Annotated in this window: 54 protein-coding genes (2 of these 54 cut by a window edge); 30 read left to right on the forward strand and 24 right to left on the reverse strand. The window is 66.8% G+C overall.

The window, feature by feature from the left end; translation table 11 throughout:
- The 14 genes from MKI84_RS14085 to MKI84_RS14150 form a co-directional block, all read left to right on the forward strand.
- Positions 1 to 778 carry the final stretch of a methanol/ethanol family PQQ-dependent dehydrogenase gene (locus MKI84_RS14085; RefSeq protein WP_241620458.1) on the forward strand. The gene continues 1,127 nt to the left of window position 1, outside the view, so 778 of the gene's 1,905 nt are visible here — the last part of the coding sequence; the start codon falls outside the window, past its left edge; the stop codon is at positions 776 to 778.
- Between the two features lie 105 nt (positions 779 to 883).
- Positions 884 to 1,780: a methanol oxidation system protein MoxJ gene (gene moxJ, locus MKI84_RS14090; protein ID WP_241620460.1), complete on the forward strand. Its 897-nt coding sequence runs from the start codon at positions 884 to 886 to the stop codon at positions 1,778 to 1,780.
- Between the two features lie 71 nt (positions 1,781 to 1,851).
- On the forward strand, positions 1,852 to 2,430 hold the full coding sequence (gene moxG / locus MKI84_RS14095) for a cytochrome c(L), periplasmic (RefSeq protein ID WP_241620462.1): 579 nt from the start codon (positions 1,852 to 1,854) through the stop codon (positions 2,428 to 2,430).
- Positions 2,431 to 2,476: 46 nt separating this feature from the next.
- The gene (locus MKI84_RS14100; RefSeq protein ID WP_241620464.1) at positions 2,477 to 2,791 is read left to right on the forward strand and encodes a methanol dehydrogenase [cytochrome c] subunit; all 315 of its coding nucleotides are present in this window, start codon (positions 2,477 to 2,479) and stop codon (positions 2,789 to 2,791) included.
- Positions 2,792 to 2,989: 198 nt separating this feature from the next.
- Positions 2,990 to 4,021 carry an AAA family ATPase gene (locus MKI84_RS14105; RefSeq protein ID WP_241620466.1) on the forward strand — a complete coding sequence of 344 codons (1,032 nt, stop codon included), beginning with the start codon at positions 2,990 to 2,992 and terminating at the stop codon, positions 4,019 to 4,021.
- The gene (locus tag MKI84_RS14110; RefSeq protein ID WP_241620468.1) at positions 4,018 to 4,881 is read left to right on the forward strand and encodes a DUF58 domain-containing protein; all 864 of its coding nucleotides are present in this window, start codon (positions 4,018 to 4,020) and stop codon (positions 4,879 to 4,881) included. The genes MKI84_RS14105 and MKI84_RS14110 overlap by 4 nt, the downstream gene beginning before the upstream one ends.
- Before the next feature lies 1 nt (position 4,882).
- Entirely contained in the window at positions 4,883 to 5,806 is a 924-nt protein-coding gene (locus MKI84_RS14115) for a nonribosomal peptide synthetase MxaA (RefSeq protein WP_241620470.1), read from the forward strand.
- The gene (locus MKI84_RS14120; RefSeq protein ID WP_241620471.1) at positions 5,803 to 6,879 is read left to right on the forward strand and encodes a vWA domain-containing protein; all 1,077 of its coding nucleotides are present in this window, start codon (positions 5,803 to 5,805) and stop codon (positions 6,877 to 6,879) included. Before MKI84_RS14115 ends, MKI84_RS14120 begins: the two co-directional genes overlap by 4 nt.
- Positions 6,876 to 7,451, forward strand: coding sequence for a hypothetical protein (locus MKI84_RS14125; RefSeq protein WP_241620473.1), 576 nt, complete (start codon positions 6,876 to 6,878; stop codon positions 7,449 to 7,451). The genes MKI84_RS14120 and MKI84_RS14125 overlap by 4 nt, the downstream gene beginning before the upstream one ends.
- Positions 7,448 to 8,425 carry a vWA domain-containing protein gene (locus MKI84_RS14130; protein ID WP_241620475.1) on the forward strand — a complete coding sequence of 326 codons (978 nt, stop codon included), beginning with the start codon at positions 7,448 to 7,450 and terminating at the stop codon, positions 8,423 to 8,425. The genes MKI84_RS14125 and MKI84_RS14130 overlap by 4 nt, the downstream gene beginning before the upstream one ends.
- Before the next feature lie 14 nt (positions 8,426 to 8,439).
- Entirely contained in the window at positions 8,440 to 8,967 is a 528-nt protein-coding gene (locus tag MKI84_RS14135; protein WP_241620477.1) for an SRPBCC family protein, read from the forward strand.
- Positions 8,964 to 9,959: a YncE family protein gene (locus MKI84_RS14140; RefSeq protein ID WP_241620479.1), complete on the forward strand. Its 996-nt coding sequence runs from the start codon at positions 8,964 to 8,966 to the stop codon at positions 9,957 to 9,959. The genes MKI84_RS14135 and MKI84_RS14140 overlap by 4 nt, the downstream gene beginning before the upstream one ends.
- Before the next feature lie 198 nt (positions 9,960 to 10,157).
- Complete coding sequence (locus MKI84_RS14145) at positions 10,158 to 11,429, forward strand: hypothetical protein (protein ID WP_241620481.1); 1,272 nt, start codon at positions 10,158 to 10,160, stop codon at positions 11,427 to 11,429.
- A gap of 4 nt (positions 11,430 to 11,433) precedes the next feature.
- A complete protein-coding gene (locus tag MKI84_RS14150; RefSeq protein ID WP_241620483.1) occupies positions 11,434 to 12,270 on the forward strand; it encodes a COG3904 family protein in 837 nt (278 codons plus the stop codon).
- 78 nt (positions 12,271 to 12,348) lie between these two features.
- Here MKI84_RS14150 and MKI84_RS20580 read toward each other — a convergent pair whose 3' ends face one another.
- The 5 genes from MKI84_RS20580 to MKI84_RS14175 are packed head-to-tail and all read right to left on the reverse strand — an operon-like array spanning position 12,349 to position 17,088.
- On the reverse strand, positions 12,349 to 13,059 hold the full coding sequence (locus MKI84_RS20580; protein ID WP_241620485.1) for an aspartate racemase/maleate isomerase family protein: 711 nt from the start codon (positions 13,057 to 13,059) through the stop codon (positions 12,349 to 12,351).
- Positions 13,056 to 14,153 carry an ABC transporter ATP-binding protein gene (locus MKI84_RS14160; RefSeq protein WP_241620487.1) on the reverse strand — a complete coding sequence of 366 codons (1,098 nt, stop codon included), beginning with the start codon at positions 14,151 to 14,153 and terminating at the stop codon, positions 13,056 to 13,058. Before MKI84_RS14160 ends, MKI84_RS20580 begins: the two co-directional genes overlap by 4 nt.
- Before the next feature lie 28 nt (positions 14,154 to 14,181).
- Positions 14,182 to 15,252, reverse strand: coding sequence for an extracellular solute-binding protein (locus MKI84_RS14165; RefSeq protein WP_241620489.1), 1,071 nt, complete (start codon positions 15,250 to 15,252; stop codon positions 14,182 to 14,184).
- Positions 15,253 to 15,290: 38 nt separating this feature from the next.
- On the reverse strand, positions 15,291 to 16,085 hold the full coding sequence (locus MKI84_RS14170; protein WP_241620491.1) for an ABC transporter permease: 795 nt from the start codon (positions 16,083 to 16,085) through the stop codon (positions 15,291 to 15,293).
- A 13-nt stretch (positions 16,086 to 16,098) separates the two neighbouring features.
- Positions 16,099 to 17,088 (reverse strand): ABC transporter permease, encoded by a 990-nt coding sequence (locus MKI84_RS14175; RefSeq protein ID WP_241620493.1) that lies wholly within the window; start codon positions 17,086 to 17,088, stop codon positions 16,099 to 16,101.
- Positions 17,089 to 17,223: 135 nt separating this feature from the next.
- Here MKI84_RS14175 and MKI84_RS14180 point away from each other — a divergent pair, with 135 nt between their 5' ends.
- The gene (locus MKI84_RS14180) at positions 17,224 to 18,171 is read left to right on the forward strand and encodes a LysR family transcriptional regulator (RefSeq protein WP_241620495.1); all 948 of its coding nucleotides are present in this window, start codon (positions 17,224 to 17,226) and stop codon (positions 18,169 to 18,171) included.
- Between the two features lie 64 nt (positions 18,172 to 18,235).
- Here MKI84_RS14180 and MKI84_RS14185 read toward each other — a convergent pair whose 3' ends face one another.
- The 3 genes from MKI84_RS14185 to MKI84_RS14195 are packed head-to-tail and all read right to left on the reverse strand — an operon-like array spanning position 18,236 to position 23,836.
- Positions 18,236 to 21,562, reverse strand: a complete 3,327-nt coding sequence (locus MKI84_RS14185; protein ID WP_241620497.1) for an error-prone DNA polymerase — start codon at positions 21,560 to 21,562, stop codon at positions 18,236 to 18,238.
- Complete coding sequence (locus MKI84_RS14190; protein WP_241620499.1) at positions 21,559 to 23,031, reverse strand: Y-family DNA polymerase; 1,473 nt, start codon at positions 23,029 to 23,031, stop codon at positions 21,559 to 21,561. Before MKI84_RS14190 ends, MKI84_RS14185 begins: the two co-directional genes overlap by 4 nt.
- A complete protein-coding gene (locus MKI84_RS14195) occupies positions 23,003 to 23,836 on the reverse strand; it encodes an ImuA family protein (protein ID WP_241620501.1) in 834 nt (277 codons plus the stop codon). The genes MKI84_RS14190 and MKI84_RS14195 overlap by 29 nt, the downstream gene beginning before the upstream one ends.
- A 242-nt stretch (positions 23,837 to 24,078) precedes the next feature.
- Here MKI84_RS14195 and greA point away from each other — a divergent pair, with 242 nt between their 5' ends.
- Both greA and MKI84_RS14205 read left to right on the forward strand, forming a co-directional pair.
- Positions 24,079 to 24,561: a transcription elongation factor GreA gene (gene greA / locus MKI84_RS14200; protein WP_241620503.1), complete on the forward strand. Its 483-nt coding sequence runs from the start codon at positions 24,079 to 24,081 to the stop codon at positions 24,559 to 24,561.
- A gap of 155 nt (positions 24,562 to 24,716) precedes the next feature.
- A complete protein-coding gene (locus tag MKI84_RS14205) occupies positions 24,717 to 26,573 on the forward strand; it encodes a phosphoenolpyruvate hydrolase family protein (RefSeq protein WP_342593640.1) in 1,857 nt (618 codons plus the stop codon).
- On the opposite strand, the gene MKI84_RS14210 is transcribed toward MKI84_RS14205, so the two are convergent.
- Positions 26,556 to 27,260, reverse strand: coding sequence for a phosphoenolpyruvate hydrolase family protein (locus MKI84_RS14210; RefSeq protein ID WP_241620506.1), 705 nt, complete (start codon positions 27,258 to 27,260; stop codon positions 26,556 to 26,558). The genes MKI84_RS14205 and MKI84_RS14210 overlap by 18 nt on opposite strands.
- A 250-nt stretch (positions 27,261 to 27,510) precedes the next feature.
- Between MKI84_RS14210 and MKI84_RS14215 the strand changes: the two genes are divergently transcribed.
- The 8 genes from MKI84_RS14215 to MKI84_RS14250 are packed head-to-tail and all read left to right on the forward strand — an operon-like array spanning position 27,511 to position 35,257.
- Complete coding sequence (locus MKI84_RS14215) at positions 27,511 to 28,398, forward strand: branched-chain amino acid ABC transporter permease (RefSeq protein WP_241620508.1); 888 nt, start codon at positions 27,511 to 27,513, stop codon at positions 28,396 to 28,398.
- The gene (locus MKI84_RS14220; protein WP_241620510.1) at positions 28,395 to 29,417 is read left to right on the forward strand and encodes a branched-chain amino acid ABC transporter permease; all 1,023 of its coding nucleotides are present in this window, start codon (positions 28,395 to 28,397) and stop codon (positions 29,415 to 29,417) included. The genes MKI84_RS14215 and MKI84_RS14220 overlap by 4 nt, the downstream gene beginning before the upstream one ends.
- 14 nt (positions 29,418 to 29,431) lie before the next feature.
- Positions 29,432 to 30,700: an ABC transporter substrate-binding protein gene (locus tag MKI84_RS14225; protein ID WP_241620512.1), complete on the forward strand. Its 1,269-nt coding sequence runs from the start codon at positions 29,432 to 29,434 to the stop codon at positions 30,698 to 30,700.
- Positions 30,701 to 30,705: 5 nt separating this feature from the next.
- A complete protein-coding gene (locus MKI84_RS14230) occupies positions 30,706 to 31,482 on the forward strand; it encodes an ABC transporter ATP-binding protein (protein ID WP_425353841.1) in 777 nt (258 codons plus the stop codon).
- On the forward strand, positions 31,472 to 32,206 hold the full coding sequence (locus MKI84_RS14235) for an ABC transporter ATP-binding protein (RefSeq protein WP_241620516.1): 735 nt from the start codon (positions 31,472 to 31,474) through the stop codon (positions 32,204 to 32,206). The genes MKI84_RS14230 and MKI84_RS14235 overlap by 11 nt, the downstream gene beginning before the upstream one ends.
- Before the next feature lie 35 nt (positions 32,207 to 32,241).
- Positions 32,242 to 33,441, forward strand: coding sequence for a Tm-1-like ATP-binding domain-containing protein (locus tag MKI84_RS14240; protein WP_241620517.1), 1,200 nt, complete (start codon positions 32,242 to 32,244; stop codon positions 33,439 to 33,441).
- Between the two features lie 15 nt (positions 33,442 to 33,456).
- Positions 33,457 to 34,287 carry a phosphoenolpyruvate hydrolase family protein gene (locus MKI84_RS14245; RefSeq protein WP_241620519.1) on the forward strand — a complete coding sequence of 277 codons (831 nt, stop codon included), beginning with the start codon at positions 33,457 to 33,459 and terminating at the stop codon, positions 34,285 to 34,287.
- Positions 34,288 to 34,318: 31 nt separating this feature from the next.
- The gene (locus MKI84_RS14250; RefSeq protein ID WP_241620520.1) at positions 34,319 to 35,257 is read left to right on the forward strand and encodes an SRPBCC family protein; all 939 of its coding nucleotides are present in this window, start codon (positions 34,319 to 34,321) and stop codon (positions 35,255 to 35,257) included.
- Positions 35,258 to 35,410: 153 nt separating this feature from the next.
- Here MKI84_RS14250 and MKI84_RS14255 read toward each other — a convergent pair whose 3' ends face one another.
- The 9 genes from MKI84_RS14255 to MKI84_RS14295 all read right to left on the reverse strand — a co-directional run bounded on the left by MKI84_RS14255 (position 35,411) and on the right by MKI84_RS14295 (position 45,037).
- Complete coding sequence (locus tag MKI84_RS14255) at positions 35,411 to 36,205, reverse strand: ABC transporter ATP-binding protein (RefSeq protein WP_241620521.1); 795 nt, start codon at positions 36,203 to 36,205, stop codon at positions 35,411 to 35,413.
- Complete coding sequence (locus tag MKI84_RS14260) at positions 36,198 to 37,145, reverse strand: FecCD family ABC transporter permease (RefSeq protein ID WP_241620522.1); 948 nt, start codon at positions 37,143 to 37,145, stop codon at positions 36,198 to 36,200. The genes MKI84_RS14255 and MKI84_RS14260 overlap by 8 nt, the downstream gene beginning before the upstream one ends.
- On the reverse strand, positions 37,142 to 38,176 hold the full coding sequence (locus tag MKI84_RS14265) for a FecCD family ABC transporter permease (protein ID WP_241620523.1): 1,035 nt from the start codon (positions 38,174 to 38,176) through the stop codon (positions 37,142 to 37,144). The genes MKI84_RS14260 and MKI84_RS14265 overlap by 4 nt, the downstream gene beginning before the upstream one ends.
- The gene (locus MKI84_RS14270; protein WP_241620524.1) at positions 38,173 to 39,099 is read right to left on the reverse strand and encodes an iron-siderophore ABC transporter substrate-binding protein; all 927 of its coding nucleotides are present in this window, start codon (positions 39,097 to 39,099) and stop codon (positions 38,173 to 38,175) included. Before MKI84_RS14270 ends, MKI84_RS14265 begins: the two co-directional genes overlap by 4 nt.
- Entirely contained in the window at positions 39,096 to 40,043 is a 948-nt protein-coding gene (locus tag MKI84_RS14275; RefSeq protein ID WP_241620526.1) for a ferric iron reductase, read from the reverse strand. The genes MKI84_RS14270 and MKI84_RS14275 overlap by 4 nt, the downstream gene beginning before the upstream one ends.
- 26 nt (positions 40,044 to 40,069) lie before the next feature.
- Positions 40,070 to 42,493 carry a TonB-dependent receptor gene (locus MKI84_RS14280; RefSeq protein WP_241620528.1) on the reverse strand — a complete coding sequence of 808 codons (2,424 nt, stop codon included), beginning with the start codon at positions 42,491 to 42,493 and terminating at the stop codon, positions 40,070 to 40,072.
- Between the two features lie 103 nt (positions 42,494 to 42,596).
- Complete coding sequence (locus MKI84_RS14285; protein WP_241620530.1) at positions 42,597 to 43,538, reverse strand: FecR family protein; 942 nt, start codon at positions 43,536 to 43,538, stop codon at positions 42,597 to 42,599.
- 101 nt (positions 43,539 to 43,639) lie between these two features.
- Entirely contained in the window at positions 43,640 to 44,137 is a 498-nt protein-coding gene (locus MKI84_RS14290; protein WP_241620532.1) for an RNA polymerase sigma factor, read from the reverse strand.
- A gap of 336 nt (positions 44,138 to 44,473) precedes the next feature.
- The gene (locus tag MKI84_RS14295) at positions 44,474 to 45,037 is read right to left on the reverse strand and encodes a TetR/AcrR family transcriptional regulator (protein WP_241620534.1); all 564 of its coding nucleotides are present in this window, start codon (positions 45,035 to 45,037) and stop codon (positions 44,474 to 44,476) included.
- Positions 45,038 to 45,141: 104 nt separating this feature from the next.
- Here MKI84_RS14295 and MKI84_RS14300 point away from each other — a divergent pair, with 104 nt between their 5' ends.
- Positions 45,142 to 46,548, forward strand: a complete 1,407-nt coding sequence (locus MKI84_RS14300) for an amidase (RefSeq protein ID WP_241620536.1) — start codon at positions 45,142 to 45,144, stop codon at positions 46,546 to 46,548.
- A gap of 396 nt (positions 46,549 to 46,944) precedes the next feature.
- Here MKI84_RS14300 and MKI84_RS14305 read toward each other — a convergent pair whose 3' ends face one another.
- On the reverse strand, positions 46,945 to 47,733 hold the full coding sequence (locus MKI84_RS14305) for an SDR family oxidoreductase (protein ID WP_241620537.1): 789 nt from the start codon (positions 47,731 to 47,733) through the stop codon (positions 46,945 to 46,947).
- On the reverse strand, positions 47,730 to 48,059 hold the full coding sequence (locus MKI84_RS14310; RefSeq protein WP_241620539.1) for a nuclear transport factor 2 family protein: 330 nt from the start codon (positions 48,057 to 48,059) through the stop codon (positions 47,730 to 47,732). The genes MKI84_RS14305 and MKI84_RS14310 overlap by 4 nt, the downstream gene beginning before the upstream one ends.
- A 96-nt stretch (positions 48,060 to 48,155) precedes the next feature.
- Between MKI84_RS14310 and MKI84_RS14315 the strand changes: the two genes are divergently transcribed.
- Positions 48,156 to 49,070 (forward strand): LysR family transcriptional regulator, encoded by a 915-nt coding sequence (locus MKI84_RS14315; RefSeq protein ID WP_241620540.1) that lies wholly within the window; start codon positions 48,156 to 48,158, stop codon positions 49,068 to 49,070.
- A gap of 835 nt (positions 49,071 to 49,905) precedes the next feature.
- The gene (locus MKI84_RS14320; protein ID WP_241620543.1) at positions 49,906 to 50,388 is read left to right on the forward strand and encodes a cytochrome P460 family protein; all 483 of its coding nucleotides are present in this window, start codon (positions 49,906 to 49,908) and stop codon (positions 50,386 to 50,388) included.
- A gap of 642 nt (positions 50,389 to 51,030) precedes the next feature.
- Here MKI84_RS14320 and MKI84_RS14330 read toward each other — a convergent pair.
- The 4 genes from MKI84_RS14330 to MKI84_RS14345 form a co-directional block, all read right to left on the reverse strand.
- Positions 51,031 to 51,987, reverse strand: coding sequence for an AraC family transcriptional regulator (locus tag MKI84_RS14330; protein WP_241620545.1), 957 nt, complete (start codon positions 51,985 to 51,987; stop codon positions 51,031 to 51,033).
- A gap of 238 nt (positions 51,988 to 52,225) precedes the next feature.
- A complete protein-coding gene (locus MKI84_RS14335; protein WP_241620547.1) occupies positions 52,226 to 53,215 on the reverse strand; it encodes a quinone oxidoreductase family protein in 990 nt (329 codons plus the stop codon).
- Positions 53,216 to 53,267: 52 nt separating this feature from the next.
- Positions 53,268 to 53,834, reverse strand: a complete 567-nt coding sequence (locus MKI84_RS14340; RefSeq protein WP_241620549.1) for a TetR/AcrR family transcriptional regulator — start codon at positions 53,832 to 53,834, stop codon at positions 53,268 to 53,270.
- A gap of 186 nt (positions 53,835 to 54,020) precedes the next feature.
- Positions 54,021 to 54,965, reverse strand: a complete 945-nt coding sequence (locus tag MKI84_RS14345) for a LysR family transcriptional regulator (protein ID WP_241620551.1) — start codon at positions 54,963 to 54,965, stop codon at positions 54,021 to 54,023.
- Between the two features lie 113 nt (positions 54,966 to 55,078).
- Between MKI84_RS14345 and MKI84_RS14350 the strand changes: the two genes are divergently transcribed.
- Both MKI84_RS14350 and MKI84_RS14355 read left to right on the forward strand, forming a co-directional pair.
- On the forward strand, positions 55,079 to 55,633 hold the full coding sequence (locus tag MKI84_RS14350; protein ID WP_241620572.1) for a carboxymuconolactone decarboxylase family protein: 555 nt from the start codon (positions 55,079 to 55,081) through the stop codon (positions 55,631 to 55,633).
- A gap of 89 nt (positions 55,634 to 55,722) precedes the next feature.
- Positions 55,723 to 55,998, forward strand: partial view of an alpha/beta fold hydrolase gene (locus MKI84_RS14355; RefSeq protein ID WP_241620552.1) — the beginning only. Its footprint extends 585 nt past the window's final position; the window shows 276 of its 861 coding nt (coding positions 1-276); it begins with the start codon at positions 55,723 to 55,725; the stop codon falls past the right edge of the window.

Genomic DNA, 55,998 nt, shown 5'->3' on the forward strand with positions numbered 1-55,998 from the left:
GATCTCCGCCGACAAGATCGACGACACGGTCAACTGGGTGAAGCAGGTCGACCTCAAGACCGGCCTGCCGCAGCGCGACCCGGAATATGCCACGCGCATGGACCACAAGGGCCGCGACATCTGCCCCTCGGCGATGGGCTACCACAACCAGGGCCACGACTCCTACGACCCGGAGCGCAAGTCCTTCTTCATGGGCATCAACCATATCTGCATGGACTGGGAGCCCTTCATGCTTCCCTACCGTGCCGGCCAGTTCTTCGTCGGCGCGACCCTGTGGATGTATCCCGGCCCGAAGGGCGACCGCCAGACCTATGAAGGTCTCGGCCAGGTGAAGGCCTACGACTCCATCAACAACAAGTACAAGTGGGAAGTGATGGAGCGCTTCGCGGCCTGGGGCGGCACGCTCGCCACGGCCGGCGGCGTGGTGTTCTACGGAACGCTCGACGGCTTCATCAAGGCCCGCGACAGCGACACCGGCGAGCTGCTGTGGAAGTTCAAGCTGCCGTCCGGCGTCATCGGTCATCCCATGACCTACACCCATAACGGCACGCAGTACGTCGCCATTTATTACGGTGTCGGCGGCTGGCCGGGTGTCGGCCTGGTGTTCGACCTGAACGACCCGACCGCCGGCCTCGGCTCGGTGGGCGCGTTCAAGCAGCTCCAGCACTACACCCAGATGGGTGGCGGCGTGATGGTGTTCTCGCTCGACGGCAAGGGTCCCTATGACGATCCGAAGGTCGGCGAATACTCGACCGAGATCATCCGCACCAGCAACTGATCGTCCGCTCCGGAACCGCCCGCCGCGCTGTTCTCCGCGCGACGGGCGGCACCGGCCCTGAAATCCCTTGGGAATGCGTGTGCATCCGTCTCGGAGGAATGTTTCATGTCCAGGCCCCGCATGACTTTGGCCCATGTCATCAGCCGTAACGTCATCAGCCGTCTTGCCCTCGTGGCCGCCGGCCTCGCGCTGGGCGCCGCCACCGGAACCGCGGCTCCGGCAACGGCCGCCGGCGCACCGGGCGCCAAGGAACTGCGCATCTGCGCCTCCAATGTCGAGGCGCCGTTCTCCACGCCGGATTCATCCGGCTTCGAGGATCGCGTCGCCAAGGCGCTCGCCGAGGCCATGGGCCGCAAGGCGGTGTTCGTGCGCAGCGACCAGCCCGGCATCTATCTGGTGCGCGACCAGCTCGAAAAGAACAATTGCGACGTCGTGATGGGCGTGGATGTGGGCGATGAGCGCCTGCTCACCTCAAGCCCTTATTACCGCACCGGCTACGTGCTGGTGACCCGCGCCGACCGCAACATCACCACCAGCGACTGGCAGGACCCCCAGATCAAGGACCAGACGCGGTTCGCCGTGCGGTTCTACTCGCCGGCGGAAACGATGCTGAAGCGCATCGGCCGCTTCGAGGACAACGCGGCGTACATGTATTCGCTGGTGAACTTCAAATCGCGCCGCAACCAGTGGATTCAGGTGCCCGGCGACCGGCTGGTCACCGAAGTCTCGAACGGCGATGCCGACGTGGCCATCGCCTTCGCCCCCGAGGTGGCCCGCTACGTGACCAAGGCCAGCACGCCGCTGCGCATGACGGTCATCTCCACGGATGTCGACCGGCCGAACGATAAGCCGATCCCCATGCATTACGACCAGGCGATCGGCGTTCGGAAGAACGACGCGGCGCTGCTGGCCGAGATCAATGCCGGGCTGCAGAAGGCGCGCGGGCAGATCGAGCAGATCCTGACCGACGAGGGCATCCCGCTTCTGGACCCCAACACCTGACCGTTCTCGCGACCCGGCGGCGGCCCGCCGCCGGTGCCGGACGCTCCGCACCCGCGATGTGAAAAGGTTCGATGACCAAGAAAACGCTCATAAAGGCCGCGGTGGCGGTCATCGTCATCGGTTCGCTCGGCTTCGGCGCGCGCGCCGCGATCATGCTGACCAACACCGTGACCGGCCAGCCGCTCGAACTCTCGGAAGCCCCGGAGGAGGGGCGCGACACCAAGGCGGTGAAGACCTTCCTCGAGACCGGGGTCAATATCTACAACGAGGACCCGGTCTGCCTGCCCAAGGCGCACGAGATCTTTCTCTCCATGTGCTCGGGCTGCCACGGCCATTACGGCGAGGGCAAGATCGGGCCAGGTCTCAACGATTCCTACTGGACCTACCCGAAGAACGAGACTGACCAGGGCCTGTTCGAAACCATCTTCGGCGGCGCGAACGGGCAGATGGGGCCGATGTACGGCGCTCTGAACATGAACGAGATGCTGCTCGCCATGGCCTGGGTGCGCCATCTCTACAAGGACGACCCGAAGGACGCGGTGTGGCTGACCAGCGAGCAGCGCAGCACATTCAAGCCCTTCAATGCCAACGCCAAGCACGTCGAGCCATCCGAAGAGATGCCTCCCAAGTGCGGCGGACAGGCGGGCTGATCCCAAAACGGCCCGTCATAACAAGGTGGAAACGAGGAGACGCAGCATGAGGATGATCGACCGTACCGTGAAGTTCACCTGCCTTCTGGCCGGCGCCGGGGTGTTCGCCCTCGGCCTTGTCGTGAGCGCGGCCGCCTATGACGGCACCAACTGCAAGGCGCCGGGCAATTGCTGGGAAGCCAAGCCCGGCTATCCGGAAAAGGTCGCGGGTTCCAAATACGATCCCAAGCACGACCCCAAGGAACTGAACAAGCAGTCGCAGTCCATCAAGGAGATGGAAGAGCGGAACGCCCAGCGCGTCGCCTATTTCCAGAAGACCGGTCAGTTCATCTACGACGTGAAGAAGATTCCGACGAACTGACGGCCTCTCCAGACCTGAATTCACGAACCCACTTGGGGCGGCAGTTTCATCTCCTTCTGCCCCGCGATCCTCTGGGCACTCAGTCCGGAATGTGGGTAACTGGCGCGGCCGACGTCAAACGGGTCTCCCGTCTGCGTGGGCCGCGCCCTTTTCGGGGGCGGCACGTGCCGTGTGCCCGCGTGCTGGAAGGGCTTACGGATGCGCGTCGTTCGCGAAACGGATTCCGTCCTGTCGGAGTGGCGGGAGCAGGCGCTGCGCTTCGAGCGCGAAATCGCCAGGGTGGTGCTCGGGCAGCAGCGGGTCATACGGCTGCTTACCATCGCCACCTTCGCGCGCGGCCATGTGCTGCTGGAAGGTGATGTCGGCGTCGGCAAGACCACGCTGCTGCGGGCCCTTGCCCGCGCCATCGGTGGCAGCTTCGAGCGCATCGAAGGCACCATCGACCTGATGCCCGCCGACCTCATCTATCACGCCCATCTCGGCGAGGACGGCAAGCCGCGCATCGATCCCGGTCCGCTGCTGCGTCAGGGCGAGGACCTGTCCGTCTTCTTCTTCAACGAGATCAACCGCGCCCGCCCGCAGGTGCATTCGCTGCTGCTGCGGCTGATGGCCGAGCGCTCGGTCTCGGCCTTCAACCGCGACTATCATTTTCCCCATGTGCAGGTCTTCGCCGACCGCAACCGCGTGGAGCGGGAAGAGACCTTCGAGCTTCCCGCCGCCGCGCGCGACCGTTTCCTGATGGAGGTGCAGGTCGCCATGCCGGCCGACGAGGCCGCGCGGCGCTCCCTGGTCTTCGACACCCGCTTCCACAATGTCGACGCGCTGCTCACCGAGGTGAAGCATGGCGGCCTCGACCCGGCGACGCTGGAAACGATAGCCCGGGCCATCCAGTCCGGCGTGCGGACGAGCGAGACGCTCGAGACCTACACGCTGGCGCTCTGGGAGGCGATCCGCGCGCCCCGCGCCTTCGGCATCGCCATTGATGGCGTCGATATGGATCGGCTCGTGCACGGCGGCGCCAGTCCGCGCGGCATGAGCTACCTCATCCGCGCGGCGCGGGTGCGCGCGTGGCTGGAGGGGCGCGACATGGTGGTGCCGGAGGATCTGCGCGCCGTCTTTCCCGAGGTCATGGCGCACCGCATCTTCATCGATCCGGTCTATGAGCTGCGCCGCGAGGGCATTGTCGGCGAACTCATCGCCCGCGTGTTCGAGCGGGTGCCGGCGCCATGAGCGGTCCGATCATTCGCCCACCCCATCCGACGCCGCTGCCCTATCGCCTGCGCTGGCGGCCGGAGGGAATCGTCCCCGGCGCGCATCCCGGCCATGGCGATGGCGCGGAAGGCGAGTTCCGCCGCCACGTTCCGCTGCTGCGCCAGCCCGATCCCCGCCGCATCGACCTGCGCGCCTCGCTGCGCGATCCCTATGGCGACCTCCACGTCCGCCAGTTCGCGCCGCGTCGAACGGTGCCGGTGGCGGCGCTGGTGGACCTGTCCGGCTCGATGCGCTTCGGCGCGGCGGTGGCCGGGCGGGTGGCCGAGCTTTGCTCGGTGCTTGCACTGTCCGCCGTGCGCTCGGGCGACAGCTTCGCTCTGTTCGGCTGCGATGCCCACCTGCGCGACGATATCTCCATTCCCCTCTCGCGGCGGCGCGGGCTTGAAGAGGAGGTACGCGCGAGGCTCGCTGCCGCCCAGCCCGCCGGCCTCGGCGCTGCCGGCCTGTTCGAGGCCGCCGGGCGCCTGCCGGCCCGGCGCGCGCTGGTGTTTCTCGTCTCCGATTTCCTCGCCCCGCTCGACGAGACCGCGCGCCTGCTCGACGCGCTCTGGCGGCATGATGTGGTGCCGGTCGTGGTGCGGGACGGGGCGGTCGAGGAGGCGCTGCCGAATTGGGGGCTGATCGAGCTTGGCGATCTGGAAACCGGCGCCGTCCGGCTGGTGTTCATGCGGCCCGGCTTGCGCCGACGCTGGATCGCCGACGCGCTCCGGCGTCGCGAGGCGCTGGGCGAGCTGTTCGCACGGCGTGGCCTGCGTCCGCTCGACCTCAAGGACGCCTTCGACCCCGATGCGCTGGCGCGCCGGCTGATGGAGGGGTGAGATGGCGCGGCGCCTCCGGCTCGCTTTCCTCGCTCTGCTCGCGATCGCCGGCGCCACGCCGGCCGCGGCGCAGGTGCGCGCCGTCGATCTCTATGCGCCGCGCGCCTTCGGCTATGTCATCGGCGATGCGCTGACGCTGACGGCCGACATCACGCTCGACGCTCCCTTCACGCTCGACCCCGCCGCGCTCCCGACCCCGCGCGCGCTCAATTACTGGCTTGACCTGCGCGAGGTCCGTCTCGACGATCACGGCGTCGAAGGTGGCCAGCACCGCTACACGCTGGGCCTGACCTACCAGACCTTCTACGCCCCGCTGGAGCCGCGCCGGCTCGACATTCCCGCGATCGCGCTTTCGGCCACTGACGGCGCGCGGCGCGTGGCGGTCAACGTGCCGGGCTGGTCGTTCCTGTCCTCGCCGCTGCGCGAGGTGATGACCAGCACGCCCGGGCAGGCCATGACGCTGCGGCCCGATACTGCGCCGCGGATGATCCCGACAGCCGGGACCCGCCACGCGCTGTTGGCCTCGCTTGTGATCGCGCTCGGCGCGCTGGCCGTGCTCGCCTGGCAGATGGGCTGGTGGCCGTTCCATCGGCGCCGCGCGCGTCCCTTCGCCATGGCCGCGCGGGCCATGGCGGGGGCGCTGGGGTCCCCATCCTCGGAGAGCGCCTATCGCGGCTCGCTGATGGCGCTGCATCGCGCCTTCGACACCACCGCCGGGCACGGCCTGTTCGCGGAGGATCTGCCGGGCTTCTTCGCCGCGCATCCCGCCTTCCGCGCCGTCGAGGGCGAGGTGCGGCGGCTGTTCGCCGTGTCGCGCGATGTGTTCTTCGGCGGGGATGCGCCCGGCGCCCAACGCGCACTGCCACCCGGCGAATTGCTCGCCCTTGCCCGGCGCCTGCGCGCGGTCGAGCGGGAGGCGTCATGAAATGGGTGGCGACGGCATGGGACGGACTGAGCGGCCATTGGGGCGTCGATCATCCCGCCGTGCTGGCATTGCTGATGCTCGCGCTGCTGCCGCTGCTCGCCACGCCGTTCCGGCGCGGCGGCGTGCCGGCCATCGCCCTCATTCCGGAGGATCGCGTCTCGCGCCTGATGAGCGCCGCGCTGCGCCTTGCCGGCATGGTCGCGATACTGGCGCTGGTGCTCGGCATGGCGGGCCTGCACCGGCGTGAGCAGAGCGTCGAGCGCGAGGGCACGGGCGCGCATCTGGTGCTGCTGCTCGACCGCTCCTCCAGCATGGACAACAGCTTCGCCGACCGCGCCCCGACCGGCGATCAGGAATCGAAATCCGCCGCCGCCAAACGACTGCTGACCGATTTCGTCGCCCGCCGCCCGCATGACCGCATCGCGGTGGCTGCGTTCTCGACCTCGCCCATGCCGGTGCTGCCGCTCACCGATCATCACGCCGTGGTGGATGCCGCCATTGCCGCGATCGACCGGCCGGGCCTCGCCTTCACCGATGTCGGCCGCGGGTTGGCGCTGGCCTTCTCTTATTTCAGCGAGGATACCGACGAGAGCTCGCGCGCCGTGCTTCTGGTCTCGGACGGCGCCGCGCTGATCGACCGCCGCGTGCAGGAGGCGCTGCGCGACGCCGTAGCGCGTACGCCGGTGCATCTCTACTGGCTGTTCCTGCGCTCGCGCGGCTCCAAGGGTATTTTCGACGTGCCGCCACCGGGCGAGGATACGCCGCAGGCCAATCCGGAGCGGCATCTGCACCTGTTCCTGGAGAGCCTCGGCGTACCCTATCGCGCCTTCGAGGCGACCAGCCCGGAAGCGGTGGGTCAGGCGATCACCGAGATCGACCGGCAGGAAACCCGGCCGATCCGCTATCTGGAGCGCGTGCCGCGCCGCGATCTCGCGCGGGTGGCGTACCTTATCGCGGCGCTCTGCCTCGGATTGCTCGTTATCGCCAAGCTCGCCGAACGCCGTCTCATGCCCTCTCGGCTACCCGATGTTCGAGCCTCTGCTATCGCCGACGAACCGAGGAGGGCGGCGTGAGTATCGAACGCCGGCGAACCGGCCGCCTTGTCATCCTGTCGAGCGTCGCCGTGCTGGTGATCGGCCTTGCCGGCGCCCTGTGGTTCGGCGCCCGGCTCCATGCCGAGCGCGCCGACAACGCCACCATCGCGGCGCTGGCGGCGGGGCAGGAGGTTGCGGTCTCGCCCGATGCCGCGCCTGAGGTGCTGTTCGCCCGGCTGCACTTCTTCACCTACCGCGACCGGCTGGACGAGGCCCAGCCGCTGCTCAACCGGCTGGCCGTGGACGGCAACCGCCCGCTGGCGGTCGCGTCGCTCTACGACATGGCGAATGCGCGCCTGAGGCTTGCCATCGATCATCTCGGCACGAATGACATCGACCCGGCCATACCGCTGGTGCGGCTCGCCAAGGACGGCTATCGCCGCGCGCTGACGCTCGATCCCGGCTTCTGGGACGCCAAGTACAATCTCGACATCGCGATGCGGTTGGTGCGCGACTTCCCGCAGATCGATGTCGATGGCGAGGAGATCCCGCCGGAAGCCGCCAAGCGGCTCTGGACCGATCTGCCCGGCCTGCCACAGGGATTGCCATGACCCGGCGGGCTCACCTTATCGCGCGCGACGGGCGGTTCTGGCTTCTGGTCCTTGCGCTGGCGCTGACGCTTGCCGCGATCGGCGCGCCGCGCCTCACCATGGCACGCGAGGCGCGGGACCTCATTCTGGTGATCGACGTCACCGGCAGCATGAATGTGCGCGACGGCCGGCCAGGCGGTCCGCCGGCAACCCGGCTTTCGCAGGCCAAGGAGGGCGCGCGGCGGCTGCTCGCCGGCCTGCCCTGCCAGTCGCGCCTCGGCCTTGGCATCTTCACCGAGCGGCGCAGCTTCCTTCTGTTCGAGCCGGCCGAGGTCTGCGAGAACTTCTCCGCCATTGACGGGGCGATCGATGACCTCGACTGGCGCATGGCTTGGGAGGGCGACAGCTATGTCGCGCGCGGCGTGCATGGCGCCATTGCCATGGCGCAGGGCCTCGGCGCCGATCTTGTCTTCCTGACCGATGGCCACGAGGCACCCCCGCTCGCCGGCGGTGAGCTCCCGGCCTTCGACGGCGAACCGGGCAAGGTTGCCGGCGTTCTTGTCGGCGTCGGCGGTACGGAGCCTTCGCCGATCCCGAAATTCGACCGGGACGGCAGAGAGGTCGGCTTCTATGGGGAAAGCGACGTCCCGCAGGAGAACCGCAGCGGGCCGCCTCCGGCCGATGCCCCCTCCCGCGCCGGCTACAACCCGCGCAACGCGCCCTGGGGCGGCGAGGCGGCGACCGGCACCGAACATCTGAGCGCGATGCGCGCGGAGCATCTGCGCGCGATCGCCGCCCAGACCGGGCTCGGCTACGCAGCCCTGAGCACGCCCGCCACGGTGATCTCGGCGGTCGAGGCCGGCACCCGCGCCCGTCCGGTGGAGGTGCGGGTGGACACCTCCGCGCTGCCCGCCGCTTTCGCCCTGCTCTCGCTCACCGCGCTGTTCGGCGTCGGCGCCGCTGCCGCGCGCCGCGATCCTGTTCACCTGCACTGAAGGATAACACGACGATGTTTCGCCCCCTCGCGTTTGCGTTAGGCTTCGTTCTGCTTTGCGTCCCGCCGCTGCTCGCCCATGGCCCGACACCGCAGCGGGCCGACGAGACCATCACCATCAACGCCCCTCCGGATGTGGTGTGGCAACTGGTCTCCGCCTTTGGCGACATCGGCACATGGCAGAAGCTGGTGAAGAAGGTGGTGGCGACCGGCGGCAATGCGGCGGGCGCCGAGCGCACGCTGACGCTGGAGAAGGGCGAGATCACCGAGGGGCTGGATGAGGTGGATGCGGCGGGCAAGCGCATCTCCTATCGCCTGCTGAAGGAGAATGTCGACGTCTTCCCGGTCAGCTTCTACACCGGCAGCATCGAGGTGAAGCCGGCAGCGGCCGGCAGCGAGGTGGTCTGGAGCGCGCGCTTCTATCGCGCGGACACCACCAACGAACCGCCGGAGGACAAGAACGACCAGGCGGCCATCGATGCCATGACCGGTTTCATCACCGAGGGCCTCAAGGGATTGAAGGACAAGGCGGAACAGCCGTGACCCCGCACGCCCCCTCGCGCCGTCGCTTCTGCGCGCAGATGCTCGGCGCGGGCGCGGCGGCGGCATGGCCATCACTCCCCGTCCTTGGCGCGACCAGGCCATATGCCGCCGTGGTCTCGCAGCAGGCCGGCACGGTCAGCGTCATCGACGTCGATAACGCCCGCCTGCTCCGCAGCTTCAAGGTCCCGGGCGTGCCGGCTTCGCTGGTCGCCTCGCCGGACGGCAAGAACGCGTTTGTCTCGCACCCCGATCTCGGCCGGGTGTCCCGGCTGGACCTCGACGCCGGGACCGTGACCATGGACGTGTCCCACGGCAAGGAGCCGTTCGGTCTTGCCCTGGCGCGCGGTGGTGCCGACCTGCTGGTGACCGACTGGTCGGCCGATGCCGTGATCCGGCTCGACGCCGCGACAGGCCGCGAGACCGGCCGCGTGGCGGTAGGGCGCTCGCCGGCCCATCTCGTGACGGATGAGCGTCGGCACCTCGCCTATGTCGCCGACCGCGAAAGCAACCGCGTCAGCGTCGTGGATATCGCAGGCATGAAGCGGGTCGGCGAGGTGACCGTCGGCACCGCGCCTTTCGCGCTCGCGCTCGCGCCCGATGGCGGCGCGCTGTATGTCGGCAATGTGCGCAGCAACGATCTGTCGATCATCGATACGGCGCGCCTTCGGGAGACCGCGCGGGTCAAGGCCGGGCTTATGCCCTACGGCGTGGCGGTGACGCCGGACGGTGCGCGCGTGCTGGTGACCAATCAGCAGAATGGCGGGCTCACGATCATCGAGCCGGGCGTCCCCGACAAGATCGAGCGCGCCCGCATCGGGGTGTTTCCCGAAGGCATCGTGCTGGCATCACCCACCCGCGCGTTGGTGGCGGACTGGGCGGAGGACGAGGTGGTGATCCTCGATCTGCCAAAGATGACAGTGGTCCGGCGCGTTCACGTCGGCGCCGGGCCGCGTGGCATCGTGATGCTGGGGGCTCAGGGGATGGCGGACTGAGCCGCACATGCGCCATGCCGGGCGCCGCGGTTCCAACAGTTTGCGCAAGTTCGGCGCTACGCCTGATGGATGTTTCGGGGAAGCCGCCGGCATCACTCATGTGTGATGCCGGCGTTCAACGTAAGCTCGCGCAGCGTCACAATGCGGGCAAGAACATCGCCAGGGTAAGGTGACGTTCTCCATCAAGGTTTCCACCACATGGCATCGGCTCTGCGTGAGGGCGTATCTGCGCTCGACATGACCATGCGTCTCACGCTGGCCGTGCTGGCGCTGGCCTCGGGCGTCTATACCTATCTGGGCGTGCGTGACCTACTGGATGGATCGCCGCTGATTACCTTTTTCGCGGCGATCATCTATTCGACCGCCGTCTCCATCGCGATCTACGCGTTCTGGGCGTTCCTGATGCGCTTCCTTCCGCATGTGCGCGACGTGGCGAGCCGGTTATGGCTGTTCGCGGCCATGGTGCTGGGATCGCTGATGATCATCGCCATGTCGTCCTGGCTCAATGCCGCGGCGCTGGCCGGGTCGGCGGCGATCGAGCAGCATCTGGCGGTCACGGTGCAGAACTACACGCGCGACCTCGACGCCGCGCATAATCGTGCGCTGGGCGCGCAGAGTCTGCTGCCCGATATCCAGCTCGCCTCGACCCGCTTTGCCCGCCTTGCCGACGCCGAGCGCGGCGGCGCGCTGACCGGCACCGGGGGCTCCGGCACGGTGGTGCAGCTGTTGAGCCAGATGTCGAGCCAGCTCGATGACCTCGGCCGGGAAGTCGTCGCCAGCGGTGAGCGCGCCAAGGCGCTGTACGGTGAAGGCAGCGCGCAGATCGCCCGGATGCGCGAGCTGGTTTCGGGGCAGGGCGACATCAAGGCGCGTTCCGACGGCTTCGGCGCGGAGGCGCTCACCCTGATCGGAACCATCGCCGCGCTGGAGCAGACCTCGATGGCGCCAGCGGTGAAGCGCGCCGCCGACGACCTCGCGGCCGGGTTTATCGCGCCCGCCGCCGATGGCCGCACCGCCGATCTCGCCGGGCGTCAGTCGGCGGTGGTCGGCAGTGTCGAGAAGGCGGTGGAGGCGCAGGCCAGCGCCCTGTCGCAGGCCGCCGACAAGATCGTCGGATCGGGGCCGGTCGAACCCGCCCGGTTCCAGCCGCTCTCCACGGCCGAGGCCGTGCTGCGCTATGCTGGCGATTTCCTGCCGAGCTGGGCCGGCGCCATCTCCATCGACCTGCTGCCGGCGGTGCTGGTTCTGATCCTCTGCGTGGTACACGCGGCGATAAGGCGGGAGGCCGAGCCGCTGGATGCGGAGACCATGACGGCGGCGCAGCTGATCTCGGCACTGCGGCTGGCACGGCAGATCGGCGAGGCCGAGCGCGCCACGCCCATGGTGGAGGAGTTGGAGGCCACGCACACCGACACCCCGCCCGCGGCAACGGTGACGCCGCTTCCCGCGGGCCGGGTCAAGAAGGATTGACGCCGTGAACGCGCTCGACAGCGCCGGCCCGCCGAACCGTTCGGTACGCCATCCGGCATGGCGACGCCTCATAGGCGATCGGCCGGACGAGGCACTGCTTCGGCTGATTTTTCGCGGCCTGATCGTCTCTACCGTGCTGGTGCTGGGGTGGGATCTGCATGAGCGGATGGGCGAGGCGCCGCCCGCCATGCCCGATGTGTCGCCGGCGACACCGGGGCAAACACAGGCCGTGCCCTATCTGCCGTCCGCTCGCCCCGGCGCGGCACCGCAAGAGCAGCGCCGGCCCGGCGCGACATCTTCGTCGGAACTCGCCAAGCCGATGACGATTGAACTTGTCGCCGACGGCCGGCTGGAGGCGACAGGCACCATCACCCCCGGTACCGCCGAGCGCTTCAAAGCCGAGATAGACCGGCGGGGCGACTATGTGAAAACCGTGGTCCTCAACTCCCCGGGAGGCTCCGTCAGTGACGCGCTCGCCATGGCGCGGCTCGTCCGCGAGCGAAAGTTCGCGACGCTGGTGGAGAGCACGGCGCTGTGCGCCTCCTCGTGCCCGCTGATCTTTGCCGGCGGAACCCGTCGCATCGCGGAGCCGGGCGCGACGATCGGCGTGCATCAGGTATTTGGGGCGGGGCTGCCGGGCACGCGTTTCGTCACGGGCGCTGAGGGCATGGCGCAGGCCCAGAGGGTCTCCGCGGAATGCCAGCGGCATCTGGTGGGAATGGGGGTGGACCCGCGCGTCTGGATCCATGCCATGGAGACGCCGCCTCAGGAGATGTTCTATTTCACCGCGCCCGAGCTGGTGGAGCTGAAGCTCGCCACCCCGCCCGCGACGAAAAGCTGAGCTCCTCACCACATCCTCCGCCCTGCCATTCGGGCGGCCGCCGGTGAACGGTATGAAGACGACCGGCCGAGGCCGTCGCTACGCCACGCCCGGCAGCGGCAATGGCGGGGCCGCCACGCTCGGCAGCGTGTTCAGTATCCCGAGTGCGGCGGAATCCAGCACCGGAATAGCCAGGCGATGGCGTAGGCGCGCCGTTGCCCCGTGTCCGGCGAGGTTGGTGCTCCAGATGAGCACGGCGTCGAGATCGGTCTCGGCTGCCAGCCGAAGGGCATGATCTTCGATCTGCTCGGGCGTGACGCGGGCGGCCTCGAAATTGTCGGTGATGCCGAGATTGTGCGCCACGACGATCTCGATGCCTTCGCGCGCAAAGCTGTGCCGAAGCCGCATCCCGTCATCCTCGTCTCCCTGGGCGAGGAGACCGATGCGGCGAAGATTGCGGCTTCTCAGGAAATCGACCGTGGCAAGCGCCGTGGTGGCGCAGGCAATGCCGGTCTCGTCCTCGATCATGGCCGCGAGTTTGCGGTCCGGCTCGAAGCCGATCAGGGCGCCGCGGGTCGCATTCCACAGGATGACATCGGGCCGCGCCTGCGCCAGCAGCGCCGCGGCCTGCCGGAATGCGGCCAGGTCGTAGCCGTCCGGCGGATGGCCGGCATAGGGGACGCGGGTAAAACAGGCGTCGACGCCCGGCAGTTCGTCCAGAATGGCGCGCGTCACCCGTTCGACGATGCGGTTTGACGATGGCACGATGACCCCGATCGCGTGGGGCACGCCTGCGTGATGAGCGCTCACTGTTCGCGCACCACGAGCGTGCGCTCCTCAGACCAGCGCGCGGTCCAGGTCTCGCCGGGCTCCGGGCTTCGGGCGCCGGCCTCTTCGATCGGCACCGACACGACCAGTTCCGCCCCCGCCGCGAACTCCATCCAGATCGAGAGGATCTGGCCCTTGAACAGGCTGCGCCGGATGGTGCCGGAGAGCGTATTGGCCGCCGCCGGCGCCGAGCCCGCGGTCAGCCTGACGCTTTCGGGGCGTATGGCGACGGCCACCCGGTCCTGGGCGCTGAAGTCATTGGGGACCGTGCTCACGAATATCGCTCCCTGCGGGCTCTTCAAAACCGTCCGCCCGCCCATCTTCTCGACGATGGCGGCCGGCAGGAAGTTCGACGTGCCGATGAAGTCGGCGACGAAATGCGAGACCGGCCGTTCATAGATGACGCGCGCAGCGGCCACCTGCTCGATGCGACCGCCGCGCATCACCGCGATCTGGTCGGCGAGAATGAGCGCCTCTTCCTGGTCATGGGTGACGAGGATGGTGGTCAGCCCGAGTTCGTTGCAGAGCTGGCGCAGCTCGATCTGCATCTCCTCGCGCAGCTTCTTGTCGAGCGCGCCGAACGGTTCGTCGAGCAGCAGCACACGCGGGCGGTAGACGATGGCACGCGCCATCGCCACGCGCTGCTGCTGGCCGCCGGAGAGTGCGGCCGGCATCCGATCCTCGAAGCCGGTCAGGCGGACGAGGGCGAGCGCCTGTCGCGCGCGCTCGGCGGTCTCGGCGCGGGAGACGCCCCGCATGCTGAGGCCGAAGGCGACGTTCTCCAGAACGGTGAGATGCGGGAACAGCGCATAGTTCTGGAACAGCATGCCCAGATTGCGCCGGTGCACCGGCAGGCCGGTGACCGAGGCGCCATCTATGGTGATGTCGCCCGCCGAGGGCTGGACGAGGCCGGCAACCATGCGCAGCGTCGTGGTCTTGCCGCAGCCGGAAGGGCCGAGCAGGGCGAGGATCTCGCCGCCCGACGCCTTCAGATTGACGTCGCGAACCACCTGGACATCGCCATAGCTGCGGCAGATCCCGGTGAGGCACACATCGGCCCCGTTGGATGTCGCCATCTCATTCCCTCCTGCGGGTCCTGCGCTGTCAGACGGCGAAGATGCCGTTCATCTTCTCGGTCCAGCCCGAACGCTTGGCATTGATGTATTCCCAGTCCGGCGTGAACAGGCCGCGCCGGTCCATCTCGTCGACGGGGTAGGCGATGTACTTCAGCGTTTCGGCCGAGAACTCGATGCCCGACACCGGCGGCGCGGTCAGCGCATATTCGGAGAACGCCTTCTGCACGGCAGGCTCCAGCATGCGGTTCATGAAGGCGACGGCGAGATCCTTGTTCGGCGCGCCCTTGACCAGCACCTGGCAGTTATTGCCGGCGAAGCTGCCCTCGCTCGGGAAGCTCATCGTCACCGGCGCGCCCTTGGCGGTGTAGGGGTAGATGTACTTGGACAGTTCCAGCAGCCCGATTGCGGCCTGGCCCTGGGCCACTTCGGCGGCGGCCTGCGGGCCGTTGTCGAACAGGTTCATGATGTTGGGCTTCAGCTCCGCGACCTTGTCGAAGCTGTCATCCACCAGATACTGCGCCTCGGCGAAGGGCTTGCCGGACTTCACGGCGGCCGCCACGATCAGGAAGAAGACCGACGGCGTGTTCTTCGGACTGACCAGCTTGAGCTTGCCGGCATATTCCGGCTTCCACAGCTCGGCATAGCTGCCGGGCGGTGTGATCGAGGTGTTGTGGAACATGCTGGCCACCGAGATGGCGAGCGCCGTGCCCCAGCCGTCGAAGCCGAAGCGCGGATAGAGCTTGGCGAGCGCCGGCATGTCGGCGGCCGGCAGTTGCTCGATCAGGCCCTCGGTCTTGCAGATCGGGATCGCCACGTCGTCGATGAACATGACGGAGAATTTCGGGTTGGCCTTGGTCGCCCGCATCTTGCCGACATTGGCGAGGGTGAAGCCCTCTTCCGCCGTCACCTTGCAGCCGAAATCCTTCTCGAAGGCCGGGATGATGTTCTTCTTGACGAATTCACCCTGCGAGCCGCCCCAGATGCCGATCTGGATTTCCTTGCCCTGCGCCCACCCGTTGCGGACGAAGCCCATGGGGGCGGCCAGAGCGGTCGCGCCCAGCGCGAACTTGCCGAATGTGCGTCGCGAAATAGTGGTCATGCGAGGTCCCCTTGTCTGGTGTTGGGTATGGGCAGCCGTCAGCTCGCAAGCCGCGCGAGGCTGAGCCCGAAGACTTTTTCAATGACGAGCACGAGAAGCAGCGCGAAGAAGATCATCAGCGAGGCGATGGCCGCGATCGACGGATCGAACGAGCGCTCGATGACGGTGTAGAGATAGAGCGGCACCGGGAAGTGGTTGCCGTCGGCAAGCCACATCGAGATCGGATAGTCGTCGAACGAGACGATGAAGCTGAAGATGCCGCCCGCCAGTATTCCCGGGCGCACCTGCGGCCAGATCACCCTTGTCGCGACGATGTGGGGCGGGGCGCCGAGAACGGAGGCCGCGTCTTCTAGATTGCGGTTCACCAGCAGCAGGCTGGCCGACACCGAGCGGATCACATAGGGCAGGCATACCACCGTGTGGCCGATGACGAGCTGCAGCAGCGTGGCGCGCGAGCCCAGCATTGCGAAAAGCTGGAGCAGTGCGACGCCGGTGACGATCAGCGGCACGATCAGCGGCGACAGGATCAGGCCGAGGATCGCGTCCTGACCGGGAAGCTTGAAGCGGGTGAGCCCCGCGGCGCAGGGAACGCCGAGCGCGAGCGACACCGCGGTGACGATGGCGGCGAGTTCCAGCGAGAACAGGAAGCTGGCGCGGGCTTCCGGGTTGGCGAGCACCGCGCCGTACCATTTCAGCGTGAAGCCCTGCGGGGGGAACACGATGAAGGGCGTGTCGGAAATCGACATCAGCAGCGGCACCACGAGCGGCGCCACGACGATCAGCAGGATGATGCCGACGACGATCTTGAGCAGCGGGCTGACGGTCTCGTTCATCGTGCGGGCTCCTTCACCGTGCGCCGGCCGTCCAGCGCGCGAAGCGCCGGCTGACGAGCTTGAGGAAGACGAGGTTGGAGGCGAGCACCATGGCGATCAGCAGGGTCGAGATCGCCGCGCCGAAAGGCCAGTCGTTCAGGGTCAGGATCTGCTGTTCGATCAGCGTGCCGAGCAGCGGGGAGAAGTTGCCGCCGAGGATCTGCGGCGTGACATAGGCCGCCGCGCTGAGTGAGAACACCAGCGAGACGCCGACCGCAAGGCCGGGGAGGCTGAGGGGCAGGATCACCCGCAGGAAAACGGAAAACCGTGTTGCACCGGCGACCCGCGCCGCCTCCTCGACGGTGCGGTCGATGCGCCCGATGGCGCCCGCCAGCGGCATGACCACGAAGGGCAGGTAGACGTGGACGCAGGCGATCAGCACCGCCCATTCGGTATAGAGCAGCACCGGCGGGTTGCTGACGCCCAGCAGCTTCAGCACCCAGGCGAGCGCGCCGGTCTTGTTGAGGATGGTCTGCCAGCCATAGGAGCGGACGACCACGTTCACCAGCAGCGGCGCGAGAATGGTGATCGTCACGAGCCGCGCGAGAGTGGGGCCGCCGCGGGCGATGGCGATCGCCAGGGGATAGGCGAACAGCGCGGCGAACAGGCTGGTCATCAAGGCGATGCGGATGGTGCGCATCAGGATGCGGAAATAGAGGTCCGAGGCGAACAGCCGGGCGTAGTTCTCCAGCGTGAAGCCCTCGATCATCACACCGTCCACGCTGTGCGCGGTGAGGCTGAGATGGACCATGGTCAGCACCGGCCACAGAAACCAGACCGCCAGAAACAGCACGGTCGGCGCCACCAGCAGATAGCCGGTATAGCGGCCGGCAAGCAGGCTCCAGGCCGCACCGACGAGGCGCGAGGCCATGCCTTCCAGGCGTCCGCCTTCCGAGCTTGCGCCCGCCACGCCGGTATCCGGCGAGAGAGGCGGGGGCACGTCGATGATGTCGGCGCGGCTCATCGGCTATTCCTGTGGCTAGGCCGGACGTGATCCCGGCCGTTGCGATGTTCGCCGGTGATGGAAGGGTCGGGCACAAACGCGTTGCCGTCCAGCGCAGATTGAGCAACAGTCTGTTCGAATAATTAGGATGGTCAGATGGCGCGCGCTTCACTGGTCCCGGCTTCGCTTCGCTATCTGGATCAGGTGGCCCGCTCGGGCTCGATCCAGAAGGCTGCCAAGGAGCTGAACGTCGCCGCATCGGCTATCGACCGGCAGATCCTGCTGCTGGAGCAGGCGCTCGATGTCGAGCTGTTCGAGCGCCTGCCGCGCGGCATGCGGCTGACGGCGGCCGGCGACGCGCTGGTGACGCTGGCCCGGCGCTGGCGAGCCGACGAGCGGCGGGTCGCCTCCGAGATCAAGCAGTTGCAGGGCGTCAATCAGGGGCATGTCCGGCTGGTCGCCATGGACAGTCACGCCAATGGCTTCCTCCCGCGCCTCATCGAGCGCCTCGCGATCGAGCAGCCGCGCATCTCGCTGGAGGTCGAGGTTGCGAGCCCGGACGATGCGCTCACAGGTTTGCTGGCTGGAAGCGCCGATATCGCGGCGATCTTCAATCTCACACCGCGCCGGGACATTCATGTCCACTGGAGCGCGGAACTGCCGTTCGGCTGCGTCGTGGCGCCCCATCACGCGCTGGCGCGCGGGGAAACGGTGAGCCTGCAGGAGGTCGTCGCTCACCCGATTGCGCTGCAGAGCAAGGCGCTGATGATCCGCCGCTATCTCGATGCGCGCTATGGCTGGCTGTTTTCCGACCCGCAAAAGGCGCTGGTGACGAACTCGCTGCAATTGGTCAAGCAACTCGCGCGCGGTGGAGGCTATGTGGCGTTCACCTCGGAACTGGACGCCGCACCGGAAATCACCACCGGCTCGCTCATCTTCCTGCCGGTGCGCGACAAAGGGGCCGAGCCTCAAACCGTCTCCGTCGCGATCGATGCGAAAAAGCCGCTGTCTCGCATCGGCCGGATCGTCGTCGATATTCTGACCGACGAGATCATGTCCTCGCTCGAACAAGCCCGAGCCGCAGGTCGTCCCGCCCCAGAGTAACCGCCGGGCCGCTTGTGCCGCAGAGCGTCATTCAGGCGGCAGGCCGCCCAGTCCGGCGTTGCGCTCAATGGAAATCCCGTGATTTCGGCAGGATGCGGACCTGGCGCGGGTGGCCTTGCGTGGAGCGGCGGCCGGCCAGCAGGTGGCCCGGGCGAGGCTCCGGCTTCGCCCGCTCGTCGACGCCGGGATCGACCTGCGGACGAGCCAAGGGATAGGCGCCTTTCTGGCGGGGATCGTCGAACAGGCGGGAGAGTTCGCCGGTGCGGTCATGGAGCCGCTCGGCCATCACATGGATGACGCCGTCCTTGCTCTTCTGCACCCGGCCTTCCACCACGACGAGGCGCGCGCCCATCACCTGCGCGCGGAAACACTCGAACAGCCGCGCCCAGATCAGCACATTGACGATGCCGGTCTCGTCTTCCAGCGTCATGAAGATGGCGTTGCCCTTGCCTGGCCGCTGGCGCACCAGCACGATGCCGGCGGTTCGGATGAAGCTGCCGTCGCGCCTTGCCGCGGTTTCGGCGCTGCTGGCGATGCCCTCCGTGCGGAAGATGTCGCGCAGCATGCCCATCGGGTGGCCCTTCAGTGAGAGCCGGGTGGTCTGGTAGTCCACCGCGATCTGCTCGGGCAGCGGCATGAGCGGCAGTTGCGCATTGGCATCCTCGCCCAGTTCGCGCGCATCGGCGGCAGCGAAGAGCGGCAGCGGGTCGTCGTCGGGCAGGCGGCGCACCGCCCAGGCTGCCTCGCGCCGATCAAGCCCAATGGAGCGGAAAGCGTCGGCATCGGCGAGTTTGCGTAGCGCCGCCGCCGGCAGGCGGGTGCGCCGCGCCAGTGTCTCAATCTCCGGGAAGGCGCCGCCGCCACGCGCTGCGGTGAGCCGGAGGCTCCACGCCTCGCTGAACCCGTCGATCTGCCGCAGGCCGATGCGCAGGGCCAGTGCGCCATCGGGGCGGCGCTCCAGCGTGTTGTCCCAGAAGCTGTGATTGATGTCGGCCGGGCGTATCTCCACGCCATGCTCACGCGCATCGCGCACGATCTGCGCCGGGGCGTAGAAGCCCATGGGCTGCGAGTTCAGCAGCGCGGCCGCGAACATGGCGGGATGGCGGCATTTGATGAAGGCGGAGATATAGACCAGCTTGGCGAAGGAGGCGGCGTGGCTTTCCGGGAAGCCATATTCGCCGAACCCCTTGATCTGTTCGAAGCAGCGCGCCGCGAAGGCCGGGTCGTAGCCGCGCGCGCTCATACGCTCGATCAGCAGGGTCTGGAACTCGCCGATCGTGCCCATATTGCGAAAGGTCGCCATGGCCCGGCGCAGCTTGTTGGCCTCGACCTCGGTGAATTCGGCGGCGACCATGGCGAGCTTCATCGCCTGTTCCTGGAACAGCGGTACGCCCTTGGTGCGCGCCAGCACGCCGATCAGTTCGTCGGGGTCGTGCGGTGGTTTGGGCGACGGGTAGGTGACCTTCTCGCTCCCCTCCCGGCGACGCAGATAGGGATGGACCATGTTGCCCTGGATCGGCCCCGGCCGGACGATGGCGACCTGGATGACGAGATCGTAGAGCCGTCGCGGCTTCATCCGCGGCAGCATGTTGATCTGCGCGCGGCTTTCCACCTGGAACACGCCGATGGAATCGCCCTTGCACAGCATGTCGTAGACATCGCTCTCATCCCCGGGCACATCGGCCAGGGTGTAGTCGACGCCCTCATGCGCCTTGATGAGATCGAACGCCTTGCGGATGCAGGTGAGCATGCCGAGCGCCAGCACATCGACCTTCATCAGGGCGAGCGTGTCGATGTCGTCCTTGTTCCATTCGATGAAGGTGCGGTCTGCCATCGCCGCCTTGCCGATCGGCACCATGGCGTCGAGCCGCCCCTCCGTCAGCACGAAGCCGCCGACATGCTGGGAGAGATGGCGCGGGAAGCCGAGCAGCCGGCCGGCGAGTTCCACCGCGCGGCGTATCGACGGATTGGCGGGATCGAGCCCCGCCTGCCCGATCTGGCCCTTTTGCAGCATGTCGCCCCAGCTGCCCCACACCATGCTGGAGAGCCGCGCGGTGACATCCTCAGTGAGGCCGAGCGCCTTGCCGACATCGCGGATGGCGCTGCGCGGGCGATAGGAGATCACGGTGGCGGCGATGCCTGCCCGATGGCGTCCATAGCGCTCATAGATGTACTGGATCACCTCCTCGCGTCGCTCATGCTCGAAATCGACGTCGATGTCGGGCGGCTCCCGGCGCTCGCGGGAGATGAAGCGGGCGAACAGAAGATCGCTCTCGGCCGGATCGACCGCGGTGATGCCGAGCACGTAGCACACGGCGGAATTGGCCGCCGAGCCGCGCCCCTGACACAGGATGCCCTCCTTCTCGGCGAAGCTGACGATGTCGCGGATGGTGAGGAAATAGGGCGCGTAATGCAGCTCCGCGATCAGCGCCAGCTCTTCCCGGAGCTGCTGTTCCACCTTGGGCGGCACGCCGTCCGGATAGCGGATCGCCGCGCGCCGCCACGTCATCTCCTCCAGCCAGGCTTCCGCCGTATAGCCGGGGGGAACGGGCTCCTTGGGATATTCATATTTCAGTTCGCTCAGGCAGAAATCGATCCGGGCGAGGAAGTGCCGTGTCTCTTCCACCGCTTCCGGCGCGTCGCGGAACAGCCGGACCATCTCGGCGGGCGGCTTGAGGTGGCGCTCGGCATTGGCCTCCAGCTTCCGGCCGGCCGTCTCGATCGTGGTGCCCTCGCGGATGCAGGTGAGCACATCCTGCAGATCGCGCTGGGACGGGTGATGATAGAGCACGTCGTTCATCGCCAGCAGCGGCACCCCGGCGTCCGCGGCCAGCGCCTTCAGCCCCGCCAGCCGGCGGCGATCCTCGCCGCGCCGCGGCATGTCGGCGCCGAGCCACACCGAGCCGGGGGCCGCCTCGACGAGCTGGCCGAGCCGCGGGGCGAGCCCATCCAGCGCGCGCGGCGGCATGAGGATAAGCGAGAGCCCGCCCGCGTCAGTCAGCAGATCGTCGAGGGTGAGGAGGCAGGTGCCCTTGGCGGCGCGCATGTTGCCGATGGTTAACAACCGGCACAGCCGCCCCCAGCCGGCGCGGTTCTGTGCATAGGCCAGCACATCCGGCGTGCCGTCCGCGAAGACCAGCCGCGCCCCGACCGCGAGATGGAAGGGGAGGGTCGCCGCGGCGTCGCCGATCTCCTCGCGAAACGCCTCCTGCGCCTCCTTCACCGCCGCATAGGCCCGCACCACGCCCGACACGGTGTTGCGGTCGGCGATGCCGATGCCGGCATGGCCGAGCTGAAGCGCCTGCGCCACCAGATCGCTGGCGTGGGATGCCCCGCGCAGAAAGGAGAAATTTGTCGTTACCGCCAGTTCGGCATAGAAAACCCCGCTCATGGGAACAGCCCATGGACGAACCAGCGCGGTGGGCCGGGCTCGCGGTCGTACAGCCCGATGCGGAACAGCCAGAAGCGGCGCCCCTCGCGGTTTTCCACCCGGTAATAATCCCGTGTCGGCGCGCCGTTCCCCTGCCGCCACCACTCGGCGGCGATGCGCTCCGGCCCCTCGGCATGCACCACCTCGTGCAGCACGCGGCGCCAGCGGAAGCGCAAGGGTGGGCCATCCGGCACCTCGGCCAGCGCTTCGATCGGCTGCGGCGGGTCGAACATCATCAGGGGGCGGGCCAGCCCTTCTTCCGGCATCGGGCACGCGGGCGCCGGCGGATCGGCCGCCGGCACGAGGCTGGCGGCGCGGGCGGGATCATGGGTGTCGCGCATCATGAAGCGCAGCACCCGGTCCCGGCCCATCCGGGCCGCCAGCCGGTCGATCAGCGCGCCCACCTCTTCCTCCTCGATGGCGCGGCCGTCGAGGTTCACCTGGGCTGGCGCCAGGGGCTCCGCGCGCAGCACGGCGAGCCGCACCAGATCGAAGCCGAAGCCGGGGTCGAGCGGGTCGACCAGCGCGTCGAGCTTTTCGTGAAACAGCCGGCCAAGCGATGTGGGATCGCGCGAGGGGCGCGCGGTCTCCACCGCGATGCGCCGCACCGCGCCGTCGGCGCGGAAGAAGGAGGCCTCGAAGGCCCGCCCGCCATCGCCCCGCGTCTCCAGCATCAGGGCGAGGTCGTCGATCAGCAGGCCAAGAGCGCCCTCGACATCCTCGGCGCGGGCGATCGGCTCGGCAAAGCGCCGCTCGGCGATACAGGCCGGCAGCGGGCGGCGCGGCACGATGCGCACATCCTCATGGCCCAGCGTGCGCCGCAGCCGGGTCAGCAATTCCTCGCCAAAGCGCGCGGCAAGGGGCGTGCCGGGACGCGACGCCAGATCGCCTATGGTCTTCAGCCCGGCGCGGGACAGCCCGGTCACCGTCTCTCCGGGCAAGCCCAGCACGGAAATCGGAAGCAGCGCGACGCACTCCGCCTCGCGCCCCTCCGGCACCACGCCGCCCTTGCCGCAGCGGGCGAGGGCGCGCGCCGCCTCCGGCGTGCCGGCTACCACGGCGCGCAGCGTCAGCCCGTGACGCTGGAGATGATCCGTGACCCGCGTGCGCATCGTCGCCTCGCCGCCGAACAGATGCGCGCAGCCGGTGATGTCGAGCACCAGCCCGTCTACCCCATCCAGCGCGACCAGCGGGGTCCAGCGGTCGCAATCATCGGCGATCCGCTCAAGAAAGGCGGCGTCGGCGACGGGATCGTGATCGGCGACCGCGAGCGCCGGAATCCGCGCGCGGGCATCCGCCAGCGTCAGGCCGGGCGCGAGCCCCACGGCCCGCGCCTGCGGCGAGATGGCAGACAGGCGCAGCGCGCCCTTCACCCGCTCGACGAACACCAGCGGCAGCGCCTCATCCGGTACGGCGGAAGGGCCGGACATCCCCGGTGGCTTCTTGTGCCGCCGCATCCTGTCGAGCCGGTTTGCCGGCAGGAACGGGAACCACAGCGCGAGATAGCGGGGCGATGTCGCGGAAGGAACAGCTCTCATGGTCCCACTCCAGATTCCAGGCATGGCCGTGGAGGCCGCCACGATGGCGCAGCAGCGTGACGGCGAAGGCGGGGGCGCCCGGTGCGTCCGCCGCCAGCGGGGTGGAGAGGATCGGGCGCACCAGCCAGCGGGTGACGGCGACACTGGCCGAGGGTTTTTCCGCCATGCGCAGCAGGAAAAAGGTGACGCCGGAAACCCCCGCCCGAAGCGCCAGCCGCCGTGTGGCGGTGAGGTCCAGCATCTTCGGCTCGCCCCATGGCTCCAGCAGCACCGCCTCGATTGCTGAACAGCGCGCCGCGTCGCCGGCCGCGCGCAGCGCCTGTTCCGGGTCACGCGCCCGCACCAGGATGAGCCGAGACGGATCGAGGCCGAAGCCTCTCAGCCCGTGCGCGTCGAGCCGTCCGGCCTCCGAATCGAGAAAATCCTGCCGGACCCAGACGATGGGACGGTTTTGAGGCCGGGCCTCGTCCTGCGCAGCCCGCAGTGCCAAGGCCAACGCAAAGCCGGAGGCCGCCGGCATGTCGGCGCCCTCAGCGGCATAGATCTCATGCAGGGCGCCCCGCGCCAGCGTGTTTGCCAGCACGCCGTCGGGCCCCGCAGCGCCCAGGCTGAAGGCGGATGAAGCGCCGGGCAGACGCTCCGCCTCCAGCCCGGCGAGCATCTGCCGCAGCGCGGAAACGTCGTGTGTCGCGCGCATATATGTTCCTGTTTTGTTCGATTTAAAACGACTCAATCCGGAACGAGAGTCAAGCGCGTGATCCAGTGGCAGGAGCGCCGGCGACGGCGTGGTATGCGGGCCGTGATCACGGGAAGGGCGGGGCGCTTAACCGCACGCGACGTCGCCGCTAAAGACCATCCTTAGCGATAGCCGCCAACATATCGTAGTGTTACGTCGAGCGGTGGCGTCCATAGTGGAAGGCCTGCAGGAGGTTCGGCGAATTGAGTGTGGCGTTTGTAAAAGAGGAAAGTGCCGAGGCCGCATCGGAAACCATTCTGCCGGCGCGCCCGATCTCCGATCGGATAAATTTTGTCACGGAACTCGGTCTTCAGATGCTGCAGGAAAAATTGGCGGACGCTCAGCGCGCGCTCGAGGCCGCTAATTTGCTTGAAGACGTGAACGAGAGGAGACGGCAATCGGCGGTCCCCCTCCGCGATATCCGTTACTATGCCCAGCGCGTAGAGACCGCGCGGGTTTCATTGCCGCCCTCTTCACATGACGTCGTCGCGTTCGGCCACACGGTTCGCTTCGAGCGTGATGATGGCCGCGTGCAAACCTACCGTATCGTCGGCGAGGATGAAGCCGACCCATCGCGATCCACTATTTCGCACGGCTCCCCCGTTGCGGTGGCGCTCATGGGGAAGGCGGTTGGGGATATTGTCCAGATAGGGTCAAAGAGTCTGGAGATTCTGTCGATCTCCTGATCGCGCCGCCCTCCGCGAGCTTCCCGTAAAAATGGCAGGGCCCACGTGAACACCTTCTCTAGGTGTCCACGAAACCGGCAGCAGGCCAATATTACCCATTGTTGGCAGATGCGGTTTAAGCTCTGGACTGGCTCCCTATTTCAAGAGTTTCCATCGTGCGATCGCCCTCATCCAGTGTACGGCCCTCCACGGCATACGGTGCCGCCGACTGGCTTAAGGGGAATGACGGCAAATCCGATGGCAAGCCCTTCCTCATCGGCGCTGCCATCGGCACCGGCATGATCGCCAAAGCGGCCGAGCGCGGGGGCGCCGATTTCCTGCTTGCTCTTAATGCCGGCCGGGTGCGGGTGATGGGCGCTCCCTCGATCGCCTGCATGCTGCCGATCCACAACGCGAACGACATGGTGACGGCGTTCGCCTCTGCCGAGATCCTCGGCAAGGTGTCCGTGCCGGTGGTGTTCGGCGCCTCGGCATTCGACCCGAGGGCCGATCTTGCCGAACTGGTCGGACGGGTGACGGCGGATGGCTTTGCCGGCATGGCCAATTTCCCGACCTCCATCCATCTCGATCCGCTGCTGCAGGCTGGGCTGGCCCGGCTCGGCCTCGGGTTCGAGCGCGAAGTGGACATGCTGAGGCTGGCCAAGCAGGCCGGGCTGATGGCGATCGGCTATGTCCGCACCGCCGAGCAGGCCGAGTTGATGGCCGACGCCGGGGTCGACGTGATCTGCCTCAATTTCGGCTGGAACATCGGCGGCCGCGAGAGCCTGCCGAGCACGGTCAGCCTCGACGAGGCGGCGGCCGACGCCTCGGAGATCTTCGAGCGTGTGCGGCGGCGGCGGCCCCACATATTCTGCGTCGTCGAGGGCGGGCCGATCGACACGCCGGAAAACGCCGCCACCGTCTGCCAGGCCGGGCAGGCGGACGGCTATATCGGCGGCTCGACCATCGACCGCCTTCCGCTGGAAGCGGCGGTCTCCGACGCCACCTCCGAATACAAGTCGGTCAACGTGCTCAGCCGCCGGCTGGAAGCGATCCAGGACGCGGTACTGGGCCAGGGGCGGCGATACGGGCTGATCGGCCGCTCACCGCCGCTGCGCGAGGTGGTGCAACTGATCGACCGCGTCGCGGCCACCGACATGACGATCCTCGTCCAGGGCCCGAACGGGGTCGGCAAGGAGCTGGTCGCGCAGGCGCTGCATGCCGGGAGCCGGCGGGCGGGGCGCGCCATGGTCGCGGTCAATTGCGCCGCGCTGCCGCGCGACCTCCTGGAAAGCGAATTGTTCGGCTATGAGAAGGGCGCCTTCACCGGCGCGGCCAGGACACGCATCGGCCGCTTCGAGGAGGCCGACGGCTCGACGCTGTTCCTCGACGAGATCGGCGATCTCGAACCGCAATTGCAGGCCAAGCTGCTGCGCGTGCTGGAGGCCGGCATGGTGGACCGGCTGGGCTCCAACCAGTCGCGGCGGATCAATGTGCGCATCATCTGCGCCACCAATCGCGACCTGACCCAGATGGTGGCGAAGGGCGCCTTCCGCGAGGACCTCTATTACCGGCTGAACAAGATGGAGATCCGCGTGCCCTCGCTGGCCGAGCGCATCGAGGATATTCCGTTGCTGGTCGAGCATTTCCTGCAGTCAACGGTGCCGGCGGTGAACGAGAACGTCCATTCGGTGGACGGACCGGCGCTGCGGGCGCTGATGGCGCATGCCTGGCCGGGCAACATCCGTGAGCTGAAGAACGTGCTGGAGCGCGCCGCCATCCTGTGCGACGGCAACCGGATCGGGCTCGCGCAGCTTCCCCGCTTCGCCGAGACGTCGCGGCCCGCAGAGCCGAGAGAACAGGTCGCCGGCGCACCGCCGCCGTCCCCCGCCGACAGCGGCGCACAAACAGAGCGCGAGTGGATACTTGATGCGCTGCGACGCCACCGTTTCCGGCGGGGTGCCGCGGCGGAGGAACTCGGCCTCGCCCGCAAGACGCTCTACAACAAGATGCGGCTATACGGGCTGGGGTGAGGCGGCCTCGACCCCGACCCGCGGCGCGGACACCGCCCAGTCCAGCACATCCTCGACGAGATCGCCGGCCGGTGCCAGCCGCCCGCCGAAGCCGGGATGCCGGTACAGGGCGACGCGCGGGCGTTGCGGCATGGACCGGATCCGTCCGATCGAGGCGACGACGCCCTCGACCAGCCGCAGGTCGAGCGCGGCTTCCCCGGTCGGCGTGCCGGGATGAAACAGAAGCGTCGCAACCCCCGCCTCCACCGCGCGCGCCGCCTGATCGTAGGAGGCGACCGTCGCCATGACCTCCAGCCCCGACTGCCGGGCCTCGCCCAGCGCCGCCAGTTCGGCGCCGGGATCGATGCCGGCGGCGGTGAGCGCCTGCCGGTAGACGCCGGGCGGAACGAGGCTGGTGGTCGGCAGGTTCACGACTCCGCTCACACCCCGGGCGCGCAGCCGCTCGAACAACCGGCGCCCGCTCAGGAACGGGTCGCACAGAAAGACGGCGGCGACCAGCTTTCGCGGCGGAGCGAGGCCCGCCACGGGAAGCGCCGCGAGGAGCGTCTCGTTCACCGAGCCGATCGGCATCATGCCGACGATGTCGGCCGCCTCGGGAGAGAGGCCGGCCAGATAGGGCGCGAGCACGACGAATTCCGCCGCCGCGGCGGACGGGGAGGCCGGATTGTCGACGATGACTCCTTGCATGTCCGCCTCCTGGGTCAATTTGGGTAAAATTGGGATATATTTTCCATTTTACCCATTTATACCCGCCGCGCACGCCCTGAATCGCCCGAAACGGCAGCAATTGCCTTTCTTCTGCGCTGGCACGGCTCTTGCGATCCTGAAGGCCAAGCGAGCGTCCGGTTCAAGGGCGCGGCACATCAGGGAGTAAGCCCATGGATCGCGGGACGCGCGCAGCGCCCGGCCGACCCTCCGTGTCCGGATGGACGCGCGGATGATCGACCTTCTGGCCGGTTTCAACGGACGGCTTTTCCTTACCGTCACCCTGAACGGGCTGACGCTGGCCGCGCTGTATTTCATCGTCGCCAGCGGCTTCAGCCTGATCTTCGGCCTGATGCGCGTGGTGAACATGGCGCATGGCTCGCTGTACCTGCTCGGCGGCTATGTCGGCTACGAGGTGTCGGTGCTCTCCGGCTCCTGGCTGCTGGCGCTGGTCGCCGGTGCCGGGGCGGCGGCGCTGGCCGGCGCGCTGCTGCAGAAGGGCATCTTCGGCTGGATGCAGGGGCAGGACCTGCGCCAGACGCTGGCGGCGATCGGCGTCTCCATCGTGCTCGCCGACCTGATGCTGGCGCAATGGGGCGGCACCGCCTACCAGCTCGACCTGCCCGCGATCTTCCGCAGCTTCGTGCCGCTGCCGGTGGTCAATCGCTACCCGATGCCGCGCCTGATGCTGATCGGCCTCGCGGTGCTGATCGGCATCGGCCTGTGGGCGATGCTCAACCGCACGCGGCTTGGCCTGCTGATACGCGCCGGCGTCGACGACCGGCGCATGCTGGAGGCGCTCGGCGTCGACGTGCCCAAGGTGTTCCTCGGCGTGTTCGCCATCGGTGCGGGCCTCGCGGGGCTCGCCGGAGTGATCGGCGGCTCGGTACTGTCGATCTCTCCGGGCGAGGATGCGCGCTACCTGCTCTCCTCGCTCATCGTGGTGATCGTCGGCGGCATGGGCTCGCTCTCCGGCGCCGCCATCGGCGCGCTCTTGGTGGCGCTGGCCGAGACCTACGGGCTCGCCTACACGCCGACCTACGGCGTGGTCTACACCTTCGTCATCATGGTCGCCGTGCTCGCGGTGCGGCCGCAGGGCCTGATGGGGAGGCCGGCATGAGGTCGGGCACCCTGTTCCGCGCCTTGGTCCTGCTGGCGCTCCTCGTCTTTCCGTTCGTCGCCAATGATTTTTGGGTGCAGCAGATCGGCGGCCGGACGCTGGGGCTCGGCACTGTCGCGCTCAGCCTCGTCTTCCTCGCGGCCCATGGCGGCATGCTCTCGCTGGGCCAGATGGCTCTGGCGGGGGTGGCCGGCTACGCGGTCGCCTATTTCACCGCGCCGGTCGCCGGCGTCGGCCTGCTGCTGCCGCTGCCGGCGGCGCTCGCCATCGCTCTGGGGCTGGCGACCTTCACCGGCCTGCTGATCGGGCTGATCGCGGTGCGCACCAGCGGCATCTACACGCTGATGCTGACCCTCGCCATCGCCATGGGCTTCTACTACCTCGCCCTGCAGAACTACGCGCTGTTCAACGGCTTCACCGGCTTCACGCAGGTCGACGCGCCTGATATTGCGGGCGTTTCCTTCGCCGAACCGCGTGCCTTCTACTGGCTGTGCATCGGCGCGGCGCTGGGCTGCTACGGGCTGGTGACCTATCTCGCCACCACGCCGTTCGGCCTCGCCATGCAGGCGGCGCGCGACAATCCGCGCCGGCTGTCCGCGCTCGGCTATCACGTTGCCAGCCTGCGCGTGGCCGCCTTCGGCGTCGCCGGGCTGATCGCCGGCATAGGCGGCGTGCTCGGCCTGTGGCTGAACGGTTCGATCTCGCCCGGCTCGATCGCGCTGGTGCCGACCATCGACGTGCTGATGGCCGCCGTGCTCGGCGGGCTGGGCCACCCGGTCGGGGCCTATGTCGGCGCGCTGCTGTTCGTCATCGTGCAGAACTTCGCCATCGATTTCATCGACCGCGAACGCTTCAACACCCTCATCGGACTGATCTTTCTCGGCGTCGTGCTGTTTTCGCCCGACGGCGTGATCGGTCTTGTCCGCCATGTGCGCGCGCTGTTCGCGCCAAGGTCCGAAAAGTCGGGACCGGCCATCGACGCGGTCGCCGGTCCCGACCCCGCCAACGATAAAACATGAAACGGAGGAACAACATGCCGACCCACTTCACCCGTCGCCTCGCCCTTTTGGGCGGCCTTGCCGGCGCGCTTACCGCCGCCGCTCTCGTGCCGACGCCCACGCTTGCGCAGGACACCATTCGCATCGGCGGCCTGACCACGCTGGAAGGCCCCTTCGCCGAGCCCGGCAAGGATTCCTTCCGCGGCATGGAACTGGCCTTCGAGGAGGTCGGCTACATGGTGGCCGGCAAGAAGATCGAGTTCATCAAGGCCTCGTCGAACGGCAACCCGGATGTCGCGCTACAGTCGGTCCGCCGGCTGGTCGAGCAGGACAAGACGCAGATCGTCGTCGGGCCGCTGTCCGGCAGCGAGGGCATCCGCTTGCGCGACTACGCCAAGACAGCGCCGCAGGTGACCTTCTTCAACGGCTCGTCGGCGGCCATCGAGACCACGCTGGTCGACCCGGCGCCGAACTTCTACCGCTTCAACACCGAAGGCGCGCAGTGGACCGCCGCGCTCGGCACCTATGTGAAGAAGGAGAAGGGCTGGAACAAGGTCGTCGTCGTTTCCGAGGACTACTCTTTCCCCTACGCCCAGATCTTCGGCTTCATGGGCACCTATTGCAGCGCCGGTGGTGAGGTTCCGAACAAGTATTTCGTGCCGCTCGGTACCAAGGACTTCTCCTCGGTCATCGCCCAATTGCCCGCCAAGGGCGAGGTCGACGGCATGTTCGTGGTGCTCGGCGGTGCCGACGCGGTGAACTTCCTCACCCAGTACGCGCAGTCGGGCGGCGAGCTGCCGATGATCGGCGGGTCCATCACCGTCGACCAGACCGTGCTTTCCGCCAAGGGGCCGGCCCGCGCCATGCTGCCGGGCGTGCTGTCCTCCGGCCCGATCTCGGACAATGACCCGAGTCCGGCCTGGAAGGCCTTCGTCGCCGCCTACAAGAAGAAGTTCCCCGACGGACTGCCCTCGCCCTCGCTGTTCGCGTTCAACTATTACGTCAGCACCAAGGCCGCGCTTCTTGGCCTCGAAAAGGTCAAGGGCGACCTGTCGGACGGCGCGGCGGCCTACCGCAAGGTGCTCGACACGCTGAGCTTCGAGACCCCGACCGGCCCGGTCTCGATCAACAAGAACCGGCAGGCCAGCGCGACCATCTTCATCAACGAGATCGTCGAGAAGGACGGCGTGCTCACCACCGATCCGGTGACGAGCGTGCCCAATGTGGACCAGTTCCTCGGCCTGTCCGAGGCGGCCTATGCCAAGCTGGGCAGCCCCTCGCGCGACAACCCCTCCTGCCCGTGAGCCCGATGCACGCAACCGCCCAAATGGCTGCGGCCACTCCCCACGCCCTCTCGATCGAGGGCGTGGGACGCCGCTTCGGCGCGCTGCACGCCGTGCGCGACGTCACCATCAAGGTGGCGGCCGGCGAGCGGCGGGCCATTCTCGGGGCGAACGGCGCCGGCAAGACCACGCTGTTCAACCTGGTGGCGGGAGATATCCCGCCCTCGCAGGGCCGGATCGTCATGTTCGGCCGCGACGTCACCGGCCTCCCGGTGGAGAAGCGGGTGCGCGACGGGCTGCGCCGCACCTACCAGACCTCGCTGATGTTCGGCGGGCTGACGGTGCGCCAGAGCCTGTTCCTCGCGGTGCGCGGGGTGTCCGGCGGGCGCATGTCGATCGCGCGGCCGGCGAGCCGCCTCGCCGAGATGGAGGCCGGGGAAGGCCTCGCCGCGCGGCTGCGGCTCACCGAGGTGCTGGAGGCGCCGTGCAGCACCCTCTCGCATGGCGAGCGCCGGCAGCTGGAGCTCGCCATGGCGCTGGCGGGGGCGCCGCGCTTGCTGCTGCTGGACGAGCCGGCCGCCGGCCTCTCCCCGCGCGAGCGCGAAATGCTGCTGCAATTGCTGCTGGAACTGCCGCGCTCCATCACGCTGGTGATGATCGAGCACGACATGGACATCGCCCTGCGCGCAGTCGACCAGGTGAGCGTGATGCACAATGGACGGCTCGTCGCTGAGGGCACGCCACGGGAGATCGCGGCCGATCGCACCGTGCATGACATCTACATGGGCAAACATGTCTCCTGATCCCGCCATTCCGCTCCTCGACGTCGCCGACCTCGACGTCTATCTCGGCGCCAGCCATGTGCTGCAGGGTGTCTCGCTGCGCCTGCCGGCCGGACCGCTTTCCATCATCGGCCGCAACGGCATGGGCAAAACCACGCTGTGCCAGGCCATCATGGGGCTGGTGCCGACCCGCAGCGGCCGCGTCGCGCTCGCGGGGCGCGAACTCACCGGGCAGCGGCCGGTGCGCATCGCCCGCGCGGGCATCGGCTATGTGCCGCAGGGACGGCGGGTGTTCCCCTCGCTCTCGGTGCACGAGCATCTCGTGCTCACCGCGCCACGCGGCCGGGAGGCGGAGCGCGCGGCGTGGACCATCGAGCGGGTCTACGACACCTTCCCCCGCCTCGCCGAGCGGCGCGGCAATGGCGGCGCCCAGCTCTCCGGCGGCGAGCAGCAAATGCTGGCCATCGCACGCGCCCTGCTGCTGAACCCGACCCTGCTGGTGATGGACGAGCCGACCGAGGGCCTCGCCCCGGTTATCGTCGATCACGTGGTCGAACTGCTCCACACGATCAACCGCGAGGGGGTTGGCCTGCTGCTTGTTGAGCAGAATTTCCTGGTCGCCACCAGCGTCGCCGCGCGCGTGCTGGTGATGGTCAACGGGCGCATCGCGCTGGAGACAAGCGCCGACGAGATCACCCGCAACGAAGACATGCAGCGCCGCTATCTCGGCGTGAGCGCCCACTGATGGCCGGAACAAGAGAAAGCATTCAGGAGAACGCCATGGGACGGGTCTATGTCGCGGGAACCTGCGACACCAAGGGCGAGGAACTCGCCTATGTGAAGGCGCGGATCGAGGCCGAGGGGGTCAGCGCGATCCTCGTCGACCTGTCGACCCACGAGGCGGGAGCGGGGGCGGACATTCCCGCCTCGGAGGTGGCGAGCTGGCATCCGGAAGGTCCGGGCGCGGTGTTCACCGGCGACCGCGGCCGCTCCGTCGCGGCGATGGCGCTGGCCTTCGAGCGCTTCATCGCCGCGCGCACCGATGTTGCCGGCATCGTCGGGCTCGGCGGCTCCGGCGGCACTGCGCTGGTGGCGCCCGCCATGCGCGCGCTGCCGATCGGCGTGCCGAAGCTGATCGTCTCCACCGTCGCCTCCGGAAACGTCGCCCCCTATGTCGGCCCGAGCGACATCGCCATGATGTACGCGGTGACCGATCTCGCCGGGCTCAACCGTCTCTCGCGCACCATTCTCGCCAATGCCGCCCACGCCATGGCGGGCATGGCCCGCACGGCCCCGCCGCAGGCCACCGACAGCCGGCCGGCGGTCGGGATTTCGATGTTCGGCGTCACCACCACCTGCGTGAACCAGGTGTCCGAGCGACTGGGGGCGGGCATCGACGCGCTGGTGTTCCACGCCACCGGCACGGGCGGACAGTCCATGGAGAAGCTCGCCGATTCCGGCCTGCTCGCCGGGCTGATCGACGCTACCACGACCGAGGTGTGCGATTTCCTGATGGGCGGCGTGTTTCCCTGCACACCGGACCGCTTCGGCGCCGTGGCGCGCATGCGTTTGCCCTATGTCGGCTCCTGCGGGGCTCTCGACATGGTGAATTTCGGGGCCCGCGACACGGTTCCCGCCGCCTATTCCGACCGGCTGTTCTACATCCACAACCCGCAGGTGACGCTGATGCGCACCACGCCGGCGGAGAACGCCCGCATGGGCCGCTGGATCGGCGAGAAGCTGAATGCCTGCGAGGGCGAGGTGCGCTTCCTCATCCCCGAAGGCGGCGTCTCGGCCATCGACGCGCCCGGCGCGCCCTTCCACGACCCGGAGGCCGATGCCGCCCTCTTCGCGGCGCTGGAGGAGACGGTGCGCACCACCGATCGCCGGCGGCTGATCCGCCTTCCCCATCACATCAACGACCCGGAATTCGCCGACGCCCTCGTCGCGCATTTCCGCGACATCGCACCCGGCCTTTGAGCCCTGGAGTCTGACATGGCACGCATCGAGCGTTCGACCCTTCTCGCCAAATTTCAGGACATGGTGCGCCGTGGCCAGCCCATCATCGGCGGCGGCGCCGGCACCGGCCTTTCCGCCAAATGCGAGGAAGCCGGCGGGATCGACCTGATCGTCATCTATAATTCCGGCCGCTACCGCATGGCCGGGCGCGGCTCGCTGGCCGGTGTCCTGGCCTATGGCAACGCCAACGAGATCGTGCTCGACATGGCCAGGGAGGTACTGCCGGTGGTGAAGCACACCCCGGTGATCGCCGGGGTGAACGGCACCGACCCGTTCTGCCCCTTCGACTACTTCCTCGAACAGATCAAGGCGATGGGCTTTTCCGGCATCCAGAACTTCCCAACCGTCGGTCTGATCGACGGCACCTTCCGCGCCAATCTGGAAGAGACCGGCATGAGCTACGGGCTGGAGGTCGACGTGGTGCGCCTCGCCCACGAGAAGGACATGCTCACGACGCCCTACGTGTTCAACGAGGACGAGGCCCGCGCCATGACGCAGGCCGGCGCCGACATCATCGTCGCGCATATGGGGCTGACCACCGGCGGGGCGATCGGCGCCGAGACCGCCTTCACCCTCGACGACTGCGTGGCGCGGATCGATTCCATCGCCTCGGCCGCGCGGTCCGTGCGAAAGGACGTCATCGTGCTGTGCCATGGCGGGCCGATCGCCGAGCCGGACGATGCCGCCTATGTGCTGGCCCATTGCGAGGGCATCCACGGCTTCTACGGCGCCAGCAGCATGGAGCGGCTGCCGACCGAGCAGGCACTGACCGACCAGACCCGCCGCTTCAAGGCCATCTCGCGCTGAGCGCGGATCGGCGATCAGGGAGGACAAAACAATGGCAAAAGCCTATGCGAGCCGTATCATTGCCGCGCCTGTCGAGGCGGCCTGGGCGCTGGCGCGCGATTTCAACGGCATGCCGGCCTGGCACCCGGCGATCGTGGACAGCGTCATCGAGGACGGGTGCGACGCCGATGTGGTCGGCTGTGTCCGGGCGTTTCATCTCGGTGATGGCACGCTTGTGCGCGAGCGGCTGCTAACGCTTGACGATAGCCGCTACGTCTTCGCCTATAATTTCGAAACCCCTGCCTTTCCGGTGGAGAACTACGAGGCACGATTCACGCTCGTCCCGCTGACTACCGGCGAGCAGACGTTGGCAATCTGGGAGGCAAGCTTCGACGAGGCGCCCCAGGACGCCGGCAAATATGTCGACATCATCTCAAATGGTGTCTTCGCTGCTGGGCTGGAGGCGCTGGCGGCGAAGCTTGAGGGTGCGACGCATTCTGTGGCTGCTGTCCCACGCTGGCAGGGGTTGCGGCCGGCCAAGGTTTATTGCGCATCCCGGCTCACCGCTCCCCTTGCCGTCGCCTGGGCGGCGGTTCGCGATTTCGCTGGCATGGCGCGCTGGCACCCCGATATCCATGAAATGGCCATGCTGGAGGGGGCTCGAAGCGACAAGGTGGGCGGCGTGCGCGACTTCCTCTTCGGCGACGGGCGGCTGCACGAGCAACTCACCTATCTCTCCGATCGCGACACAGCGTTCCGCTACAAGATCAACCTGAGCCCGATGCCCTGGCTCAATTACCACGCGGGCCTGAGGCTCTATCCGGTCACCGCCGATGACACCACGCTCGCGGTGTGGACGGCCGACTGGGTGGCCTCGCCGCAAGATGACCTGACGTTGATCCCCAACGTGCATCAGAACGTGTTCCAGACCGCCTTCGATACGCTGAATGTCCGGTTCACGGGCTCACAGCCACCGCCGCAGCAGGGCTGAAGCGGCGTTCGCAGGCATTCCGCGGCACCCTGTCCGGCCGAGTTGCGCGGGTGCGGCCTGATGAAGTCGAGCAAGGTTTCAACGGTGGCTGCGCCCCGAAGATCCGTCCAGCGTTCCGCATGTTGGGACGTTGGCCCTGCTGTCGGTGCTGGCTCAGCGTCGGGCGACGCAGACGGGAACGCCATCTTGCGGGTCGTGAAGAATGGTGGCCTCGATCGAGAACACCTCTTTGAGGCTGTCAGGCTGGATGATGTCGCGGGGTGCGCCGCTGCTGACGATCCTGCCCTCCTTCAGCAGACAGATGCGATCGGCAAAGCGGGCAGCGTGGTTGATGTCATGAAGAACCGCGACGATCGTCTTTCCCTGATCGCGCACGAGTCGGCGGAGCAGATCGAGAATGTCGAGCTGGTGCGCGATGTCGAGATAGGTAGTGGGCTCGTCGAGCAGCAGGATGTCGGCGGACTGGGCCAGGGTCATTGCGATCCAGGCACGCTGACGCTGGCCGCCTGACAGACGGCCGAGTGGGCGCGCGGCGAGGTCATCAACATCCGTCAACCGCATGGCATCATTGCAGATAGCTTGATCTTGCGAACTCCAGGGGGTGAACAGGCGACGGTGCGGATAGCGGCCCTGCGCGACGAGATCTCCGACCGCAAGGTCATCGGGCGCGTGCGGTGTTTGCGGCAGCAGGCTCAGATATTGGGCAAGCCGCCGGCGTGACAATGTGGAGAGGGCGTGTCCGTCGAGCGTCACTTCCCCGGCGCGCAGGGTCGTGAGGCCGGCGAATGCGCGAAGCAGGGTCGACTTCCCGCTGCCATTCGGACCGAGCAGGGCCGTAAACTGGCCCGTGGGCACGGCCAGCGTCAGATCATGCAGCACATCCCGGCTGCGATACCCGACACTGATCGCGTGCGCCCGGAGGCGAGCCGTCCCGGCTGCGTCACTCATGGGTTTGTTTCCGCAAGAGAAATCCCACAAATGGAGCGCCGATCAGCGGCGCAAGGATGCCGGCGGGGAGCATCAGGGCCCGCGCCATTATATCGGCGGCGAGAAGCAACATGGCACCGTAAAGGGCCGTGATTGGAATAAGATAGCGGGGTTTCGCCGACAGGCGGGCGAGATGCGGGGCGATCAGGCCGATGAAGGCGATCGGGCCGGCCATGGCGACGGCGGCGCCGGCAAGCAGGGTGCATAACAGGATCATCATACCCCGCATCAGTTGGAGACGCAGGCCTAGTCCCCGGAGCGTGTCGTCGTCAAAGGCCATCAGCCCCAGTTCGCGCGACAGCAGGCAGGTCGCCGCCAGCGCCGGCACCGCCCATGCGAGGAGAACGGAAACCCTCGTCCAATCAGAGCCATAGAGGCTTCCCGCCATCCAGCTCATGGCGCGCTGAACCGCGCTTACCTCGCCGAAGGCGGTGATGAAGGCGATGCCGGCACCGGTCAAAGCGGACACGCCGATACCGATCAGGATGAGCCGGATCGAGGAGGTGCCACCATTCCAGGACAGCGCATAGATCGCGCCCGCCGCCACGGCCGCCCCGGCGAAGCCGGCCACCGGAAGCCACTGGCCAGTCGGTGCCGTGGGGTGGACGATCAGGAGCATGACGGCAAATCCGGCGCCGCCATTGATGCCGAGCAGGCCCGGCTCGGCGAGCGGGTTGCGCATCACCGCCTGGGTGATCGCCCCGGCCACCCCGAGGCAGGCGCCGACGAGCAGCGCCGCGGCGAGGCGAGGGGCGCGCAGCGAGCCGACGAGCACCGCCGCCACCGGATCGCCCGACAGCCACGCCGCGACATCGCCCGGCGCCAGACCGGCATCGCCCCAGGAAAGCGACAGCGCCGCGAGCGGGAGGATGAGGAGAGCCGGCAGCGCCACGGCCATCATCGCAGGTTCCATCCCTGCCGGCGCACCAGCGCAATGAAGACCGGCCCTCCCACCAGCGCCAGCGTCACGCCGACGGGTATGTCGACGCCGGACAGCCACCGCAGGGCCGTGTCGGCAATCACCACCAGCCCGGCACCGAGGGGAGCGCTGTAGGCGATGACCCAGCGATAGTCGGGGCCGACCAGCAGTCGCGCCATATGCGGCACGACCAGCCCGACAAAGCCGACGGGGCCGGCCAGCGCCACCGCGGTACCCGCGAGGAGCACCACCATCAGGGCGCTGATCGCCCGCCAGAGGCCGATGCTCTGGCCGAGCGCCCGCGACAGGTCGCTGCCGAGGCTCAGCGTCATGATCGGCCCGCTTGCCAGCACGGCGCCGGCCAGCCCGGCGAGGCCCCACGGGCCGATGGCGAGAACGGCAGCCATCGGGCGGCCGCTCAGGCTGCCGACGGACCAGAGGCGGACATTGTCCAGCGTGGTCTGGTCACGCAGCAGGATCACGGTCGTGAGCGAGGCGAGGAAAGCGGTCAGCACCGCGCCGGCGAGGGCGAGCTTGAGCGGGGTTGCCCCACCTTGTCCCGCCGAACCGAGCGCATACACCGCCACTGCCGCTGCGCCGGCACCGAGGAAGGCGAACCACATGAGCGTGCCGGCGCCGTCAATGCCCGCCAGCGCAATGGCCAACACGACGGCGAACGCCGCTCCGGCATTGATACCGAGCAGGCCGGGGGACGCCAGCGGGTTGGCGGTCACCGCCTGCATGATGGCGCCGGCGACCGCCAGCTGCGCGCCGACGAGCAGCCCGGCCAACACGCGCGGCAACCGCACCTCCCACAGGATGACATGCTCGCGCGAGGCGTCGAACCCGGTAGCGGCCGCGATCAGGCGGTCGAGCGAAATGGCGGCGTTGCCGACGTTCAGCGCCCATAGCGCGAGCACCGGCAGGACCGCGACGGCCAAGATCAGGCCGAAGCCGCGCAGCCAGCGGGGCCGTCGGTGCTGGGGGAGGGGCGCCGCGTCGGATGCGGTCATGGCTGAGCGATGATGAAGCGCTCGACATCATCCAGCACGCGATGCGCTGACCCGACTCCGCTGAATTCCATCCAGACCGCCGGATCGAGACGATGCACGCGCCCAGCCTTCACGGCCGGCAACATCTGCCAGAGCGGGTTGGCGAGCACCTCCTCGTGCCGGCCGCTTGTGGCCGAGTTGTTCACGCCGCCCACGATGTAGAGCAGCATGTCGCCCTCAAGCCCGGCCAGCGCCTCCCAGTCCGGGCGCTTAAGGGTCTCGCTGCCCGTCGTCGTCTCATAGGCTGAGCGCCGCACGCCGACATCCCGCAGGACCGCGAAGGGGCCATAGGCCTTTGGCCCGTCGAGATAGACCTGAAAATCCCAGGGGGTGATGCGTACAATCGAAACCCGAATGTCCGGGACGCGGGATTTCAGGGCGGCAACGCGCGCTCGGTAGCCATCCAGCAATTGCTGTCCCCGCTCCGTTCGCCCGGCGACCTGCGCGACGAGCTTCAGATAGTCCTGCCAGTCGCCGGCATTGATGAGCACGGTCGGCGCAAGCTGTGACAGCAGGGGATAGGCGCGGTCGGCGAGCGCGGTGCCGAGAATGAGGTCGGGCTTCAACGCCGCCACCCGCTCCACGCTGGGCTCCATAAAGCTGCCGAGATCCACCACGCCACGCGCCAGCGCCTTCTCGCGGAGGGCCGTATCGCTCATCAGGGCGAGCGGCGCGCCCAGCAGCGGCAGCTCCAGTTCCAGCCCCATCCCGAGGCTGAAGGCCGGGTCGAGCACGACAATGCGCCGGGGTTCGAGGGGCACGCAGACTGGCGCGTGCAGGATGTCCGCCGATGTGACGAGACGCCCGTCGCACGCCTGTGCCGGGGGCGCGACTGCGCCCAGAGCGGCGAGAGCGAGGGTGAGAACGACAAGGTGGAAACTCATGCGTCGCCCTCGGGAAGTCGCGTAGTGGGGTCGAGCGGGTCGGTCGGCTCCGGCGGAAGCGAGTGCAGGCCGAGTTCGGCGCGCATCCGCGCCTCGATGCGCCGGCGTCGCTCCTCGGGCTTGACCAGCACGCAACTGGTGCAGAGCGAGCCACCCGGCGCGGTGTAGAAGCGGCAGCACCCGCCACGCGCGCGGAAGGTGCGGCGGGCGAGCACCTCGCGCGGCGGCGTGTCGGCGCGGATTTCGACGTCGAAGAAGTGCAGTTGCCGGTTGGCGAAGGGCGAGCCGGGCCGCATCAGCGCCGCCATCACGTCCTCCTTCGCCGCCGCTTCGCAGCCAAGGCGCTGGCTCGCTTCCAGAAAGCGCATCGCCACGGCATCGCCGACCAGCCGCCACATCGCGCGGCGCGGTAGATCGGTGCGGGCGTGCAGGCTGTCGATCAGCGGTGCCATATGGGCTTCGAGAACCTCGGACAGCGCCTCGCACAGGCCGTCATGATCGACGAGCCGGAATGAAGCGTCTGCCGGCGCGGGCGCGCGGTCGGTCACGCCGCCCGCCTTCAGCAGACGCAGCCGCACATGCGGCGCCTCGTCCGGCGGAAGCTGCGCCGAGAGCGCGCAGTTCGCCGCCGACAGGTCCGGCACAAAGCCGTGCGACAGGAACGGCACCGCCGCCAGGATGCCGAGCAGGTTGGAGTATTCGGAGATGAAGAAGGCCGCGGCCCCCTTCTCGTCGAGGCCTGGCGTTGCCGCCTGCTGGCGCGCCAGCATCGCCGTCAGGAACCGCTCGGCGCCGAACAGCGCGGGCAGGGGCGTGAAGCCGAGCTCGATCGGGCCGATATCGGCCTGCGGCAGCGTCCAGTGGCGTGCGAGAACGCCAAAGGCGGCGCCGATGATCCGCGCCGCCTCCGTCGTCTCGCCCGCGCCGCTTCGTGGCGCGTCCATGCCCGCAGGCTCTGCCGCTGTCCGCATCAGAACGTCGCGCGGGCCCGCACGCCGATCACCCGGCCGTCGCCGATATTCGCCTCCGAGCCGAAGTCGTCGATGTAGATGCTGGTCAGATACTGCTCATCGAAGATGTTCTTGGCGTAAAGCGTCACCGACCAGTTCTTCGCCTCATAGCCCACCGCCGCATTGACGAGGGTGAAGGCGGAGACCCGCTCGTCGTCGGTGTTGGCGACGTCGCCCACCGAATAATAGCTATCCGTGTAGGACAGGTCGGCCGAGGCGAAGAAACCCGAGGCGTGGCGATAGACACCGCCAATGTTGAAGGTGGCGGCGGGCGCCTCCGGGAACTCGTTGCCGGTATAGTCGCCGGTCGCCGTCACCGCGCTGTCGAATTTCGTCTTCAGAAGACCCAGCGAGGCGAAGGCGGAGAATTCCTGGGTGAGGCGCGCGCGCAGCTCGAATTCCGCGCCATAGGCATGGGCCTTGCCGGCATTCATGGTGATGGACTGCCGGAACAGCGGATTGGGATCCTCGACCGTGACCTGCAGATCGCTGTATTCGTAGTAGAAGCCATTGACGTTGAATTCGAGCCGGTCGTCGAACCACTTGGACCGGTAGGCCACCTCGTAGGCCCACAGCGTCTCGGGTTCGACCTCGTAGGGATTGCCATAGGTATCGACGGCGGCGAAGCCGGCGCGGAAGCCTTCGCTGACCGTGAAGGCGAGGTTCTGCTTCGCGTCGATCTCATAGGCGAGGCCGATCTTGGGCAGCGCCACCGTGTAGTCGGTGGAGGCGGCCTGATCGATGGTGTCGTAGCCGAAGGAACGCAGGTTCAGCACCTCGCCGGCATTGGTGACGTCGACGGTCTCATAGCCGAGGCGACCGCCGAACATGAGCGACCACCGCTCGGCGAAGGCGTAGCGCATGTCGGCATAGAGCGCGTATGAGGTCAGCGTGCTGGTGCCCAGAATGTCCTGATACAGCATGTCGTACAGGCCATAGGCGGCGTTGGTCACCGTGATGTTCGAATCGCGCTTGTAGCTGAAGCGTCCGATATTCAGGCCGATGACACCGCTCAGCGGGCGGATGCCCTCTTCGAATTCGAGGCGGAGATCCTCGGTGAAATCATTGCCGGGACGCACCTCGTCGCGAATGAAGGCGACCGCGCCTTCGGGGCTTTCGATCGTCGCGTCGGTCTCGATATAGGCCGTGACCGAGCGCAGCTTGATGCCGGCGCCGAGCTCCTGCGAGACATTGGCGACGACGCTGGTCACGTCGGTCTGGCGCAGCTCGACGGCGGAGACGTCGGAATCGAAGCGGCGGGCGAAGAAGTCCGGCCCGGTCACCGCCGAGACGGAGGGCTGGTCCGAGGTGTGGCTGACGGTGAACAGCGCCTCGAAACCGTCCAGTGCGGCGGGGGTCAGCAGGAATTTCGCCCGCAGCTGGCCGAAATGCCCCTGCCCGAGATCCTCGTTCAGCGGATCGGCATAGCCGATGCCGCTTTCGTCCTTGAAATACTGGCCGGCGACACGGAAGGCGAGCTGATTGTCGACCATCGGACCCGACAGCATGAAGGCGCCGCTGCTGAAATCGCCCGAATCCGACGAGCCCGCGACATCGCCTTCCAGCGCGGCCTCGTAGTTCCACGTCGGGTCGTTGGTGTTCACCACCACCGCGCCGCCCATGGCGTTACGGCCCTGGAGCGTGGATTGCGGCCCGCGGAACACCTCGACATCGGCGACATCCCAGGTGCCGCGATTGCCGCGCCGGATGCCCTCGCCATTCTGCGAGGCGCCGTCGATGATCAGCGCGATGGTCGGGGAGGAATTGGTCGGCTGGGTGATGCCGTCCGAGGACAGGCCGCGAATGACGATGCCGCTATTGCCGCGATTGGCGCTCGAGACACGTGTGTTGGCGAGCTTGTTGAGCGCGCCGCGCAGGTCCTCGATCGCGTAGTCGAAGAACTGCTCGCCGGTGACGACGCCGACGCTGGAATAGACATTGGAGAGATCGCGCGCCAGCTTCTCGCCGGAGACCGTGATGGCGTCGAGCTCGATCATGTCCTCGCCCACGACCACCGAGGCCGTGCTCGGCGCGGGAGCCTCGATGGTGACCGAGCGCGGAGAGGTGAAGCGCCAGTTGAGGCCGGTGCCGGCGAGCAGCGCGGCCAGCGCCTGTTCGGGGGAGCGGGTGCCGGACACGCCGGGCGAGGCGAGGCCGCGGGCGATGGCACTGTCATAGACGATCTGCACGCCGCTGGTCGCGCCGAATGCCGCCAGCGCGCCGGAGACCGGGCCGGGAGGAATGGCGTAGCGCGCCGAGGGCGCCACCGCGACCACTGCCGCGCCTTGCGCCAAGGCGCCCCCGACACCGAGGGTGAGCCCCATGAGCGCGCATCCCGCCAGCAGCGCCGCGCGCCGCGCCCGGCCGTTACCCATCCCCGTCATACCCGACCGTCCCCGTCCTTGAGCCCCAGAATGCGTCACGGCATTCGCTACAAGGACAAGACGATGCAGATCGGCAGACCCGAATCCGCCGCGGCGAAAAAATTCAACTCAGCAGCACCACGCCGCCCGGCAGCCAGGTGTCGCGCAGCTTCAGCGCCGCCGCGAGATTGGTGACGATCTCGTCCCCCCGGTCGAGATGGAAAACGCCGTCGACGCGCCGCTCGCCCAATCCCGGCCGTGCCAGAACGATGCGCCCGCGCCGATGACGGTTGATGTCGGCGACGACATCGGCCAGCGGCTGGTCGGCGAACACCAGCAGTCCGCGCCGCCACGAAGCCGCCGCGTCCGGCGCAAGCGTCTCGCGCCCGGCGAGCGATCCTCCGGCGATCGATCCTGCGGCGAGCCGGGCGCGCTCGCCCGCCTGCAAGGTCGTCACGCCCCCGCACCGCACCTCGATGCGGCCCTCGATGCAGTCGATCACTATCTGGCGCGCGCCGACGCTGGCGGCGAAGCGGGCATTGGCCGCCGTCACTTCCCCCGGACCTATCGCGGCGCGGAACGGGCGGGGATCGGTGGCGATCGCGAACGCGGCGGCGCCCGCGACGAGCGTCACGGCGCGGGCGCCGGCGGAGAACGAGGCATCCAGCGCGCTGGCGCCGTCGAGATCGACAAGCGAGCCGTCCGGCAGATCAATGCGGGCCTGCTCGCCGACCGCCGTGGCGTGATCGGACAGAAGCTGGTCGAGACCGGGCAGCACGCCGATCATCGTTCCCGCCCACCCGGCGGCGAGCGCGGCACCGGCACCGGCACCGGCGAGGAAGAGGCGGCGCGACAGGCGGGACGGGGCCGGGGCGGATCCCACGCCGCGCCAGACGGCGCTGGCGCGGCGAAAGGCGATCTCATGCGCAGGACTGCGCGCACGCCAGACCTTCAGGCGAACCGCATCGTCGCGCGTGGCGTCCCCCGAGGTGAGAAGCGCCACCCACGCAATGGCCTCGTCCTGCAGCGCGCCCGAGGCGTCGCCGATGCCGTCACTGCCCGTCATGCCTGCGCCCTGCTCCCCATGGCCGGCGACGCGCGCGCCCGGAAGGCGCGGCCCTGAGCCTATATGCGTCATGGGAGGGTGCGCGGACAATATGGCTGCGCTCAGTCGGTCAGCGCACGCGCGCAATGCGCCAGCGCCTTCTGGATCTCGATCTCGATGGTGCGCACGCTGACCCCGTGCTCGCGCGCGAGGTCGCGGTGCGGGGTGCGGTGGAGCCGGGCCGCCAGCAGGATGGTACGCCGGCGCGGCGGCAGTTCCGCGAGCATTTCCATCAGCCGCTCGGTCTGATCCTTGGCGATGAGCGTGGCCTCCGGGTCCGCCGCCGGGTCGGGCGCATCGAGCAGATCGTCGATCTCGGCATGGCTTAGCCGCCGCCGGCTTTCGCGGCGAATGAGATCGGTCGCGACATTGGCGGAGATGCTGCGCATATAGGCCTGCGGATTGGCAATCGCCGCGAGATTGGTCGCCGCGAGCCGCGCGAAGACGTCCTGCGACAGATCCTCGGCCTGAACCGCCGAACCCGTCACGCGCCGGAAGAAGCGCAGGATCGACGATCGCTCGGCATCGAATAGCTCACGCAATGCGTCATTGCGGGACATCGGCTCGATCCGCCTCTCCGGTTCGCGGCCCAAATGGGTGATGCAACGCAGTAGCGCGAAAAGGTCGAATGCATCAATGCGGCTCGGAAATATTAGAAATGTTCTTGAAATGCTGCGCCGTGACTGTCCGGGTGAGCCAGTTTACACGTTTTCCATTCGGCGCAGACCGTCGGCACCACAGCATGGGCGCCTGGGAAACAGCACCGAGGAAAAGATCATCGGGATGCTGAAGGAGCAGGAAGCGGGCGCGAAGACCGCGGGCGTCTTCCTAAGCCCGAGGAGAAAAGGGTCTCCGGTCAAGTTACACATGTAACTGCCGCATCCTCGCCGCGGCCGTTACGCTGGCAATAGACCCGCGTCGCGATAGCCTTCGATCAGCGCGTCGAACACGGAGATGTCCGAACGGCTGCGGGCCATGAGCTGGGCACCGGCAACGGCCGCGAATATGGCGCGGGCACGTCGCTCGCACGCGGACGCTTCCATGTCGGTCGCCACCGACAGGGCTTTTGCCAGCCATGCCACGTTAATCTCGGCGAAGTTTGACACCTCCTGCTTCACGGGATCCGGCAGGTCGTCGTGCTCGGCGGACATGAAGCTGCACAGGCAGATTCGGTTGCCGTTTTCCAGCGACTGGCGGAACGTGTTCGGATACTCCGCAAGGGCGCGGACGGGATCAGCCCCGTCGTTCCACAAGCCCTCCAGAACGGTCTGCGAGTCTTCCCAATAGCGCTTGGCCACGGCCGCGCCGAGGTCGGCCTTTGTCCGGAAATGGTAGTGGATGCTCGCGCCCTTGATCCCGACCTCGGCCGCCAACTCCCGGAAATTGAGACCGCTGTATCCGTGCGCCTGCGCCGCACGCTTTGCGGCCGCCAGGATGTCCTCTCTCACATTCGAGCCCATAGCCTACCTTCGTCCCGACTACCTATCAAGTGACAGATAGACGTTGACGCCCGGTTTGGGAAGCCCTAGAGCTTGCCTATCAAGTGACAGGTAGGGACCAGCACATGACACACCCGATCACACGTTTCGACGCAACGAAGCTGGCGGAGCTCATCCGCACCCGGGAGATCTCGCCCGTTGAGGTCATGCAGGCGCACCTCGATCGCATCGAGGTCATCGACCCGCCGATCAACGCGATCGTCACGGTCGCTGAAGGCGCGCTCGACGCGGCCAAGGCTGCGGAAGCGGCCGTCATGGCCGGCGAGGAGCTCGGCCCGTTGCACGGCGTCCCCTTCACCGTGAAGGATTCGATCGACACCGCAGGCGTGCCCACGCAGCGCGGCTCGCCGATCTTCCGGGGACGGACGCCGGACGAGGATGCCACGAGCGTCGCCCGTATGAAGAAGGCCGGTGGCATCCTCCTGGCGAAGACCAACCTGCCCGAGTTTTCCTACTGGATCGAGAGCGACAATCTCCTGTCCGGCCGCTCGAACAACCCGTGGGACGTGACCCGCACGCCGGGCGGCTCGAGCGGCGGCGAGTCGGCCGCGATCGCAGCAGGCATGTCCCCGCTAGGCCTGGGCACCGACCTTGCCATCTCCGTACGCGGGCCAGCCGCGCAGACCGGGATCACCTCCATGAAGGCGACGCATGGCCGCGTGCCCATGACGGGTATCTGGCCGCGGGCGCCGCGCCGCTTCTGGCATGTCGGGCCGATGGCGCGTTCGGTGCGCGACGTCGCATTGGCCTTCGCGCAACTCGCCGGGCCAGACGGCCGGGACGCGTTTGCGGCCATCTCCGGCCAGTTCGATGCGGGCATCGGACCTAATCCGGGCCGTCCGCTCCGCGTGGGCTGGATGGTCGGTCCCGGCTTTGGCCCCGTCGATGCCGAGGTCGCGGCGACCGTCAAGGCCGCGGCGGAGTCCCTGAAGGATCTGGGCGTCCACGTCGAGCACGTGGGAATTCCGGCGCTGGAGCGCGACTTCGCCCTCGACGTGTTCAACCGCCTTCATGTCATGGAGATGAAGCCCGCGTTCCGCGAGGCGACGAGCGGCCACGAAGCCGAGATGTACAAGATGTCGAAGACCATGCTGTCGCTGCCCGACACGTCGATGTCCGACTTCATCGACGCCGAGCAGGCGGCCGAAAGGCTGCGCGACGGCTACGCCGACTACTTTGCCCGCTTCGATGCCCTGATCACCCACGTATTGCCGATCCCGGCGCACAAACACGGGGTCGAGGAGTTCACCATCGATGGCCAGACGGTGGACGCGACCTACCTTCAGGGAGCGACCGTACCCCTCAACGTCACCGGGCTGCCCGGTCTGGCCATGCGGTTTGGAACGAGCCGGGAAGGGTTGCCGATCAACGTGCAGGTTGTCGGCGCGTGGCACGCAGAGTCCACGATCCTGCATGTGGCTTCGCTGCTGGAGAGCGTGAGTCCGGTTCGGGGGCTCTTCCCGGACCTTTGAACCCTATGAACAGGCGGCGCCCAACGCTGGGCGCCGCCGTATGCAGAAGACAGTAAAGCGGATCGTTTAATCGGCGCGTTCTGAACCCCGCCAACCCATGAGGGGAAGCTCCCGTGAACCGCAACTCCCGTCGTTTCCACCCCAGTGTGGCCGTTGGCACACGCCATACGCCTCCGTCGAGGGAATGACGTTCCGCGGCTGTTACTGGGCCGGCTCCGGACGGTCAGCACCTTCCAATCGCGCGACGCGCACCAATCCCGTCTCTCGATGTCGAACAGCGCACGCGGAAAATCCCAATCGGGCACGACCTTATCTCGACCTGAAGCGGGCTTTTGCGGGACATCGCTGCACTCAGGCTCTCGCCCGCCCTTCGGGGGCGAGCGTCTTGCGTCACCCTCAGATGGTGCGGATCGTCCCGCCATCGATGACGAATTCGGCGCCATGGATCGCGGCGGCCCGGTCGGCGGCGAGGTAGGCGATAAGGTCGGCCACTTCTTCGGGCTCGGCTCCCCGCCCGATCGAGATCCCGCCTAAGGCATCGAGCACGGACTGACGCGCGTCTTCGATCGTGCCGCCATTGGCCGCCCGAAGCATTTCGAGAAAGTCCCCAGTGGCCTCGGTCATGATCCAGCCGGGCGATATGGTGTTGACCCGCACGCCCTTGGGACCGAGTTCCTTCGAGATCGACTTGCTGTAGGTCCTTAGTGCCGCCTTCGCGGCGGCATAACCCGTCGTCGATTCGGGCAGCGGCAAGACCGACTGGATCGAGGTGACGTGCACGACGACGCCCGCGCCTCGCGCGAGCATCTGCGGGATCAGCAGGCGGTCGAGCCGGACGGTCGCCAGCAAATTGAGATTAAGCTCGGCAAGCCAGTGCTCGTCCGTCAACGCGACGAAGCCACCGGCCGGCGAAGCCGAGCCACCGACAACATGGGCAAGGATGTCGATGCCGCCCAGCCGCTCGAGCGCCGCCTTGGCCAGTGTTTCGCCGCCCTCGGGCGTGGTCAGGTCCGCCTGGACATATTCGACGCCTTCTATGGGATCCTTGATTGCCCGGGCGGCGGTGATGATGCGCGCTCCGCCGGCGAGGAAGCGCTCGACCGTGGCGCGGCCGAGACCCTTGGTGCCGCCGCTGACGAGCACGCGCTTGCCGGCGAACTCGGTCGGATCGGCCTTGATGCTCATACCGTGGTCTCCAGGGTCTTGATGGCGCCGTGCATCAGCGTGAAGCGATAAGTGAAGCGGAGCGGGCTGCCCGGGAAGTCGCCATGGGCAGGACCTTCAACCAAGACATCGCCGTCGTCTTTCCGAACAGTATCGGGCGTGAAGATCGCCTTTACCGGGATCACTTCTTCCTCGAATAGCTGGCGGATCGCGGCCTGCCCCGCGAAGTGCTTGCCATTGTCGATGAAGACGGCGTCGCACAAGAAAGGCTTCAACATGCCGTCGATATCGAGCCGGGCGTTTGCCTCGATATAGTCGGCGACTGGTTTGGGTAGGTTGATTGGCATGTTCATCTCCTCGACGGTGATGGCGCCTATTTAGCCATGGACTTTTCTCCTGATAATCGAGACAAATCGGCATAAGGTGTCACGAAAAACGGAATAATGAGCCGCCGCCATTCACTGATCGAGCTCGAGGCGGTTCTTGCCATCGTTCGGTGCGGCTCGTTTCGTGCTGCGGCGCTCGATCTCGGCATATCGACCACGGCCATCAGCAACGCGGTGGGCAAGCTCGAGCGGGAGCTTGCCGTGCGATTGTTCAATCGCACCACGCGCAGCGTCTCGCTCACTTACGCCGGGCGGATTTTCGTCGGGCAGGTCAAACCAGCGCTCGAGGACATTCAAAAGGCGATGAACACGGCGCGCTCCCAGCAGGAGACGCCGTCAGGCACCTTGCGCATCAACGCCTTCGCGACGGCGGCGCGCGAGATCATGGCGCCACTCGTTCTAGCCTATCTACAGCGCTATCCGCAGGTTCATATCGACCTGGTCACCGAGGGCCGCCTTGTCGATGTCGTGGCGGCGGGCTTCGATCTCGGAGTGCGCAGCGCGGATTTGGTGCCCAGCGACGCGATCGCTATTCCGCTGGGCCAGATGCGGCGCATGGCGGTTGCCGCATCCCCCGACTTCTTTCAAAGCAGGACTATTCCCCAGGTGCCGCAGGAACTACTCAATTTCCCCTGCATTCGCGTGCGGCTTCCGACTGGCGCACTGTTTCGATGGCGGTTTGAGAAGGGCGGCGAAGAGTTGCAACTTGACGTCGAGGGCCCGATCACCCTCGACGAAGCCTCCTTGGCCCGGATCGCGGTAACGAACGGCGTGGGGATCGGTTATTTCATGGAAACCGATGTCCGTGATGACATCGCGGCGGGGCGGCTTGTCCGCATTCTCGAAGACTGGACGCCGCCGCTCGTCCCCCTCTGCCTCTATTATTCCAATCGACGCAATCCCTCAGCAGCCTTCCAAGCCTTCATCGCTCTCGCCCGCGACTTCGCCGCTGGACGGCTCGCGCAGCCCTGATCGCAGGCGCAGCGCGCAGCCGGGATCGGTTCCCTCGGCCAAAGGCACCGGCGACACTACAAATTCAACCCCGGGGGGCCGCGCGCAAGCGGTGCGGTGAGATTACACAAGCTTAGGTTGGGGCACCTATGGGGCCGGTGGCAGACTGTCCAGCCAAGGGGCCGCGCGATGATCGAGGCGGCTGGCGCCGAGCTGCGCTACCATAGATCTGCGTGCAGCCTCATCGGAAGATGAGGAGCCGGCTGCGGATAGCATGGCGGCCATCGGCTTCGAAGCGATGCCGGGCCGGTGCATGTCGGGACGCCGCTCCTACTGGATTGATCGGGACGGGCAAGTCCTGTTGCGAATTCCCAGCGCTGCAACGGCGCGCGACATGTCGGGATCCCCAGCGGCGGCAACACAGGCCAGTCTCGGATCAAGCATGAAAAGACCCGGGCTCTTGCCGGCCGGGATTCAAGGAAATGCTGGAGTGCACCTGTCAATTATAGACGTCTGGTCACCAAATTCGGACCTATAGACGGACTTCCTGCCTTAAAATCGGAGCGACGAGTTGATTGCGTACGGCCCTGGTATACGCGGGCTAAAATTATATTAAATAAGAAAAGTGATGTCGATGGGCAATAAAAACAAGTAATTATGTGTCATATCGCGCTATTTATTCGTATATATTATAATTAACGTGGCCCTTATCGCGCAGAAGAATAAGGCGATAATGATCGTGGCGGTGGCGTAGGTGGGAACGATGCGAGCTAAAGGTCTTGTACTATCCATTTCCGTGATTGTAGGGATTGGGATCGTCGCCGGGTTGCTATCGCATCCCGCGGATTCGCAGACAGTGGCTGCAGTCGACTCGATCGCCGACGCTCAGGGCAATCTTCATGTGCCCGCCGAGTATCGGACCCTCTATCAGTATTTGGGTACTTGGGCGGTTGCTGCGAGCCAGACCGCTGGATCTGAGCAAATTCACACGGTGTACGCCTCTCCCGGCGTTATCGATGAATATCGGAAGACGGGCAAGTTCCCTGAGGGGGCTGTTCTGGTCAAAGAAGTGTTTCAGGCGAAAACTGATCGCATGACGACGGGCACTGTCTCGCGGGAGGATAAGCTTGAAGGGTGGTTTGTCATGGTGAAGTCGATCACAAATAAATTTCCCGAGAACAAGCTGTGGGGTGACGGTTGGGGCTGGTCCTGGTTCGATGTCGACAAGCCGACGAAAACGACATCTACAAATTACCGCGCAGACTGCCAGGGCTGCCACATTCCCGCCAAATCGACCGACTGGATTTACGTACGGGGTTACCCGCCGCTCAGTAAGTGAAGCGGACGAATTGAAAAACCTACCGTCTCACTCCAGGCTCGCGACACATTGATCAGAGCCAGAAGATGACGGTTGCCGTGACGCAGGTGGCCGGGAAGAAGTTGTGGGCGCATCGGTCGTAGCGGGTGGCGAGCGCCGCCAGTCTTTGAGCTTGTGGCCGCTCATCTGTCCTGCCAGCGGCAGGATGATCGCCGGTTCGTCGCCGTCGCAAACGGTGTGGAGCTTCAAGTTCAGCCCGTCGTCGGTTCGCCCGATACAACGGTGAGCATCCCCCTGTTGAACGAGCCTGCTGTAGGCGGGCCTTCAGATGTGTCGCGTCGATCACGGTGTGCCGTGCTTGCGGTTCGTCGCCAGAAAGCCCGGCGAAGATGCGGTTGGAGACGCCGAGCCGGCTCCAGCGGATGAGCGGCTGTAGGTGGCCCGTGGGGACCGTGGCCTGCCGGTGCGTCCTTCAATTGCGGATCACAGAGACCATCCCGCTCACCACTCGCCGGTGATCAACCCGCGGGACGCCATGTGCAAGGGGGAGAGCGGCGATACCCGCTCCGTCCGCCGCAGGCTCAGCGGGGATAGGTCACTCATCACGGCCTTCTCATCGAAGGCCGTGAATCCCAGCCCGAGCACTATTCGCAGGTCCTGAACCTAACGGGATTGCCGCTTGTGGGCCCTATATTCCGAAGGATCAGTACCGTACGTCTTTCGGAATACACGCGAAAAACCGCTCCGATTATTGTACCCGACAATACGTCCAACCTGATCGACCGAGAGATCGCCAATGGCGAGCAGCGAGGCTGCGTGTCTCATACGTATCTGACGCAGTGTGGTCATCGGCGGTGTGCCGAAAACTGCCTGGAAGCGCGCCATGAAAGCAGAGCGACTGAGACCTGCACTCTGTGAAAGAGATTGAACGGAGTGGGCAAATTCGGGCCGCGCGACCATATTGGAGAAAGCGCGCGCGATCTGCGGGCTTTGCAAGAGCGAAAGCCTCTCCACCCATTCGTTCATCGAAGTCATTGATCGGCGCAGGAGCACGATGAGGACTTCTTTGAGTAACGTCGCTGTCATTGCCTTCATGCCTATTTCTTGGCGAATGAGTTCAGCAACCGCAGCTTTAAGTTGAGGGGTCAGCGCCGTCGTCTCGTCGAACCTTTCGATAATTGGCATTGAAAGACCGGCAAAGAGATCAAGAGATCCTGCATAGTTCGCCTTGACGTAACCGCACACGAGCATGAGTTGCGGACACGTGCCGTCCCCGGCGGCCAGTCTCTCAACATGGTTAGGTCCGCCCGCCGGCACCCCCACTCGAACGGTTTGCCAGTTTTCCGACCGAACGGGAGGGCCTTCGATCACGAGGGGCGTCTGGGCCGGAACAATAACAAGTGTATGGGGCTCCAACGCGATGGGCGCCCGTCCAGCGATGATTAAACGCCCGCCGCCGGAAATATTATAGTGCATTCCTGGGGCCGGCGAACCCGACATCTCCAGTTTCCAGCCAGCACCTACGACACATTCGAATAGATCCACAAAATCGACTTCCAGCGTAGAAAGAAGTTCCTCAAGATCCGTGTGTGAAATGCGCGTAAGTGGCTGATCGATCATTGCGCGCCAGCGTCCTCTCTTCCGCCGCTGTATGTTATTGTGACGTTAAACAAGCGGCATTCCCGTCGTCGCCGATGAGCGCTTTTGTTATGATTGTAAGCCATGAGATCAATCCACGCGATCAGCTGGTGCACGTCAGGTATTTTGCAACAGCATAACTCTGCATTCAACTATGTAGCCGACGAAAGAAAGCATGCCAGACGCGCAGCGAAGCGTGTTCGATTCCGGCCTGGCCGAGTCACAGTTGCGGCGTGAGGACGATGCGCCCGTACAGATCGCGGCTCTCCATCCGCTCGTGTGCGGTTACCGCCTCGCTGAAGGGGAGTATATCAACCGGAATGTCGCACAGTCCCGAGGCTACCGCTTTCAAGGCCGCCTCGAGGCCTCGCCGTAAAGCCTGCGGGTGCGACGGCAGAAGGGCGCCCGCATTGAAGCCGGCCACGGTTGTGCTGCCCAGCCAGAGATCGTTGGTCTTCACGCTGTGCGCCCAGTCGCCGCTGGCATTGCCGGCGACGATCAGACGGCTGCCCGGCTTCATCAACGCAAAGCTCTGGCCACGGACGGCACCGCCAACGGGATCGATGATCACATCGAACTTCTCGCCCTCAAGCACGCCGGGCAACTCGGCGGAGTCGACGATCCGATCGTAGGGCAGTTTCGTGTGCGCCGCTGCTTCCAGCTTGCCTAGACGGACCGTGCCAACAACTCGCGAAGCGCCGAGCTGCCTTGCGATACTGGGAAATGCGGAGGAGAAGCCGCCAAGGGCGCCGTGCACCAGCACGCTTTCTCCCTTGCCGAGCTTGGCGACCAGACTGAGGGCGACGTGGGCCATCGCGGCATTGGGAATCATCGCGACTGCGAGAGCAGGATCGACATTGGAGCCTTCGATCGACACGACGCCATGCACGGGCGCGATATACACGGAGGCATACCCGCCGGTGCCGGCGCCGGCCGACATCGAGACGACGTTTTCGCCAATCGCAAACCCGGTCACCCCATCGCCGAGCGCTCGCACCGTTCCGGCCACTTCCAGGCCGGGAATGAAGGGCGGCTGCGCCATGCCGGGGGCATCCTTGAACTGCCCCTGGCGAAAAAGGAGGTCGATGAGACCGACCGCGGCGTGAGTGACGTCGATCGCGATCTGGCCCGGTCCAGGGGTCGGATCGGGTAGGTCGATCACCGTCAGGACGCTCGGACCGCCGAACTGGGTGGCTTGAATGGCTCTCACGGAACAACTCCTATAATGACTGAGCAGACGCGCATTTTTACGGCGGAAAAATTCACCTCAACGCCTGCCAAAGGGCTTCGAAACCTGCATCGCGGACGACTTCCGCATTGCCACGGTCGTGGAGAATGAAATCGATCGTTGTCCCTGCCATCGTTTCGACAAGCGCTCCCACGTAAGCCAGAGGTGCATCCCGCAACGCGCCGGTCGATCGTGCTCGATTTACAACTGCGACGGCTGGGCCCGCGACGACTGCCGCCGCCTTTCGGCTAGCTTCGGTAATCTGGTCCGAGACGCCGAGCTGGGCCAGCGCCCGCCGCTTCGATGGATTGGAAACGCCCCAGCCCGTCCAACACACCCACAGATGATGCAATTGCTCGCGAACATCACCGTCGCCAGGCATCGCTTCCAGGATGGTCTCAGACAGCTCTGTCTTCAGCGCGACATAGAGCTCATTGAGCAGAGCGGATTTCGTTCCGAAATAGGTGAACACCGATCCATGCGGCACGTGAGCCACCCTGGCGATTTCGGCTGTCGCGGCACCGAGACCTTGTTCGGCAACCAATTCCATCGCCGCCGCCAGGATCGCCTCACGTTTTTCTTCGCTTCTGGGTCGCGCCATTTGCCATCATCCTTGCGCAATAAATGACTGCTTGCTCACGCATTGTCAAGTAGGATGATTATCTCTCGTGGATCGCGCCTTACGTCAATGAGGCTGAGCGCTTTCGAGGAATGCAGCCCGCCCCATGTGGCATCGTCTCGGGCCCGACGGGTCTTTCTCGCCGTGATGGGCGCGCGTGTGTCGTGATTATGGGGGTGTCGAAGAGCCTTGCCCGGCACCGGCAATGTCATGCGATATGGCTTGGAGACGCTGCTGCAGCCGTGGCGCGACAAAATCGAGGAAGGCACGCAATTTCAGCGGCTGTTGCTGGTGCGGGGCATGGACCAGATGCACGGGCATGGGCGGAGGCGCCCGCTCCACCAATATCGGCAAGAGTGACCCCGCTCTGATGCTTGCCGCCGCTTGGTAGGAAAGCACGCGGGCGATTCCGACGCCAGCGACCGCGCCGCCCACGACGCCGTCTGCGGTATTGACCGAGAAGCGGGGGGTGATCATCACCTGCTGCGTGGCATTCCCGTCGACGAAGGGCCACTCCCGATAACGTCGCAGTCCTTCGAACGCGATGCAGTCGTGGTCGACCAGCGCGGCGGGCGTTTCCGGCTCGCCCCTTCGTTTGAGATAATCCGGGCTTGCGCAGACGATCCACCCGACCTCGCCGACCCTGCGCGCGACCAGCGCGCTGTCAGGCAGGCGGCCGATCCTGACCGCGACGTCGACGTGAGTTTCGATGAGATCGATGTTGCTGTCGGATAGTACAAGCCGGACGGTCACATCGGGATAGGCCGAAAGGAAATCGTGGACGATCGGCGCGACATTGAGCGCGCCGAACGCGATAGGCGCGGTGACGAGCAACTCGCCGCGCGGCGCGCGATACTCGCCGGATGCGGCGCGCTCTGCCTCGGACAACTCCTCGAGCACCCTTCGCGCCGATGCGACATAGGCTGTGCCAGCTTCCGTGAGCAGGAGCTTGCGGCTTGTGCGGACAACAAGCTGCGAACCGAGCAGGCTCTCAAGGTCGGAAACGCGGCGGCTGACGGTTGGGAGCGGCACGTTCAGCGACCGGGAGGCGGCGGACAGGCTGCCTCCATCGACCGCTGCGACCAGCGTGCGCATTGCCTCGAACCTGTCCATTTCCCTCTCGTTTTGCGGAAGTGAGGCTTTCGACGTTAGCGACTGCTGGGCAGTTTCGGAAGGGAGTACTCCAATTGGGTGAGAGCGAAACAACCGATCCAGGAGAAAACACGATGTCCCGCATCCCGACCCCCGCCACCGAACAGGCCCCCGAAAAATCGCAGCCCCTGCTTGCTGCCGTCCAGAAGCAACTCGGCACCGTGCCGAACCTGTTTCGTATCGTCGCCAACAGCCCGGCGGCTCTGGAAGGATATCTCGGCCTCTCCGGCGCCCTCGGCAAAGGCGCGCTGGCCGCGAAGACCCGCGAGCGGATCGCACTGGCGATCGCCGAGGTGAATGAGTGCGGCTACTGCCTGTCCGCTCACACCTACATCGCCCGTAACCTCGCCAAGCTCGATGACGCGGAGATCACCGCAAACCGAAACGGCGCCTCCAACGACGTCAAGGCGGACGCCGCCGTGCGCTTCGCCGTCAAGCTCGCCCGCGGACGCGGACAGGCAAGCGACGCCGATATCCGGGCGCTCAAGGACGCGGGATATTCGGATGCGGAAATCGTCGAAATCATCGCCCATGTCGCGCTCAACACCTTCACCAACTACGTCAATGAAGCGCTGAAGACCGAAATCGACTTCCCGGTCGTGACGGCCCGGACGGCCGCGGCGGCCTGATCCTCACCCCAAGCTCAGCAAGAAGCGATGCGGGCGCGAAGCCGGGCCCGCGAACCCCTCTTCACGCCCTGAAATCAAGGAGCCTTCCAATGACCATTCGTTTCAACACCGTCGATGTAGATGGCCTCAAGCTGTTCTACCGTGAGGCTGGCGACGCAAGCCGCCCGACAGTGCTGCTGCTGCACGGCTTCCCGAGCGCGAGCCACATGTTCCGCGACCTGATCCCCGAACTCGCTGAGCACTACCATGTCGTCGCCCCGGATCTGCCCGGCTTCGGCATGACCGAACAGCCCACCCGCGACCAGTTCGACTACACGTTCGAGAACATCACCAACGTCGTCGACCGCTTCACCGAGGTTCTCGGT

The sequence above is a fragment of the Ancylobacter gelatini genome, assembly GCF_022601675.1.
Classification (GTDB): Bacteria; Pseudomonadota; Alphaproteobacteria; order Rhizobiales; family Xanthobacteraceae; genus Ancylobacter; species Ancylobacter gelatini.

What these genes read in the sequence shown, in the direction of transcription:
- moxJ (WP_241620460.1), top strand. Translation starts at nt 884, where the DNA reads ATGTCCAGGCCCCGCATGACTTTGGCCCATGTCATCAGCCGTAACGTC.
- moxG (WP_241620462.1), top strand. Translation starts at nt 1,852, where the DNA reads ATGACCAAGAAAACGCTCATAAAGGCCGCGGTGGCGGTCATCGTCATC.
- MKI84_RS14100 (WP_241620464.1), top strand. Translation starts at nt 2,477, where the DNA reads ATGAGGATGATCGACCGTACCGTGAAGTTCACCTGCCTTCTGGCCGGC.
- MKI84_RS14105 (WP_241620466.1), top strand. Translation starts at nt 2,990, where the DNA reads ATGCGCGTCGTTCGCGAAACGGATTCCGTCCTGTCGGAGTGGCGGGAG.
- MKI84_RS14110 (WP_241620468.1), top strand. Translation starts at nt 4,018, where the DNA reads ATGAGCGGTCCGATCATTCGCCCACCCCATCCGACGCCGCTGCCCTAT.
- MKI84_RS14115 (WP_241620470.1), top strand. Translation starts at nt 4,883, where the DNA reads ATGGCGCGGCGCCTCCGGCTCGCTTTCCTCGCTCTGCTCGCGATCGCC.
- MKI84_RS14120 (WP_241620471.1), top strand. Translation starts at nt 5,803, where the DNA reads ATGAAATGGGTGGCGACGGCATGGGACGGACTGAGCGGCCATTGGGGC.
- MKI84_RS14130 (WP_241620475.1), top strand. Translation starts at nt 7,448, where the DNA reads ATGACCCGGCGGGCTCACCTTATCGCGCGCGACGGGCGGTTCTGGCTT.
- MKI84_RS14135 (WP_241620477.1), top strand. Translation starts at nt 8,440, where the DNA reads ATGTTTCGCCCCCTCGCGTTTGCGTTAGGCTTCGTTCTGCTTTGCGTC.
- MKI84_RS14145 (WP_241620481.1), top strand. Translation starts at nt 10,158, where the DNA reads ATGGCATCGGCTCTGCGTGAGGGCGTATCTGCGCTCGACATGACCATG.
- MKI84_RS14160 (WP_241620487.1), bottom strand. Translation starts at nt 14,153, where the DNA reads ATGGCGACATCCAACGGGGCCGATGTGTGCCTCACCGGGATCTGCCGC.
- MKI84_RS14165 (WP_241620489.1), bottom strand. Translation starts at nt 15,252, where the DNA reads ATGACCACTATTTCGCGACGCACATTCGGCAAGTTCGCGCTGGGCGCG.
- MKI84_RS14170 (WP_241620491.1), bottom strand. Translation starts at nt 16,085, where the DNA reads ATGAACGAGACCGTCAGCCCGCTGCTCAAGATCGTCGTCGGCATCATC.
- MKI84_RS14175 (WP_241620493.1), bottom strand. Translation starts at nt 17,088, where the DNA reads ATGAGCCGCGCCGACATCATCGACGTGCCCCCGCCTCTCTCGCCGGAT.
- MKI84_RS14180 (WP_241620495.1), top strand. Translation starts at nt 17,224, where the DNA reads ATGGCGCGCGCTTCACTGGTCCCGGCTTCGCTTCGCTATCTGGATCAG.
- MKI84_RS14185 (WP_241620497.1), bottom strand. Translation starts at nt 21,562, where the DNA reads ATGAGCGGGGTTTTCTATGCCGAACTGGCGGTAACGACAAATTTCTCC.
- MKI84_RS14190 (WP_241620499.1), bottom strand. Translation starts at nt 23,031, where the DNA reads ATGTCCGGCCCTTCCGCCGTACCGGATGAGGCGCTGCCGCTGGTGTTC.
- MKI84_RS14195 (WP_241620501.1), bottom strand. Translation starts at nt 23,836, where the DNA reads ATGCGCGCGACACACGACGTTTCCGCGCTGCGGCAGATGCTCGCCGGG.
- MKI84_RS14210 (WP_241620506.1), bottom strand. Translation starts at nt 27,260, where the DNA reads ATGCAAGGAGTCATCGTCGACAATCCGGCCTCCCCGTCCGCCGCGGCG.
- MKI84_RS14215 (WP_241620508.1), top strand. Translation starts at nt 27,511, where the DNA reads ATGATCGACCTTCTGGCCGGTTTCAACGGACGGCTTTTCCTTACCGTC.
- MKI84_RS14220 (WP_241620510.1), top strand. Translation starts at nt 28,395, where the DNA reads ATGAGGTCGGGCACCCTGTTCCGCGCCTTGGTCCTGCTGGCGCTCCTC.
- MKI84_RS14225 (WP_241620512.1), top strand. Translation starts at nt 29,432, where the DNA reads ATGCCGACCCACTTCACCCGTCGCCTCGCCCTTTTGGGCGGCCTTGCC.
- MKI84_RS14230 (WP_425353841.1), top strand. Translation starts at nt 30,706, where the DNA reads ATGCACGCAACCGCCCAAATGGCTGCGGCCACTCCCCACGCCCTCTCG.
- MKI84_RS14235 (WP_241620516.1), top strand. Translation starts at nt 31,472, where the DNA reads ATGTCTCCTGATCCCGCCATTCCGCTCCTCGACGTCGCCGACCTCGAC.
- MKI84_RS14240 (WP_241620517.1), top strand. Translation starts at nt 32,242, where the DNA reads ATGGGACGGGTCTATGTCGCGGGAACCTGCGACACCAAGGGCGAGGAA.
- MKI84_RS14245 (WP_241620519.1), top strand. Translation starts at nt 33,457, where the DNA reads ATGGCACGCATCGAGCGTTCGACCCTTCTCGCCAAATTTCAGGACATG.
- MKI84_RS14250 (WP_241620520.1), top strand. Translation starts at nt 34,319, where the DNA reads ATGGCAAAAGCCTATGCGAGCCGTATCATTGCCGCGCCTGTCGAGGCG.
- MKI84_RS14255 (WP_241620521.1), bottom strand. Translation starts at nt 36,205, where the DNA reads ATGAGTGACGCAGCCGGGACGGCTCGCCTCCGGGCGCACGCGATCAGT.
- MKI84_RS14260 (WP_241620522.1), bottom strand. Translation starts at nt 37,145, where the DNA reads ATGATGGCCGTGGCGCTGCCGGCTCTCCTCATCCTCCCGCTCGCGGCG.
- MKI84_RS14265 (WP_241620523.1), bottom strand. Translation starts at nt 38,176, where the DNA reads ATGACCGCATCCGACGCGGCGCCCCTCCCCCAGCACCGACGGCCCCGC.
- MKI84_RS14270 (WP_241620524.1), bottom strand. Translation starts at nt 39,099, where the DNA reads ATGAGTTTCCACCTTGTCGTTCTCACCCTCGCTCTCGCCGCTCTGGGC.
- MKI84_RS14275 (WP_241620526.1), bottom strand. Translation starts at nt 40,043, where the DNA reads ATGGACGCGCCACGAAGCGGCGCGGGCGAGACGACGGAGGCGGCGCGG.
- MKI84_RS14280 (WP_241620528.1), bottom strand. Translation starts at nt 42,493, where the DNA reads ATGACGGGGATGGGTAACGGCCGGGCGCGGCGCGCGGCGCTGCTGGCG.
- MKI84_RS14285 (WP_241620530.1), bottom strand. Translation starts at nt 43,538, where the DNA reads ATGACGGGCAGTGACGGCATCGGCGACGCCTCGGGCGCGCTGCAGGAC.
- MKI84_RS14290 (WP_241620532.1), bottom strand. Translation starts at nt 44,137, where the DNA reads ATGTCCCGCAATGACGCATTGCGTGAGCTATTCGATGCCGAGCGATCG.
- MKI84_RS14295 (WP_241620534.1), bottom strand. Translation starts at nt 45,037, where the DNA reads ATGGGCTCGAATGTGAGAGAGGACATCCTGGCGGCCGCAAAGCGTGCG.
- MKI84_RS14300 (WP_241620536.1), top strand. Translation starts at nt 45,142, where the DNA reads ATGACACACCCGATCACACGTTTCGACGCAACGAAGCTGGCGGAGCTC.
- MKI84_RS14305 (WP_241620537.1), bottom strand. Translation starts at nt 47,733, where the DNA reads ATGAGCATCAAGGCCGATCCGACCGAGTTCGCCGGCAAGCGCGTGCTC.
- MKI84_RS14310 (WP_241620539.1), bottom strand. Translation starts at nt 48,059, where the DNA reads ATGCCAATCAACCTACCCAAACCAGTCGCCGACTATATCGAGGCAAAC.
- MKI84_RS14315 (WP_241620540.1), top strand. Translation starts at nt 48,156, where the DNA reads ATGAGCCGCCGCCATTCACTGATCGAGCTCGAGGCGGTTCTTGCCATC.
- MKI84_RS14330 (WP_241620545.1), bottom strand. Translation starts at nt 51,987, where the DNA reads ATGATCGATCAGCCACTTACGCGCATTTCACACACGGATCTTGAGGAA.
- MKI84_RS14340 (WP_241620549.1), bottom strand. Translation starts at nt 53,834, where the DNA reads ATGGCGCGACCCAGAAGCGAAGAAAAACGTGAGGCGATCCTGGCGGCG.
- MKI84_RS14345 (WP_241620551.1), bottom strand. Translation starts at nt 54,965, where the DNA reads ATGGACAGGTTCGAGGCAATGCGCACGCTGGTCGCAGCGGTCGATGGA.
- MKI84_RS14350 (WP_241620572.1), top strand. Translation starts at nt 55,079, where the DNA reads ATGTCCCGCATCCCGACCCCCGCCACCGAACAGGCCCCCGAAAAATCG.